The sequence below is a fragment of the Candidatus Seribacter sulfatis genome (genome assembly GCF_964187635.1).
Taxonomy (GTDB): domain Bacteria; phylum Verrucomicrobiota; class Verrucomicrobiia; order Opitutales; family Seribacteraceae; genus Seribacter; species Seribacter sulfatis.
In genome coordinates this window covers 1-57,671 of the sequence record NZ_CAXLMO010000013.1, presented here as the reverse complement: position 1 = coordinate 57,671, position 57,671 = coordinate 1, and the positions used below count along the sequence as shown (strand labels likewise).

Below are 57,671 nucleotides of genomic sequence, written 5' to 3'. Positions count from 1 at the left end.
CTCTTTTCCGTGCGGTTCAGTCGGGTCGGTCCCGTTCGATTGATCACGTCATTCGTAAAATCTCTGGCTTGATCCCGGAGGATGTAAAAAAAAAACCTAAATTAAATCAGGTTGAAAGTGCGTCTCAGTATAATGTTTCCACTGCTGAGCCTGTTGAGGAATTACCGAAACAAAGCATTGTTGGGGAAAGTACTTTAGTAGCCGCTGGGGCAGGCGATTTAGAATTGAATGAAAGTGCTCCTCTATCTATGGGGGATACTCCAGATGGAGTGGTTCAAAAAGAGGAAGAGGTTGACAATGCATTTGAAACTGAAATTCCACAACCGAGTAAAGAAAAACCAAGACAGATCGTGGATCGAGAAAAAATAGAGGAAAAGATCGCGGAATTACCGGATGGAATTAAGGATATCTTGAAAGATAAATTTCAAGCAGATTTTGTATCCATAGAAAAAATAGATGAGAGCAAGTTAATTTGAATTACAAATTGAAGGTTTTATTTCCGTTTACTTCGATCGATTAGCCAACCAAATTCATCTTCTTTAATCCAGCCCTTTTTCTTCCCGTCTTGACTTCTTGCTAAGAACCAATTCTTTCCATCCGCACTTTCATGCGTTCTAATCTTTCCCTCTTTTCCAAGATCTATAATTAGGCTTTGTCCTGGTAAAAGAGTTGTGTTTGCAGAATTTGTTTCTCCCGCGAAGCGTCTTAATGAAATATTCTTTGTTTGATTGGCTTCATTTTCTGTAGGTAGAATTGCAATACCTTCTCGAAGCAGTTCGGAATTTTGAATGTGAGAAAAGTGGGTTGCATACCCGGTGAGTCCGCCTGAGAAAATCCATCCAATCGTAAAGTAGAAAAGGACAGCCCGGTTTGGACTGAAGAAAAATAAATAAATAAATACTAGAAAACCAAACCAGAAAACGACAGCGCACAGAACACACCAAAAGGAAAAAGTATCACTGGCAAAATAGGAGTGTGCAAAATCATTAGGCAGGGGAGGAGTTTTAGCCATTTCATAGGCAAATTGAAGGTTTATGGATAATTCCTTGTTAGTCGGTTCTAACAGTAATGCTTTTCGAAAGTGTAAAATGGCATGCCCAAATTGTTCCTTCTTAAAATAAAGATTTGCTAAATTTCCATGCAGGTTCGAAGAGTGGGATAGTTTTGCTGCCTGTAAGTAAAAATGAACCGCCTGGTCTAAGTCTCCAGATGCTTCTGCCCGTACGCCATCGTAAAACAAACGATCTTCCTCGCTCCCCATTAAAAGTGAAGAGAGAAAGCTAATCACAGCTAAAAGAGTTAAGACAATCCGCGGTTTCATTGAATTTTCTTTAACAGGTTATTAATATGTTTGTAAAGATCCTCCAGTGACTGTGGATCTTTCAAGGTTCCTGCGAATTCATGGTCGTCGCTTATTTCAAGAATCTTTTCAATTTCTGAGATTGTATCCTCTTCATTTGAACTGCTTCGAAGAAGGGTTGTAAGCTCGTTGCTTGATAAAGACGATGGATTGGGGTGTTTGTAAAAAGTACCGATTTCAAGTCGTAATCTTTCTCTGGTTGCCCGAAAAAACAGGGATGCATCATTAAATGTTATACTTTCTTTCATTTGCTTCTTTAAAATAGACTGCCTTTGACGAAAGAGGTCACGACCCGATTGTTTTCGCTTCCATCCATAAAACCCTAGACCAATGGCACAAAAAAGTGGAATGGACTGTAGAGACCAAAAAACTTGGGAATTGATTACTGTTTTATGTTTTACATTTTGAAACCATTCCCCCGGTTCATTTTCAGTTTGAAATAAGTCGGTGGTAGAAACTGCAAAGTCGGATGTTTCAGTTTGCTGTTGAACAGGAGTGGGATCAACCCATGTTTCGCCAGGGTCGACTCGGAGTGGATGATTATTCGTTTTTGAAGTGAAATATTCTTCTCGTGCCGGGTCGAAATAGGAAAATGTAATGACCGGAATACTAATTAAACCTGGTTTTAAGGGGGTTAAAATATATTCAAATAATTGTTTTCCTTCGTGCATCGTAATCTCGTTTCCTTCGAATGAAAATGCGGGTGGTCCAATTTTGAAATTACTATTTGAATTGAGAACAGGTGCTGGCATTGCGGAAAAATTACCAGTACCCGTAATTTCAACTACTAAACGGATCGGATCTCCTAGTGAGACTCGATCAGAATCGGGAATTGATCGGCAGGAAAATTTTCCTATCGCTCCTCGGAAGGAGTCCGGTCTCTCAATCATGGGGAGTTCTCTTACCTCAATATTGATTAGGTCAGATTTAACAGTGAGGGATTCTTCCCGTCCAAATCCAAAAAAGGGATCATTGAAAAAAGGACTCGTGAAAGGAGAATTTCCACGTGATTTTACTCGCACCCTTATGGAAGTGTTAAATTGGATCTGTTGTTGTCCTGCGATGGCTGCAGTCAATCCTGTTGGCCATGAAAAAACGGTGTAAGTCTTACCGTATTTTGTTTGATTTCTTTTCTCTTGGGGTTGTCGAAGTTCAGTCAGAGAGAATGCATCTCCCTCCTTTTGGGGCGGTCTTTCGATTCTGCTTACTGGTAATCGATCCCAAATGAAAAGGTTTAACAGTCCGGAGACCGTCTCTCCTTCAAAAAGAAATTTCCGAGGGTTTATGAATTCTATAAAACTAGCCTGGCTCAAGTCTTCCTTTTGCCTTTCTTCTGCTTGCTGTTTAATTTTATCTTCTTGGTTTGCTGCAACCACCTTGATGGAACTGCCTGGGACCTGCAAGGTAGTTGAACCAACTTTTATGGTCCATGGGGGGATTGTATGAGTGCCGATTTTTTTTGGTTTTATTTGAAAGCTCATTTCTAAACGAACCGAAGGCACTCCATTAATAAAACTTGCAGAACGAAAAGTTTGTGGTGAGTTAGAAATTGAAATTCCAGGTATTTGAGGTAATGAACCTTGTGGGTTTTCCTGACTGCCATGGATAATAATTTTATAAACAGAATTATTTGCAATTGTGATGGAGGGGGGCTGGAAACTTGATTCTACTCGCAATTGTTGTCCATGAATTTCCTCTATGCCAGGCAGTAGAAGCGAAACAAATAAAATAATCCAAAGCTTGGATTGAGAACGACTAGATAATGTTGAACCGTTTTTTACCATGTGCTCAATAGTCCCTGCCGGATGTGATTGATTGAACGGCTTGAACTTCTTGCTCTAAGGGTTCGCTTTTCGATTCCATTTCCTGAAGCAGCCTTTCATAAAGTGCATTCACTTCTTCTGGAGCTGGTTCATTTGAATTTTCGTTATCTTCTTCGCTTTCCGAGGGTGGAGGTGGAGTTGCAGGATTTTGTTGATCGGAGGAATTTTGATCTTCTTGGCTGTTATCTTGAATACCAAAATCTAAATTTTGTGAAACTGATTCAAAATCCACCCAAGTAAGGTAGGCTTTTCTGTCTTCAATTGGAAAGGTAATGTTTGCGTCTTGGTTTTCAGGTTGAATGCACAGGGAGTATTGTCCGGGAGGAACTGGGTGAATAAAAGTGCCATCTTGATTGGGTTCAAAAATAGTTTCATTTTGATCCGGTTGAAAATTTCCGTTTTGGTCCAAAAATAACTTCGCGGAGGCAAAGCCTTTGTCTTCTGAATCTTTCTGCCCATTTCCATTTTCGTCTTTCCATATTTTTCCTTGTAGTGTGGGAGCTGCTCGATAGGGAAGGGCAATCAATTTTTCTCCTGGGTTTTCAAAATTAAGGAAATAGTTTTTTACTAATGCAGGGTTTTCCGGTGGTGGTGGAGGAGGGAGCATGGGTATCAAAAATGTACCTTTGGATTGGTTAGATTCTGAAAGTTGAGATCCTAATCGTAGTGAGGTAGGGTATCGATCTGAAATCCATTCGAACGAAAAAATCCCCAGGTCGTTACTTTCAACAGTGGGTTCAGTGGTTTGGTTGTGTTCACCATTTCCATCTTTATCCCAAAAGATAAATCCGCTTAGGTTCGGTTCATTCTTTTGTGGTTTTCCATCGCCATTCAAATCGCGCCAAATTTTTCCAGAAATTTTACAGATCAGCGCATTAATTCGCTCTGAAATTTGTTGGTTGAGGGTCGCCAAGTTTTGAACGGCTTTTTCATTTCCGTCAATTTGTGATGAGGAAACATAATGCTGTTTTGATTTCTCCCATGCTTTTCTTGCTTCCATTACATTCCGTTGGTCGAGGAATTGATTGGCCTTCTGATAAAATATATTTCCCAAGGTATTCAGTGCCATGGCTTGGAGTGATGGATTGTCCAGGTTTGCGTCGAGGGCTTTTTCCAATGAAAGTTCCGATTCCTGTAATAAGCCCGCATCTAAATAAGCTAAACCTGCATTAAGGAACAACCGAGGATCGATCTCTGATTCACGTGTAATACTCGCGTTTATTTCAGCTTCAAAGAATTCCGCAGCAACTTTTGGTTTTCCCTCCTCAAGTGCTTCTTCCGCTCGTTTTATATTATCTTGTTGAAGGCAACCGGTAAAAAAGCAAATCAGTATAACAATACATTGATTAGCGGTAACGATGAGTTTTCTCGAGTTGTTGGAGGTTAGCATTTCTAAGCATAGCAGGCAAAGTCCGATCATAATGAACATTTGAAAGCGATCAATAGGTAACTCGGTGGAGAGATGTTCCCGTTTTTTTTGCTGACCAATGGATTGTAGAATACCTAATACTTTAGCCAATCCCTCTCCCGTTGGTCCTAGAGAAAAATAACTTCCTTCGGTTGCTTCTGCTATGGCCCGCAGGGATGTTGCGTCCATCTTGCTGATTACTGTCTTTCCTTGTGGGTCCCGAAGAAAGTTTCTTGGTGCCTGTCCGATTGGATCCATCGGAATACGGGCGCCTTCTTTTGCACCAATACCAATAGTGAAAATTCTCACTCCGTTTTGTGCCGCTTCTTTTGCTTGCTTTAACCCTTTTCCTTCAAGGTCTTCGCCGTCAGATAGTAAAATAAGAAAACGATCGGTATCATCTTTGGAAAATGAATGAATTGCTTCTTCAATTGGTCGGGATAAATCAGTCCCGTGCCTCTTGATTATGCCTACCTCTAAATCGTTTAATGTTTTTATAAATGCTTGATGGTCGAGAGTCAAAGGGCATTGGAGAAAGGCCGAACCTGAAAAGGCAATTAAGCCAAGTCGATCTCCTGTTACCCGGTCTAAAAGATTAGAAATACTAAGCTTTACTCGTTCTAATCGATTGGGCGTAACATCTCTTGCCAGCATGCTTTTCGATACATCCAATGCGATCAAGATATCAATGCCAGTAGGATTCGACTTTCTCTTTTCTACTCCCCATTGTGGTCTGGCAAGTCCGATAAAGAGAAAGGCAATGGCAAGTAAAAGTAAGCCAAATTTAAAAACTTGTTGCTTGGTTGACCACCCGGGGACTAACTTTGGAAGCAACTCAGAGGAGGTTAAAAGTTTGAGTCTTTTTTGTTTCGCTTTTTGAGAATACCGATACAGAACGCAAAGGAGGAGGAGAATGACAACTCCTAAATACACAATTTTTTCATCCGCGAATAAATTCATGGAATTCGGAGGAAAATGGTTCGTTTTAATAAAATTTCAAGTAATAAAAAGAAAATAGAGAGTGTGAGAGGCCATTGAAAAAGCTCCTCGTAGAGAGCATTAATATTTAATTCAACTTCAGTTTTTTCGAGTCGGTCAATTTCGTCGTAAATTGAAGATAGTTCGCTTTTATTTTTGGCTTCGTAAAACCGGGCATTCGTTTTAGCCGATATCTTTTGCAAGATTTCTTTATCGACCGGGTAATCGGCAACCTGGACTACAGGCTTTCCATTTGTATACCTCATTAGATCGCGCGAGCGTTGGTCAAAAAGATAAGTTCTCGTCCTGCTCGCACTACCAATTGCAATAGTGTAAATACTGATATCATCATTTCTTGCTCCCTCAGCATAAATGAGTGGGCTATGCGGAGGAGGAGGTTCATCTTTTCCATCGGTTAACAAAATTAGAATTTTTGATTTTGACTGAAGCGTACGCAGGCGATTGATACCTTCCGCCAATGCCGATCCAATATTGGTACCTGTTTGGTGAGTCAGACCCACCCTTAAACGATCGATGTTTTTCTGTAAATGCTCGCTGTCTAATGTAAGAGCACTGACAAGATATGGATTAACAGAAAAAGCAACTAATCCAATTCGGTCATTTTTTCTCTTATTTACAAAATCCTTAATCACTTCTTTTACTACATCTAATCGAGTAACTTCATTTTGTTCATTTTCGCTCATGTCTAAGGCTAACATGGAAGCGGAGAGATCAATCGCTAGGACAATATCCACTCCACTGGATACGAGGGAGCTGGTACTTCTATCAAACTGCGGTTTTGAAAGTGTGACGGCGAGGCAGGAGAGGGATCCAATTCTCAGAAATGGGATAATTATTCTTGAGTAGTCAGATTGGGGGAGATGGCTTGCATTGATTCGAGAGAGTGTAGCAAAAAGTAAGGATGAATTCTTTCGCTTCGTTTTAGTCTGTGCCCAAAAAATAAGAGGAATGAGTAATAGCAGCAGTAGCCAAAGCGGTTCGGCTAGTGAAATTTTATGCCATTCCTGAAAATATTCCATTAAATTTATGATTGAACGGGATGAGCAATTTTTTCTTTTTCTAGCATTTTGGCATGAGTGTCCTTAACAAAATGGAGTGCGGTATCAAGCAGGAGTGACATTTGGCCATCATCCGTTTTTTCTTTTGAATATTTGATTTGGTCACCTTGGTCGATAAACTCACGAAGGCTTTGATCATATCGATTCTTGAAAAAACTATGCGACGCAATTTCTTTCATGAATTCCTCCCCGGTTAACTCCATAGCAGGGACTTTAAATACTCTTTCTACATAAATCCTCAGGATTTCAGAAAGACGAAATACAAAAGGCTTGGCACTTAATGGCGGACGTTGCGACTGCAGGGTTTCAATACATGAAAGTGCCTCCTCAAATGGGTCGATTGGTTCCGGTTCATTAAGGTCTGTTTTCATTTTTTTCTTCTTCTTTAAAACAATCAAAATTAAAGCAACAAGGAGCAAAAAAATAAAGACAACAGAGATCGGCAAAGCATTTTCTTCAAGTAATTGACCGAATGTTTTAAATATTGGAATGGGAGAATCCTGTTCTCGATTTTGCTCTAATAAATAGCCTTTATTCAATAACAAGGATAGGGAATTAATCATCATCTCTTTATTCTATTTCCTCGGGTGTTAAAAAACTCTTGGAGTGTCTTCGCATAGTCGGAGGAAGTGGAAAATTCAAAATTATCAATTCCTCTTCTTCGTAACTGGCGGGCAAATGATTCTTGGATGTCTTTTGTGTGGGTTTTGTACTGCGATTGGAATCTTTTGTCTGAGGTATTAATCAGTTTTGTTTCCCCTGTTTCAGAATCTTCAAAAATAACCCGGCCGACAGATGGTAACTCTTTTTCCATTGAATCGTGAACTTGGCAGCAGACCAGGTCATGTTTTCTACGAGTAGTTGCCAGTTCTTTGAGGAATAAATCTTCCCTTGTTTCTTCCTCGGAGTCATATTCTGGAATAATAAAATCGGACATAAGAAAAACCACAGCTCTTCTTCGCATTACCCGATTGAGGAAACGGAGGCCTTCATTTAAATCTGTACCACTTCCATGATTTTGGTGGAACAGTATTTCACGCAATACTCGAAGTACATGTTTTTGTCCTTTTGCAGGGGGCAGGAATTTTTCAACTTGATCGGAAAATAGTAGCAATCCAACTTTATCTCCATTTCGGTTTGCAGAAAAAGCTAAGAGAGCACCCAGTTCCGCTAATTTATCTCTCTTACTTCTATGAGTGGAACCCCATTGGGTACTCTTACTTATATCAATGGCAAGGAGGATAGTTAATTCTCGCTCTTCACGGTACTGCTTGACGAAGGGAAAACCCATTTTTGCAGTCACATTCCAATCAATAGATCGTACCTCGTCTCCAGGTTGATATTCTCTCACTTCTTCAAAGTCGATACCTTGGCCTTTAAACGCACTGTGGTAGGATCCCGCTAATGCCTCAGAAACCAGTCGATTAGAGCGAATTTCAATTTGCCTTACCTTACGAAGTATTTCCCGGGTAAACTCCTGATCGGGTTCCTCCATGATATTAATTTAAAATTGAGCAGAAAAATAAAAATAAAGATCAAGGAACAGGGACTGTTTCAAAAATCTTTTTAATGATGTCGTCACTGGACACATTTTCCGCCTCGGCTTCATAACTTATAATGACCCGATGTCGCAGTACATCTAACCCGATATCCTTAATATCTTGTGGGGTAACAAAACTGCGCCCCTGCATAAATGCTGCTGCTTTGGAAGCAAGAGCCAAACTTATCGTTGCCCGGGGCGATGCTCCAAAACGAATAAAAGCACTGAGTTCTGAAGCTCCATATTTTTCAGGATTCCGTGTGGCAAGTACAACATCTACCAAATACCCTTTTAACTTTTCATCCAAATATATACTGTCAATCAGGGTTCTTGAGCGAAAAATCGTCTCCGCATCTACCACTGGACTGACTTCATGCTCCACGCTTACATTCGCATTCGAGTCCAGAATTTTTAACTCTTCTTCTCTATCCGGATAATCAACCAATAATTTAAGCATGAATCGATCCATTTGAGCTTCCGGTAAGGGGTAGGTGCCTTCTTGATCGATCGGATTCTCAGTGGCAAGAACTAGAAATGGCTTGGGCAGCATAAACGTTTCATCCCCGATCGTTACTTGTCTTTCTTGCATTCCTTCGAGGAGAGCACTCTGGACTTTTGCAGGAGCCCGGTTAATTTCATCGGCTAACAGTAAATTTGTAAATATAGGCCCTTTTTTCGTAGTGAATTCCCCCTTGTTGGGGCTATATATAAGGGTTCCCACAACATCAGCGGGTAACAGATCAGGTGTAAATTGAATTCTTTTGAACTCCGCTTTCATACACTTGGCTAAAGTTTTAACTGCTAAAGTTTTCGCGAGACCAGGTACTCCCTCGAGCAGTACATGACCATTAGCAAGCAGACCAATAATAAGACGATCGACAAGGTATTTTTGGCCAACAATAACCTTTCCCATCTCTTGCCTCAGCAGTTCTACCCATGATGCTTCATTGCGGATGCGCTCTTGTTCTTCTGGAGCGGGAGGTTGCACGATATTTTCAGATTGATTGATTGTCATAATTGGAAATGATTCAAAATGTAAGCGTCAGTAATAGTTTTTTTTGTCCAAAATAAATAAACATAAACCAAAGTTGTAATGTTTTTCGTCTTGCTCAACTAGCCAAATCAAAATTCATTTTAACTGACTTATTGAACTAATCAACTAATAATACTTATCTATGTTTAAATTAAGCAAAGAATCAAAAATAACTTTCCTCGGGTTACTTATTATTCCAATTATTTGGATCATCGTGAACCACTTTGGTCTGATAGATAGTTGGAAGACCAAATCGATTGATTTAAGATTAAGCTCAGTCATACCAGGTTCTCGAGGAGAGATTTCTCACCAGAGTGCTGCACCAGAAGAAATTGAAATAGAGGGTAATCAAACAATTCCCAAAGTTCCTAAGATCGTTTATGTTAATTTTGATGCAGCGACATTAGCAATGGACGATGTGGGGGAAAGACCTTGGGACCGTGCTTTTTTTCGAGATATGTCAATGGCTTTAATGAAAAAAGGAGGTGCAAGAGTTTTGGCTTTTGATTTTGGTTTCACACCCAAGAGTATGTCTAAGATGGTTCCTATGGAAAATTCATATCGAAGTGACTCTGCTATGGGAGAATTAATAAAAGCTTATCCCGATCAGGTAGTACTAGGTTGTTTATATTCCGGCGTGCCCACTTCATTTGTAAAAATAACTGGGGCAAGTGCGTTTCCTCCATTATTCAAAGATGGTTATTCGCATGAATCTGCAATGAGGAGTAGTAAGTTTAACTACCCTGAATCACCGACATACCCACTCCAGAATTATCTTAATGGTCGTTACATGGGACGGACTGGTTCATTTACCGTTCCTCCTTATCGGTATGGTTTTCCTGGTGAGAACAAACCAGCAGTTGATAATATTCCCAGATGGGTGCCATTATGGTTTCCTGGAGGTGGGAAGGCACATGCATATAATTTGCTGGGGGGAAAGCAAAGCAAACTTCCTTTCGAAATGTTGGGAGAAAACAAAGAGGAGTATTCTGCACTGCAAACCGAATTAAAAATCTTATCAGTTCAAAAAAGTGAAGTTCTGAAACAATTAGATCCTTTCAAACCTAAAATCAGTAAACAAGTCGAAAAAATAAAATTGGCTAAGAAAAACTACAATTTATTGATCGCAGACCTGAGTATCTACCAAGAACTTTCAGACAGTGTGAAGAATTTTTCTTCAACATTGAAAGCAAACCCTGCATTGAGTGCTGTGATTCAACCGCAAATAGATTCTCGACAAGAAAAAATAAATGAATTTTTCCAAAGCCTATTAGCTCGAAGGAGTTCAGGGGAAATGAGTCAAAATGAAATTGTAGAAATAGAAGAGCAAATAAAGGAATTAGAAAGAACAATACTAAACCTAGAAAGTACACTTTCTGCCAATCCCTCGATTTCTGGAATTATTCAACCGCAAATTGATTTGAAAAATAATGAAGTTCTGAGCCTTAGGCAAAGTTTGCCGACTCGGAGCTTTAATTTTAAAAAAGCAAGAGCAGAGCTTAAAAATCAAAATGATGTACTCACAAATTTAAAAACCGCGTTAGAAGCAAATCCGGTTCTATCAACTGTTTTGAAACCACAAATTGATGCGAAAGAAAATGAGATAAAAGCCATCAGTGAAGAAATATCAGCTGCAAATGAATCTTCGATTACTGTTATGTCCTCCAAAGAACAGAATCAGATGATTAATAGATTGAAAATTGAAGTGAAGGAAAAATCTAAGCACTTAGAATCCCTCGCAATTGACTTGAATGCAACATCCACTGAGATGAACAGCTTACAAGAAAAGTTTGATCATTTAAGTTCGATTGAATCAATAAAGCGAGTCAGGATTAATAGGATTGAGGGAAAAGCTTCTACAGAATTAGTTGAGACCAATAGTACACTTCGCCTCGTATATACAAGAGCATTGGGAGATGAAGGGATAGGTGAGTTAGTTGATTCATTTCCCAATGAGTTACCTTTACTGAGAAATCGACCTGTTTATACACTGGGAGTAGAGTCCCTGCTCGCTTACTATGGTTTGGACCACCAGCATGTCAAAATATCGGAAGATAATCTACGGTTTACAATAATTGGTCGAGATGGCACGCCTATCATTGATGCCCCCCTTGAAGAAAAGCAGTTTTTAGAGGTTAATTGGTTTTCTGGTTGGTCCGAGAAATTACCTGAGAAAATTTTAGTTATGGAGGCCAAAAGGGCATATGGAGATGACGATTTTGATCAATATTTATCACTTGTGCCTAAAATCTTGAAAATTTTCTTGAGTAAATTAAAAGACATCGAACTGCCCGAGGACCCAAGTAACTACCCTGACCTGATGTCAACCATTGGAATTGAGGAAGTGGAAGTGCAGATTGCAAGAAAGCTTTTGGCAAAACAAATACCAGTTAATGAAATTCCTCCCTTTGATGATTTTATGTCGGTGATCGAGGCGATTTCATATTACTTCATTCCAACCTCACTTGAATCCCAATATAACCCAATGTGTGGAATGCGAGATGTAATTCAAAATAGTAGATTTTTAGAACAAGTTAAATCATCGATGCTGTCTATTGAAGAACAAATCGAAAAATTGGAAGGCCCAACTGTCCTAGGGGCAATTTCTAATGCTTTAAAGCAAAACCCTAAGAATCAAAAACTATTGAACCAAAAAAATCAGGTAGAAGAGGCCATTGTAACTAACAAAACGAATCTTGCGATCCAGCAGGAAGAACTTCTAAGGATTCAAGATTTCTTTTCACGTTTTAATAATGCGATCGTCTTAATTGGGCCAGAGGAAGCTACTTTTCAAGACTTAGCTCCCACGCCATTTGATAAATCTTCCGCACCAAAAGTGGGAGTTCATGGTAATTTGATCAAAACCCTCACATCTGGACTTTATATTAAAAGACTGGGCAAGGAGATTGACCATGCCGCTACTTTAGGCGTGTGTTTAATTATGGCATTTCTTGCTGTTTGTCAGGGAAGTCGTTCCAGCATCGTTGGCATTGTACTACTTCTTGGCTATATATTTTTTGGTTTTGTAACTTTTTCAAATTCACACGTTGTTTGGCCAATTACGGCTCCCGCCTGTGCTGGGATTAGCACCTCTTTTATCGGCTTGGCTATTATGGTAGTTATTGAACAAAAAGCAAAGGGCAGGCTCAAGGGTATGTTTGGGAGTTATGTTTCTTCTGAGTTAGTGGACCAAATGGTCGAATCTGGAGAGGAACCTTCCTTAGGGGGCCAAGAAACTGCAATAACTGCATTTTTTAGCGATGTTCAGGCTTTCTCTAGCTTTTCTGAACTTCTTAGTCCTACCGGCTTGGTTGATTTAATGAATGAATATCTAACTGCTATGACAAACATATTGCAGGAGGAACGGGGTACATTAGATAAATATATTGGTGATGCTATCGTGGCAATGTATGGAGCTCCGATTCCAATGAAAGATCATGCTTACCAATCAGTGAAAACTGCAATTTTGATGCAACAGGAACAAATTAAGTTACGTGAGAAATGGTCCTACGAAGAAGATAAATGGGGTAAATGCCATGGACTAGTTTCAAAAATGCAGACTCGCATAGGCTGCAATACGGGAACTGCAACTGTTGGTAATATGGGTGCGTTGGATCGATTTAACTATACTATGATGGGAGACATGGTTAACTTAGCTGCTCGTTGTGAAAGTGGTGCAAAAGCCTACGGTGCGTACATCATGATTACTGAAGAAACTAAACTTGCCTCTGAAAAAACACGGGATGATATTGCATTTCGTTATTTGGATAGAATAGTAGTTAAAGGTAGAAAACAACCGGTTGCGATGTTTGAACCTACTGGTTTCATGTCTGAGCTCACACAAGAAACCCAAGATTGCCTTGATTGCTTCAAGCAAGGAATTGATAAATACTTACTACAGGATTGGGATGGTGCATTGGGCATGTTTGAAAAGGCAAAGACTCTGGAGCCCAATAAACCTGGAGTTACTCCTGGAGTCGCCGATAATCCCTCTATTATTTTGATCGACCGTTGCAATATAATGAAAGAAAATCCTCCTGGTAGCGATTGGGATGGAGTCTATGTAATGACTTCGAAGTAGATCGTTATTTCTTCCACTTTATATTGCACCCGAGGCTCGGTATTTGATTTTCGGAAGGTTTTTCTCCTGCAATCATTCGATTTACTGCGTTTATCAAATCTTCCCCGCTTACCTCGATTTGCCCACCCGGTCTTGAACCGTCATACTGCCCCCGATAGACAAGTTTTTGGTGCTCGTTAAATAAAAAGAAGTCAGGAGTACAGGTAGCTTTAAAAGCTCGGGCCACATGTTGAGTTTCATCAAAGAGATAAGGGAAATCAAAGTTAAATTCTAAAGTTTCTTCAGACATTTTCTCTGGCGAATCAGCCGGGTATTCAATCGTGTCATTTGAAGAAATCGCATAGACCTTTATTCCTTGGTTTGACCAGTTATTAAAAACCCTAGGGAAGTGTTTTTTAAGATGAATTACGAACGGGCAGTGATTGCAAATGAACGCAAAGAGAAATCCTTTACCAGTAGTTGAAGGAGAGAAAGTAACGGTCCTTCTAGAGTTAGTATCAAATAATTTAAAAGAAGATGCTTTTGTACCCAATTTGAGCATTGAAGATTGCGTTGCGACCATGAGGATATGAATTGTTTGATTTTATTTTAAGCGGGCGAGGTTTTGTTTTTTTGTGAAATATGCTTGGAGAATATCTCTTGCAACTGGAGTTGCGGTGAGTCCACCTTGTATGTGGTCCTGCGGTATTATACCTTCAATTAATACAGCGATTGCGACTTCTGGGTTTTGAACGGGGGCAAACCCAATAAACCAAGCGAGGTTCAATTGCATGTTATGGTTGCGCCATTGTGCTGTTCCCGTTTTTCCTGCGATGTCTATGCCTTCAATCCTGCATCTTTTTGCCGTTCCTTTAACTGTAGCATCATGCATGCCTCCGATAATGGCTAACATGTTTTTTGGGGATAACCCAATCGGTTCAGCAGGAGGATCATCTGATTTTTCTCGGGGAGATTTTACAAGCTTTGGTTGGAAATTTTTATTTTGATTTGCAAGTGCCGCTGCAAAACATGCCATTTGCAAAGGGCTTTGCCTTAATCCACCTTGTCCAATGGCAACATTAAAAGTATCTTCTAGTGCCCACTTTTCCCCAACTCGTTTCCTTTTCCACTCTGGATCAGGGACATTGGGCGAATTTCGCAATCGTGGGAGTTTGATATTGGGCGATTGATTCATGCCAAAAGATCTAGCTTCTGAGATAAGAAGTTTTTCACCGAGTCGCTCGGCCAGTTGAAAGAAGTAAACATTACAACTTTGAGCTTCAGCACTCCGTAAATTCATTTCTCCATGTCGACCAGGATAACAATGACACTCCATTCCCTTGTAAATACCTTCGCAGATTAATTTCTCTTCAGGTTCGACTACGTTTGCTCGCAGTGCTGCCACTGCAGTTACTAGTTTGAATGGGGATGCCGGGCTATACCCTGGGTGCCAAGCCCTAGGTAACCACGCTTCCTTGCGCTCAATTTGATCGTAGGTAGTTTGTGAGATGCTTGGAGATAGATCCTGTAAGTTATAATTTGGTTTGCTCGCTAAGGCTAAAATTTCTCCTGTTTTGACATCCAGTAACACTGCTGCACCAGGAGGGGGAGGAGGGGGGGAAATGATATATTTTTCGGGTACTTCTTTAGATCTATCCAGAACTCCTTTTGAGTATAATATTCGTAATAAATGATCGGCATCTTTTTCAGTGCCCTTGAAACCAGCTACTGTAGATGCTTCCTTACCGCCTAGAGGAAATGGGGCATCTTTAAATGCGGTGAGTAGTAATTCAGGGCTAATTTCATTTTCATTCTTGTTAAGTAATTCTTTTAATGTTCTTTTTTCAATTGTTTTTTTCCAAAACTTATCAGGTAGAATTCTATGTGCACTAACTCTTTGAGACATGTTTTCGAGTGATGATTCAGTAATTTTTTGAATATCTAGATCAATTGTTAATTGAATAGATTTACCTTTTTCAGATGCTTTATGTTCAATTTGGTCAAACCTTAGCCCCATTGGGTTGATTCTCCAAATATCTCCTCCATCCTTACCTCTAAGATGATTATCGTATGATTTTTCAATTCCTGACTTTCCTTTTTTTCCTTTCATTTGAAAAGTGGCCAAGCCCTCGCCGGAAAGTCCTTCCGAATTTGCTTCGTAACCACTTCCCACATACCCCAATACATGCGAAGCAAGTGAGCCCTGAGGATAATGTCTGACCGACTCAACTTGGACTTGTACTGCTGAACTTGGAGAGAAATCTTCTATAATAGAGGCATATTCAGATGAGCTTAAATTAGGAACAAGTGTCATTGGCAGTACCAGTCTCCGATTCCAATGATTCTTAAATTTAGTTAATGGAAGTTCTTCATTTCTTGTATAAAGAAGATTAATTTTATCAAGATAGCTAGTTACTACTGAGTAGCGAGCTTCCCAACTTAAAGCAATGCTGCTCGTTCTGAATTCGGGTAGAAGGTCGAGATTTGGATTCTTACTTTGAAATATTGTGTTGAATAAATTATAATTAGATTTCGGAGTCTTAATTTGTGTTGCAGGATAAGGGAGGTATTTTTTACCAAAATGAGAATAAAAGCAGGTTGAAAAGAGCCCAGCCACATTAATATTAATTTTATCACCTACATTTTCTGTTCTAAATGTTTTATCGAGTTCCTTGTTACAATATTCAACCTCACATGACCATTTTCCGTTTTTTTCTTCTTTGACCGTAAGTCTTTTATTCTGCCAATATATTCTACTGTTAGATAAGTTCCCATTGTTTTTTTCACCTGATAAAAGTATAAATCTTTTTTTGACATGGTTTTCTTGAAAGCAAAGATGAAGTAATTTATTAATATCTAATTCTTCAATATTGAGTAGTTCATTTCTTATTTTAAAAGCTGTTTTTTTCAGAAAAACTTTTTTTTCCCAAATTTCATTTTTTAATCTATCTAAATGTATGACAGCAGAAAATTGTGCCTTATTTCCAATTAGTAACCTGCCATCACGGTCAAATACATCACCTCTTGCACCAGGATGTAGTATCCTTCTTTGTCCCTGCTTTCTTTCTTTATCCTCGAAATCTTCAGACTCAATGAATTGAAGTTTTGTTAAAAAGATAAATAAAGTTAAGAATAACATAGAATAAAAAATTCTAAACACATGATATCTTCTATTTTCGGAGTGATGTTTTTCTGCAAGGTTCACAGTTCGTCTTCTTTAATTACATTTTTTCCTGAAACTTTTTCAATTACTATAATTGTAAATTCTAACAACCAAAAGCAGAGAGGGATTAGTAGGATAGAGGACAATATTAGATCAGTTATTAATCGAGTAAAGTTGAATTTATTAAAGGATAAATCCTGTATAAATAATACTGCTAATAAAAAAAATGCTGTCCCCATATTCGTTATTACTTGAAATAGAACAGATCTCCATGGTCTGTTATTACTCGTGTTTTTCAACCATCTTTTTCCTGCTAGGCATAATAGTGGAAGCGTGAAACCGAGAAAGCCAAATGGTGTATGATAAACAGAATCTAAGAATAATCCTATAATCGTACATCCTAATATGCCCTGCCACCAATTAAGTAAAATGCTGGAAGATAAAAAAAATAGTCCGGGTAAAAATATAGATATTCCCCATCGAGAAAGTTCTGAATTTACTAGAGAAATTAGACTTAATACAAAAATGTTTATTAGTAACAAAATAAAAAATGGGATGTTCCTATTTTTCATTGATATTAATTTTCTAGTTCGCTAAGGACGGCCACTTCAAGAACCTCAGTTATCTTTTTATTGATAATTACTTTTCCCATTTTAAATAATCCATTATTATCTCCTTCTAGTTCATATACTACCCCGATTGGAATGCCTTTGGGGAAATTCCCCCCCAGTGATGATGTGACTAGTTTTAGGGGTTTTTTTTTCGAGGTTTTTATATCATGGGGCACGTCCATTACTAAACCGTGTGCCTGACCACCCACATTGATACCATTACCCTGGTAGGTAACGGGTCTGTTATCCTTTTCAAAATGAGCAACAATTCTAAAATTCGGATTTGTGATCAATTCTATTTCCGACGATCTTGAATCTACATGAATGATTCTTCCCAATGCTCCTTCATCGAAAAGTACTCCATCTCCTAAACTGATACTTTCATTGAGCCCTTTGCGAATTGTCATTTGTTGCCACCACCCGTTCATTTTTCTAATTGTTACTCGGGCGTTCACAGATCTAAATCTTTTGCTTGGATCTAATTTTATTGTTTTGTTTAACTGAGATATTGTTTTTTCGAGTGATTGTAGCCTCTTTATTTCTGACATTAACTCACCTTCTCGAAATTGTTTAAACTTTATATCGGCTTCAAGCCTTGATAAATCTTTTCCTTTGCTAATTAAAGTTTTTTTGGAATCAGACAAATGTCCCCAATAATTTGTTAAATCATCGAGTCTTGAAGCCAGGTCCCATATGGGTGCTTGGAACTCTCTAAACGCCGTTTGAGTGAAAATCTTAACGCTTGCTGGAAGAAGCCACCAACAAATTACAAAAAAACCTAAATATATAAATGGATGGGACTTTCGCCTTTCTGACTTCTTGGACAAGTTTGTAATTTACTGTGTTACTAATCTGTCCACTTGGTCGCGTGTCAATGTCCCTAAGAGATCGAGGAATTTACCAGTCCCATTGGCAACACAGCAAAGCGGGTCTTCTGCTTGTATTACGGTTAATCCAGTCGCATCACTTATCACTTGATCAAGTCCACGAATTAATGCTCCTCCGCCTGCTAGAACTATTCCACGGTCAATAAGGTCAGCGGAGTGCTCAGGTTGGCATCTATCTAGTGCATTTTTGACCAAGTCTACGATCTGAGTAACTACTTCTTTTAATGCTTCTTCTCGAATTTCTTGGGATGTTATATGTTTTGTAACTGGTAGACCAGCTGTCGCATCTCGACCTCTTACATCCATGCTAATTTCTCCATTCACAATGGGAGCTGCGGAGCCTACATTAAATTTTATTTCTTCTGCAGTTCTTTCCCCAATTAAAAGTCCATATGCCTTTTTCATGTAAGCAATAATTGCTTCATCAAGTTCGTCTCCCCCCACTCTTATACTTCTTTGAAAAGAGACACCTGAAATTGAAATAATCGCTACCTCTGTAGTTCCTCCGCCAATATCAACAATCATATTGGCATATTCTTCGTGTATCGGTAATCCCGCACCAATTGAAGCTGCCATTGGTTCACCAAGTAATAGTACTTCTCTAGCGCCAGCTCTTATTGCGGAGTCTTTAACTGCTCGTTTCTCAACCGCTGTGATGCCCGAAGGAACCGCAATGACAACACGGGGGGGCACTAACTTTCTTTTATCTACCTTTTCAATGAAATATCGAAGCATTGCTTCTGAAATTTCGAAGTCTGCAATTACTCCATCTTTCATTGGGCGGAGTGCCTCAATTGTTCCGGGAGTACGCCCTAGCATTTTTTTTGCATCTGATCCAACAGCACAAACCTTTTTACTAGTTTTATATCTTGCAACCACACTTGGTTCTCTAAGTACGATACCTCTATCCTTTACGAACACCAATGTGTTAGCTGTGCCAAGATCAATTCCAATGTCATTGGATAAAAAGCCGAATAAATTACCTATCATGTATGGATAATACTTTACTACTTTTGATTAATTTATTGCAACAATCAAAGAGAGTCAGCAATTAATTTTGATATTGTGAAGTTTTTCTCTTGGCTAGGTAGATAAGAAAAATTCCACCTATTGCTAGAAAAATGGAATAAAATTGGCCCCTAGACATTCCTAAAATCAATGAGGCGTCTGGTTCTCTAAACAATTCATTGGTAATTCTTCCTACCGAATAAAGAAATAGAAATTCCCCCGTTAAATGGCCTGGGCACTTTTTGGTTATATCAGTTTTCCAAAATCGCCATTGAACATAAATAAATGGAATCAGACCCTCCAATAGTGCCGCATATATTTGAGACGGATGCCTTGCTACTCCAATTATAAAGTCAGGTGCTTTTGGAAATAGAACGCCAAAGGAAATCTCTGTGGTTTTACCCCATAGTTCTCCGTTAATGAAATTAGCTATTCTTCCAAAAAAAATACCCGGAGGCACGATACTTACAATTAAATCACCAATGGGAAAAGGAGATTGTTTTGAGTGCCTAGCGTACCACAGTGTAGCAATACATACCCCAACGAATCCTCCATGACTAGCCATTCCGCCTTCCCAAACTCTGAGTATTATAAGAGGGTCTTCTATTAGTTTTGATCCCTGATATAGAATCGCATAACCAACTCGACCACCAATTAGAACGCCGAGGATTTGAAAAGTCATCAGGTTCATGATTTGCTCTGGGTCATAGGGACTACGTCCACGTTTCCAGGCCAATCTTAAAATCATTCCTGCAGCAATAAAGCCACATAAATAGGCGATGCCATACCATCTAATTCCACCTGGGCCCCAATCATCATAAGGAGCCGGGAATTGTACGAGAAAAGGGCTTAAGTTATGGGTCCAATATTCTGTAAGGTTAAATTTCACACTCCTTTGTGGTTAATTTGATTTAGAAATGTTCTCTTCCGATATACGAACTTCATGTTTTCTTTTTGCAAGTTCTCTCATGTCTACTGCGAGGTCGTCATGTTCGAAAATCTCCTGACCTAAAATACTTTCGATTATGTCTTCCATGGCTAGAACTCCCACTATTGAGCCAAATTCATCCACCACCATGCTTAATTGACAATGTTCAGCAAGTAAAAGCCTTAAGGCTTTGTCTGCAGTAGCATTTTCAGGTACAAAAGTAGCTTCTTTTGCCAAAGTCGCTAACTTAGACAGCTCTTTTTTTTCTACGATTGCGTTGTGAAGGTCTCTTCTTCGAACTATTCCAGTAATGGTATCTATGTTATCTTTGTAGATTGGAATGCGTGCAAACGGAACATTTGGGTGAAGTTTAAAGACTTCCTTTACGGTTAGGTTTTCCTCTAAAGAAGTTACCACTGTTCTTGGTGTCATTATTGTTCGAACTTCTAATTTGTCTAATCTCAATGCATTTGTTACGAGAGCACTTTCTTCATTTGTCAGGGTGCCCGTTTTGGCTCCTTTTTTTGCTAAAAGAATAATCTCTTCTTCGTCGCTATCTTCTTCTTTTTCTTTATGGGGTACCACAGCTTGCACAGTAACCTTACAAATTTTGGAAAAAGGAATCATGATTACACGGACGAAATAAAGTGGGTATACAAAATGTCCTAACACTTCAGAGCGATAAGAAAAAGCAAGATTCTTGGGAAGTATTTCGGCAAAAAAGAGTATTCCAACGGTGAGCCCGCAAGCAAATATCAGAAGGCTGTTAGAACTTCCTCCCAACGCATTTTCTGCCAAACCACCGACCAGTGTTGCACCAAGTGTATTGGCAATCGTGTTTAAGCTTAGTATCGCCGAACTGGTTTCTTCGATTTCTTTATGAAATTTCTCGACAAGTTTCCCTTTATTTGGGGATTTTAATTTAAGGTTCTCAATTTCGGCTGAGGTTACACTTAAAATAAGTGCTTCGAGCGTTGAGCAAAGAGCAGAAATCCCAATGGTGAGAATAATCGCAATGATTAATTCGTTAATCACTCCTGAAAAAATAAGGCTAGAAATTTAATAGTATATACGCTTTAATTTGATCTTTAGCAAAAATATGCAAACATTCGCAATGTTTAAAGTTCGCATCCTGAAATCGCTAAAGAAGCGATTTTAATATTTCATGACTATCATCCAAAAATTACATTTACGAGATTTGCACATCCTTAATTCAGCTAAGCTAACTGAATTTGCAGGATGGGAGATGCCAGTTTCTTATGGAAGTGCAGTTGATGAACATTTACACACAAGGTCTCAATCCTCGCTTTTCGATGTAAGTCATATGGGAGAAATTAGAGTTCAGGGTAGAGATGCCGGTGAATTTCTAGAGTTTGTTTTAACAAATACTGTAAAAAATGTAAATTCAGGTCGTGCTATTTATTCTCCCTTTTGTTACGAAGATGGTGGAACAGTAGATGATTTGATTGTCTACAAAAGAAGTGAAGTAGATTATTTATTATGTGTAAATGCCTCGAATATTGAAAAGGATTATAATCATTTTATTCAATACAGCAGTACTTTTGATTGTGAGATTATAAACGAATCCAATTTATTTGGGCAATTAGCCTTGCAAGGACCTATTAGTGAAAAGATTTTAGCATCTGTCATTAATCAAGACCTTTCCTGCATTTCCAAAATGTGTTTTATAGAACAAGAATTTTCAATTGGGCATGCATTGATTTCTAGAACTGGTTACAGTGGAGAAGATGGATTTGAAATTTATTGTCCATTAAAAGATCTGGAGAATTGGGCAATTGCACTGAGTCAATACGAGGGCAAGGCAGATTGTCGATGGGCAGGTCTTGCAGCCCGTGACAGTCTAAGACTCGAGGCAGGATTTCCTTTGTACGGACATGAATTATCTTCCTCTATAACTCCAGTACAAGCTGGTTTGAGTTGGGCGATCAAGTGGGAGAAAAAAGACTTTGTAGGTCGTCAAAAATTACTCACTGAATCAAAGAGTGGTGCTTCCGGTCGAGTCAGGTTTTATGAAGTCGAGGATAGGCGTATTCCAAGAGACGGATCCAAGATTCTGTTAGATGGTAAAGAATATGGAGAAGTGTTGTCCGGTGGATACTCTCCTTCGATCAAAAAACCCATAGGGAGTGCTTGGATATCATCCAAGGGTTTGGAGCATATTAATAAGTTGGGATGGAAGGCAGAGGTTCGATCCACTAGTGTTGACTTATTTTTCGCTCCTCCTGTATTACGACGTAAATAGCTGAATTCAATCTGCTCCCTGAAAGCCTTTGATTATAATATCAAGTCCTTCAAAGTTTGTAAAACTTAGGTTTTCTATCATGACCGCTTCAATCCTATCACGAAGAACTTTTCGGGTATTCTTGATGTTGCAATCCTGTTTTATGCGAATCCTAATGTCTAATCGGAAGTTTTTCCCTTTTCTTTTTATAGAAGTCGAAGGTGAGAAAATACCCGGGATATCTTCGCATGATTTTTTGACTAACTCATGCAGTGCATGAGGTGTAATTTGTACATTTCCTTCTTCATCTGAAAAAACAGGGATCAATTCTTTGCGCAGTTTTCTAATCAAAAATAGTAAAGAGCAAAGGACTGCTAGAACTGCAAGTGCGTACCAATATGCCGAATTTCCAATGGCATCCGAAAACTCCCAATGAAGAAAAGTATGCCAATCAAAATTAAACATTAATAAGATTCAATTAACTTGTTGAGTCACTTGCCCATTGGTCATCAGTTTCATCTTTTTCGGGTGAGTCCATTTTAATATCGTCAATAATTACATCGATTGATCGTGCATGGTTACCAGTCATTGAAAGAATTTGGTCTCGAATTGTTTCCTGAATAGAAACCCCGGTTTTGGCAAGGTCTACTCCAAACTCGAGAACTACTCTCACTTCAATTTCGTATCCACCATCAGAAGTTTCTGTAACTTTCACACCGCGCTCAGATTCTTTCTTGGAGAAGAAATCAGTAAGCCCTTCAACCACTCCTGCAGTGCCAACATTAACTACGCCTTCAACAGATTGGGTAGCCAATCGTACAATTCCTGCAATTACGCTATGGTTGATTCTAATCGTACCAAGTTCGCTCGATTCTTCTGAGAGGGTAGGGATGGAGTTCTCCATCGATTCGTCTTTAGTTTTTTTTGTCATTTTCTGGATTCTTTGACTGGTTTATCAAGTAAATCTTTTGGAGCTCTCGCAAGAAACTCTTCGATGTAAGATGTGGTCGCTTCCCCTTGTCGGAATGCTGGGTCAAGAATTACAGCTTTGAGAAAATCGATATTGGTATCGATCCCTCGAATAATGTATTCGCTTAGTGCTCGGTACATTCTGTCTAGCGCAATTTTGCGGGTTCTTCCGTATGATATTAGTTTGCATATCATGCTGTCATAATGAGGAGAGACCATGTAACCGCCATACACATGAGAGTCTACACGAACGCCATGTCCGCCTGGAGCGTAATAAAGGTCGATGGTCCCCGGCGATGGTATAAACCCTTTCGAAGGATTCTCCGCACAAATTCTGCACTCAATCGCATGTTTGTCTAGGGATATATCTTTTTGAGAGAATGAAAGTCTTTTCCCAGAGGAAATTTGGATTTGTTCTTTAATTAAATCAATACCAGTAGCCTCTTCGGTTACTGCATGTTCGACTTGGATACGGGTATTCATTTCTATGAAATAGAAGTTGCCCTTTGCATCGACTAAAAATTCGATAGTACCAGCGTTCACATAATTTGCTGCTTGTGCTGCTTTTAAAGCTGCTTTACCCATTCTAGTTCTCAAGCTTTTATCTAGGAAAGGGGAGGGAGCTTCTTCGATCACTTTTTGGTGTCTCCTCTGGACAGAGCAATCTCTCTCACCTAAGTGTACCATATTTCCGTGTTTGTCTGCAAGAATTTGAAATTCGATATGGCGCGGACTCTCCAAATATTTTTCGACATAAAGCGAACCATCTCCAAATGCTTTCTCCGCTTCCATTCTTGCTGATAGAAACTCTTTTGCAAAGGATACGGCATTGTGTGCAATACGCATTCCTCTTCCTCCACCTCCAGAAACTGCTTTGATAATCACAGGGAACCCAATTTTTTGAGCTACTTTTGTCGCCACAATTTCATTTGCAAGAGGACCATCACTACCGGGTATTATAGGAACTCCCGCTTTCGCTACGGTTTCTCTAGCCATTGCCTTATCGCCCATTTTTTTGATGGTTTCAGATCGAGGGCCAATAAATTCGATGTTACATGATTCGCACTGCTCTGCAAACTCAGCGTTTTCAGATAAAAAACCGTATCCCGGGTGGATCGCATCAATATCACCAATTTCAGCCGCACTTAAAATTCTATCTGCACGAAGGTAACTTTCAGACCCGCTAGCCGGACCAATACAAATTGCTTCATCCGCCAGTTGTACATGAAGAGATTGTTCATCTGCTTCTGAATAAACTGCAAGTGTATGAATACCAAGTTCTCTACACGCTCTAACAATGCGAAGTGCAATTTCCCCGCGATTTGCAATGAGAATCTTTTTAATCATAGCAAATTACTTTTTGCGGATTTTAAAAAGTGGTTGCCCGTATTCAACGCTAACACTGTCCTCAACAAGAATTTCAATAATTTCTCCACCTTGATCTGCTTGCACTTCGTTCATTACTTTCATGGCTTCGATAATGCAAAGAACATCCCCTTTGTTTATTTTATCTCCAGAAGATACAAATGTGGGATCATCTGGGGATGGTTTCCTGTAAAATGTCCCTACCATAGGAGATTTGAAAATATATGTATCCTCATCCAGTTCCGTTTCATTTGTTGGAGAAGAGGCTGCTGTTGTGGGTTCTTTACGAATTTGTACAGGGATAGCATCAGTTTGATATGAAACCGGACCTTTTGAGTCACCGGGACGAGCTAATCGTAGCTTCAAGTCCTGGGTTTCTATTTCTAAATCTGTAAGATCAGATTTTTGCATTAGAGATATAATTCCTTTTAATTCGCTTAAGTCCAAAATGAGTTCCTCCTATTTATAAAATTGAATGATAGATTTATAAAAATCTATTTTGAAAATCATGCAACGACAGATTTCAATGAATTAGTTTATTCCTTGCTTTTACTTAGTCGGAGAAAGCAAAAACTCCCATTTGGGATCATTCCACGGTCCTGTAATCTTTATCTCAGCGAAAACAGCCAAGGGATCTGCAATTTGTGCAATCTTGCTGATGATTGGAACATTTCCAATAAGTTGTATTTTAGATTTAATATTTAATTCACCATTTTCTAAGTTAATGTTTCCATTACTTACAACCTTTGATAATAAACCAGAAAGTACAAGACTATCAAATGTAATTAGTCCATTTTCTAGTTCAAATAAACCTTCTAATGTATTAAACTTCAATGTGCCCGAAGGAAAAGGCAAAGGCAATTCATCTAAACCATTTGAAAGCAATCCAAGTAATCGAATTTTGCTTAATTCCTTGTCCTTAATTTTAATTTTACCAGTGCCGTTTAAACTCGTGAAATCAAAATCTGTACAGGTTGCATTAATACTAAAATCAACAATACCATTTTCTGATATCGAAGTTGAGTCTTTGTCAGATAATATAATTTTGTCAGTTTTTAATTGATAGGATATAATAGAATCATAAAGTTCATCTACTTTAAGATTACTTGTTTTAAGATTAATATTAGAATTCTTATTGGTTAAATTAGAATCGATAAGGAGTGAAATATTTCCATTACAAGTTTGAATTGTAGGGAAATCAAAAAGTAGGGAATTTGTTTCTTTTATTATTGTACCCTTAAAACTAGTAAAATTAATGCCGTTCCATGAACCATTTTTATCTGTGTCTGTAATTATATGAAAATTATTATCGCTTGTTTCTGGAAAATTATACTTGTTTGACCGGATATCTATGTCGCCATGTGTGTCTACCCTAATTGTTGTTAAATTAAAGTCATCTAAGAATCCCTCCACGAAATCTCCTAGAATATTCCTTCCATCATTTATTGGAAAGTCACCAATCATTTTGAAATTTAATAGTTCTGATTGGCGTGCTGCTAAACGTGGTATTGTAACATGACCACCAATAACACCCCTTGAATGTTCTAAATGGTTGAGAAATAAAGTAGTTTTTTTAGCATCTACATTAACATGAATATTTGAATTTATGACGTCCAATTGCTTGTATTTATAATGGGACGCATTTATCTTGCCATCAGTGCTATGGTTAGAGTCCCCCCCCCATGAACCTGAAATAATAAAATCTCCAAGAGGAACATCATCTAGATTAAATGCAAAGTCAGTCCAGATTTCAGTCCACCATTCTCCCATCCAATTATTGATATCGGTTGGATTGCACTGACCATTTAATACAAATTCATAATTCAATGGACTCCATTCTTGAGAGTATGTGCCTTGAACCTGACTGTTTCCCATTTTACCGTATGCATTGGTAAAAGTAAGGCTTAGGTTGTCATTCAATGTTCCGGAACCTGAATAGTTGCCATCTGGTGCATCAAGGACAGAAACATTGTTCCCAAGAATTGTAATGTAATTTTGGGGGTTAGGTTCATTAATAATGGAGAAACTATTTATACCTATTTCGATTAAATCCCCTGTAATAAAGTTAAAAGTTTTTTTGTTTTTGATAATTTTAAAATCTAGCAAATTAGGTATGAATTTATTTTCCCCATCAATAGAAAATACTGAGTCTGTGGGGTTCCATTTTATGAAATTACTGCAATTTGAAGTATTATTATCAAGAATCAGTATGGTATTTATAAATTTATCATAAGAATTAAAATTAAGAAATAAATTAGAAGTTGACCCCTTTATCACTCCGTCAAAATTAATAGAATTACTGTTGCAGTTCACAAAGTAATTGATTGCGGAATTTTTTTGATTACCTTTCGTGTCAGATAGGAAAATATTAGATTTATTAAATTCAACGGTAGAATTGGAAAAGGGTAGTCGAAGTTTCTCTATTTGAGTTGATATTCGTTTCATTCTTCCTTTGGTTAAGTCGAATGTACCGATAGTCTTAAGTCCTGAGATAACAGGGTTTGTGTCATTAGAAGCTTTTTGGACGACATTGAATTTGATATTTTCGTCAATGTCGAACACACATACTAATTCGATACAATCGGTCGTGTTAATTTCGAGTAAATTTTTTTGTATTAGATTATTATATTTTTCAATATTAGTAAAAATAGAATCTAGACTACCCTCTTGCTTTTTAGTGTTATTTAAGGTTTTGGTTAAGTTAATCTTACCTTTCACCTTTACAACTATCTTTTCGGAATTTACTTCAAAAGACATATGTAAGTAATTTCTTTCCACATTCGCAGTTACATTTTTTAAACTAATAAACTTCTTTGACTTTAGAAAAGTACATTTAATTATCTCAGCTTTAAATTTTAAAAATGACTCGAATGAACTCGGAATATAATCCTTTAAAATAATTGTCGGATTTTCAAGTTGAACTATGTGATTTTTTTTTGAAATTAGTTCTATCTCTTTGGCATTTATTATTTTTGGAAGTTTAAAATAAACCCCTTTGAAACTTAGTGCATTATCTTTAGGTAGAGTAATGAAAGTATTCAGGAAGGAGTTTGGTATTATAATACCTTTAATTGAGACAAACAAAATGAGTACTTGTAAAAAAAATATTATCAGCAGGAAAAAATTTAATTTTTTTCGATATTTATAAAAAGTCTTGTATGCCTTTTTAGGATCCACAGTTTAATAACTTGATTTTGTCACTTTAGAAAGTTTTTGTATCAAATATGTTGGCAAATTAAATGTGTGATTGTCGTTGCTTAAACTACCTAACCACTGCTTTTCAGAAAGTTTTTCACTGAGAAAAAGTTTGGAGTTCGTTTTATCAGAATATTCAATATTGATAAGGTAGGTCCACGGAACCCAATCTCCCTTTAACCAAGTTCCATCTAATTGACTCTTATCATTTACAAAAGATTCAACTTCGAAATTTTTAAAATCACTCGTGAAATCGATAGTGACATTGTTTTCAAGGTTATAAATAGATTTATTAGAATCGAAACTGCTTATTTGAATATTTTTAATAGAATTATTTTCATTTAATATTCTCCTTTTTTTGAACTCGTACGTTTTAATGTTCAAAATTTTAGTCCAGTCTTCCTTTACTAAGCACAAGAGCGATTCCTCAACCATCAGAATTTTAGAAAGCGTGGCATCAAGTTGATTGTTTTGAATCAAAATTGTTTTAACTTCAGTATTTTTATTTGTAATTTGGATTTTGTAGACTGATTTATTTTCTAGATTAAATTCAATATCACTTTGCTCTGCCTTAAATGAGATGAATTCTTTTATTTCCATTCTGTTTAAGTATAATAAAAACTGATCTACCTTAAAGGGATCTGCTTCAAATCCGATGTCTTCATTCGATGTGATTTCCCAAATATTATCGAATGGTCGTTCAAGTGTAATGCCAATATCAGAATTAGAAACAACTATTTTTTGTATGCTTTCATTTTTTAATCTAAATATTTTACGCTCGCGCAATTTTGTACTCCAGTCTGATAAGTAAGACTTGAAAGATTTGTCTAGTTTTATTATATGATCAGTGTAACTTGTCTTGCAATAGTGGTAAGATGATTCATCGGATTTAATTTCTTCACTGAATTGAAATTCATGATTTAAATTATTCGAGGTTAATATAAGTTTGAATTTCCAATCATCAAATGCAGTCAGTGATGATTCATTTTTTTCCTCATTAACATTAAAGTCGATCACTTTAATGGTTAACAATCTATTTAAAAGTAATCGCACGTTTTCGTTGTTGGCTTTTGTTTTAAATGGTAATTCAAACTCCCATCCTCCAATATCATTTTTGACAAGTTTTGTAGTATTTAAATTGGAATTATTCAATTTAATCGAAGCAGAAATACTTTGTACTTGGTGCAGATTCGTTCGTATTAAGTTATTAACAGCCCAATCCTGGAGGGGTATTTCTGTAATATCAAGCAGTTCGTTTGAAATCCTCCATATCTCTATATCGGGGTTTTCATCAATTTGTACTTCGCAAAAAACAAATTTTTTATCTCTGGTTGAATTCCCAATCCTAATTTTAATTGTATGATTCGATTTTACTAATTGGAGTATAATCGATTCTGAATTTATTCCGTAGTCACTTACTATTTCTCCACGATCAGTAATTTCTTTGTAATCAAATAGTTTATTAAAGTCGAGGTGTGAAAAAATTGTAATAAAGTTGGTGATTGAAAATTCATCAACTTCCCATTCGATTGGTTTTTTTATTTTCCAAGCAAACCCTTCTTTCATTAGTAAGAAGTTTTGATTCTGTTTTACTATCTCTATTTGCTCAAGTTCATCTAAATTGCTGATATTGGTTAATTTATCAATCATACCCGATTGATCTTGATCATTTAGATTAAAGTATATCCATGCCATAAGCACAGCGTTTAAGCCTATCAATACTATCTTTATATTCATAATTATAGTTCTTTGCGTAACCAACCTACAAAAAGTCCTATTAATGCTGTTGAGATCGGAATAACCGAAAGTGCGTAAAGCAAGTTTACATATTCTCTTTCGTTTAAGTTTATGTTGTAGGTACTTATTGATTTAGGTTCGATATCTAGCATCGCTCTTTCTTCTATCATCCAATTAATAATATTCTTCGTTAAGAATCTATTACCAGTATTTTCCTTCAATCTTTTATTTGTTAGGATTGAGGATGAACCCATTACAGCAACTTTACCTTTTCTCGAATTTAAATCATTTTTCTGGCCTTTATCAATTTCGGACAAAGCGATTACTGGCACCGGTCCTTTCAAGTCTAGCAAGTCGTTTAATATAGGCGGAATGGTTCTGTTAATCCAAGAGGAAAGAGCCCATGAACTTCTTCTCGAAAACAATATTTCAGAAGTGATCAAATCTTTAATTTCAGAAGTTATTTTCTCAACAGGTCTAAGTCTTGATGATTGAACCGAGTACGCACCATCTCTGAGTTTATTAACTACTCTGTGCGATTTTTCTCTCGAATATGTTTTGAGTGAATAATCTCCGGTAAAAACATCGAAATTATTTTTTATGGGATCATGAATGAGCATATCATGGCATCTTATACCCCATTGTTTCAGTAGTGTTCGAAATCCAAACGCAGGTTTGCCCATCGTCGAAATTTCTTCAGATGGATCAAAGGCAATTAGTAAGTTTCCATTTTCACGATTAATATAGTCACTAATGACGGAGATTTCCTTGTCTTGAAAGGTACCTCTCGGGTCAGTTATGAATAATAATTTTGCATTACTGGGCATTTGGCTAATGGTTGAAATGTCTATTGTTGATACTTTAATATTTTGGTTTTCCAGAATAGACCTTAATTCAGAGAATCCTTTTATCGGGTTAATATCTGATGGACTTCCTTCTCCATGTCCCCTCGAAAAATAGGCTACATGCTGTTGCTTGCTTGTTGCCGTTATCTCTAATATGGATCTCAGGATTACCTCTTCTCCTAAAAACTCGCTTGGTTCCATTATACCATTTGCACCTTCTGTCCATGTATCATAGAACCCTGATTCCCATATTTTTTCCCGGGCGAGAGAATCTTTAGATCTAAAGATGTTCTCTCTGTCTAGTATGTTAATTCCTTCAGGTTCCTTGTATTTGAAGATAAGCTTTTTCTTACCTGTTTCTGAATAAGCACAAATTTCGTTTCTTTCAACGAGATTGAATTTATTAATTAGATTCGATGATGTTAATGCTGAATCAATATTAATACGATGAATTCTAATTTTGTTTGATCTTGCTTTTTGATAAGATTCTAAAATTAAATTTAGATCAAAAAGTAGCTTTTGTATGACCTTTGGAAGATTATTGCTCTCCGGTATTGTTATTATTATGTCAATTGGTTCAGTAATCCTGTTAAGTCTACTTACTGTTTCTAAAGATAATGAATATTTTTGTTCTGTTGTTAAATCGATGCTGTAATTAATCTTTGAAATTAAGAAATTAGTACATAATAATAATAGGACTAATAAAAGTATAGTAAATGATGTGTCCCACTTCCTATTTCGCTTTGCATGTTTAAAATCAGTCAATTATTAAGTCTTTCAATTTGAATAGTTGATAATATAAGGAAGAAAATTGTCAATGCTGCCTGGTTCAATATTGTAGATAGGTCAATTAAACCTACCGAAAATTGTCCGAATTTATCTAATCCATTGATATAGGTGCCGAAAAGTCCGTCTGTTAGTTTTTGGTAGTTTGTGAAGTATGCATCAGAAGTTTGATTACCAAAGGAAAATACCATGATAGAAAGATATGCTGTAAGTAAAGTGAAGGTAAGCATTCCGGCAACCATTTGGTTTTTTGTTATTGAACTTGAAAATACTCCAATCGCAGTAAATGTACCACCGAAAATTAATAAATATAATGTACTACCTGTCCAATTCTCAATTTCGTTGAATCCTAAATTCCCGCCTTGTTCCGGAAACATTAAAAGTAGAAGTAACGGAAAGCAAAGTGCGAGGGCAGATATAATTATAAAGAAGACAAAACATCCTGACCATTTTCCGATTACAAGTATCCAGTTACTAACCGGCGCAGAAAATAAGGTCTCAAGTGTCCCCAACCGCCTTTCTTCAGCAAAGCATCTCATTGTTATGAATGGTATTAGTGCAGGTGCCCCAAATAATAGTCCTACAATTAATGAGGATAGTGGTGGAAGTAACCAGTCCGTGTTCGAGAAAGTCTCAATAAAAAATCGAAACCCAAGTGCTAAAAGAGAGAGGAAATAGAATGCAGCAACATAAGTGGATGGCGAAATAAATAATGAAAAAAGTTCATACCTTAAAATTATATAATAAGATTTCATTCAAATTTTAGTACGATTTAAAAAATCGTGTTCTTCCCAGTTCTTTTTTGTAGCTCTTAAAAAAATTGTTTCAAGATCAGGTCTTCTAATTTGAAATTCTGAAATTCGGATGTCATTTTCTTCGAGTAATGTGCGAACAATCTTTTCGGCAATATGTTCTCCCTTATCAGTCGAGAAATTATATCTTCTCTTGCCGGATACTTCAACGGGGTCATCTTGCAGGAGTTCGCATGTTTGATCTAATAATCGAATTTTTTTTTGGATATCAATTTTATTGCTAGATGCGACAATTTGAAATGTGGTTTTGTTAACAAATCGTTTTTGTAAATCATGTAATGTTCCTTCCGCAACAATTTGTCCATGACTTAAAATTATCATTCGGTCACAGCACGCTTCCACTTCTGACAAAATATGGCTTGATAATAAAAATGATACCTCTCCTCTAAGTCTTTCCATCATTTTCCTAGTTACAGCCGATTGGTGAGGGTCTAGTCCAATGGTCGGTTCATCAAGAATTACAAGCCTTGGTTCCGCTAATAGCGAATCAGCTATTCCTACCCTCTGTCTGTATCCTTTTGATAAATTCCCAATTTTTCTTTCTGAGATTTTTCTTTCTAGGTCGCAAATATCAAGTACTACTTTAATTCTTTCTTTTAGGCGACTTCCTTCCAATCCTTTAAGAAGTGCCCTGAATCGAAGATATTCAATTACCCGTAAATCTTCCGGTAATGGATTATTTTCTGGCAGGTAGCCTATGTGGTTTCTTACCAGGCCCTCTTCTTGTGCAAGGTCGACACCGCATACTTTGGCCTCGCCAGAATCTGCAGGTATTAATCCGGATAAAATTCTTAGCGTTGTGCTTTTCCCTGCACCATTCGGACCAAGGAAACCTACAATCTCACCTTTCCCTATTGAGAAGCTAATTCCCTTAAGTGCCTGGATGCGTCCAAACCTTTTTTTGAGGTTTACCACTTCAATGATTGGTAAGGGTTTATTTTCTACACTCATGTGAAATTTTAAAGAATGTAGTTAAGCTGGTAGGCAATCGCTAAACCTTGGATCGTTAACTCTGGGCAATCAACAATATTTTTCATCATCATGTTTTTTCTGCCACCTCCTGTGATTACTATGTTTGGACGTTTTTGGTAATTTTTATCGATCTCTGAGGTGATCGAATTCAAGATACCTTCTACCATTGAAGGGTATCCCTTTGCGACTCCAATGAGCATTGCCTCTTGCGTTTCCCTTCCAATGGAATTGGTCGGCAGGCGAGAGCTAATCACCACTTTAGGTAAAAGGGAGGTGTTTTGATGTAAAAAGTCTAAGAATCCTTGAGGGCCAGGTGTGATAACTCCTCCCTCATAGCCGCCTGGTTTAGTAATAATATCAAAGGTTGTTGCGGTACCAACATCAATTACAATACATGGAAGGTCTTTTGTATAAAAAACAGCTATTGAATTCGCTATCCTGTCTTGCCCGATTTGTTCTGGGTTAGGGTAGCTTATTGGGAAATTGCCCGCGGAATTATTATTTAAATTGTATAAGTTAAAATCATAATCTTTCGCGTGTTTTATTAGGGATTTCGTTGCCTGTGGAACAACTGAGCAGTACGATATAACATTTTGATCCGGGGAGGTGTGTTTAATTAGATTTATTGGATATGTAATGAACTCTTTTGTTTTAATGTAGTGCTCGTTTATGAGCTTCCCATCTTTAAAGTTGCCGAGGTGACAAATAGTATTTCCAATATCAATGCAAGAAATATTAGCGTTTAATTCTACCATTTTTCTACGGTTAATTCTCCACTGTTTATATGGACGGTTTTTCCATTCCTTGATTTTACTTTAATGGCACCATTTTCATCTATACCTACTGCCTTACCTGAAATATTGTCTTTTCCAGTTTTAATACTTATTTTTTTGCCATGTAGAGCATCAACTGTTGTCCATTTTTCATGAAGCTTTTCATCAGAAATACCTTTAATACATTCTTTATAACTGAATATTATACACTTAATAATTTCAGCCGTTAATTCATGTATTCTCAATGTATGCCCGGTCACTTCATGCAATGAAGTCGAGTGCTTATTTATTGTTTTTGGAAACTTTGTGGCAAGTGAGTTTACATTCACTCCAATGCCAGAAACCATTGATCTCACATGTTCGCTATCTATCGAAGCTTCAGTTAGCATACCAGCAATTTTTTTCCCATTTAATACGATATCATTTGGCCATTTGATTGATATACTATTATTCCCTGTTTTTTTGCGGAGCAGTTCTACAATTGCAATCCCTTGCCATAAGGTGAAAATCTTAAGTTTAATTACCCTGATTTTTGGACGAAAAGCGATCGTCAGATTTATGTTTCCAGTCTTTGGACTGTACCAAGTACGTCCTAATCTGCCACGTCCAGCATGTTGTTCGTTTGAGACAACTGCAAACGGTGCTTTTGCTTGATTGGTTAAATGTCTTTCTGCCTCTGAATTCGTACTATCAATCCTCTGTGATACAAAGACCTTACACTTTATTTTAATTTCATGTAACCAAGCCTCCATGAGATGTTGATTAAATATATCTGGTTCCGCTGCTATTCGATAACCACGATTCTGAGATGCCTCTATTGTAAGTCCCGCTTTTCTTAGTTTCGCTATTCTTGCCCACACTCCCACTCTGGACATCTTTAGTTTTTCAGCAATGATACTGCCCGAGACATAATAGGGAGAGCCTTTTAACAGTATCCTCAAGAGTAAGCTACTAGGATTTTCTTTGGAGTTATTCCTTGTAGTAATTGGTACGTCGGTAGCTTTTCTTTTACCTGGGGGATATTTTGTCACATTTAAAATTTGTTATTTCCAATCTAAGCCAATATCCATCCAACGACTTCTATGTATTGGTGCTCCAGTTGAAACGAAATGAGGTTGTGCACGAGCGTATTTTTTTAATGACTGTAATGAAATTCCTCCACTGGCTTCAATCACCACCCTGTTTTTATTTAATAAAACTGCTCTTTTAACATCATCGGGACTAAAATTGTCCAATAAAATTGCATCCACTCCTGCATTTATTGAGATTTCTAGATACTCGATTGAATCTATTTCAACTTGTACAATATCGTTGGTTGATTTTTTCTTAATTTGAATCAAAAAATTATGTAATTGATTACCGGTTACAATATTTGATGCTGCTAGGTGATTATCCTTAATTAATATACGGTCAAATAGACCCATCCTGTGATTGTAACTTCCGCCACATGCAGATGCAAATTTTTCGAGTGATCTGATTCCTGGAGTAGTTTTCCTTGTGTCTAAAAGGTGAACATCATCTTCTGACAGTATGGCAGCATACAAATTACTGGATGTGGCAATACCTGAAAGGCGTTGTATAAAGTTTAATACCGTTCTTTCTATTTTTAAAATATCGGACTGTTTCCCTGATAATTTTGCAATAGTTGTACCGTTGGGGGTCAGTACTCCCTCATCTACCAAATTTTCAACCTCTAGTGAATTTACCTCAAAAACCTGAAATATAATTGGTATCAGACTTAAACCACATATGATCATTTCTTCTCTTGTCACTAGTTCTGCTACACCATTTCCACTTATTTGGCATCGATCGCTGGTTAAATCCCCTGTGTTTGAAAGATCTTCTTGTACGCACAGTTCCAAATGGGCCAAAAGATGTGACTTATCAATATCTTCCCATGATACTCTTTTTTTAAATTTACTTAATGCAGGGGGGGGGGAATTCACTTAACCTAATTAATTTTAATTAATTCCTTAGTAGGAGGTATGTCTGAAATAATTTGACCTGGATTTGGTCCAACACCCAGAAATCGAACTTTCGGTAATTCTATATGCTCAAATCCTTGAGGGTATGCAGATTCGATTATACTCGATATCATTCGCCTCACATAATTCTTTGCTTCCTCTGGAAATTCGTTGAAAGAGCGAATCTTGCTTAAATCTTCTGACCAACTGGGCAGGGACTCGTAAACCGGAGTTAATTGTTTACGCATGCCTTCTTGCCTAGGAACATCTTTTGTTACTTCACCGTTAGCTTTTTTGTACGCAACGCATATCTTAATTTCTGCCAATATTTCTTTGTCTATTGATAATGCATCCAACTTATTAATGACAAGTTCATCAAACCCACAATATCGAAGTGCATTTCCTTTTTCTACTGCGTCGAACCAGCCGACCATTCTTTGCCTTCCCGTTGAGGTGCCAAATTCCATTTTAGCTAACTTTTGACCTAAGGGATGTACTTCATGATCAATCTTGGACAGAAAATGATGGGTCCCCACCTTGGTGTCGTATGCTTTGCAACATCCAATCGTGGAAACTGCTTGAACAGGAAACCCTCCCGATGCAAACAATTCTGAAGTCGTGGTATGAGAGGCGGTTACATTCGGAGTAAATCCGTGTCTTTTGTCTAACCAATAGGCCTGACCAAACTCTGCGACAATTGATTTTGAAGCAGTTTTATTTTGCAAAAATTTATTCCTTACATCCCCAATACAACTCACCAGTCTTTGACCCGCGTTCCAATAAGTTTCTTCGATTAGGTCAAAGTTTAATGTAAAGGGATCTTTTCCCATAAAACGCTGGAAATCAAATTCATCTTGATTGAAAATGCCTTCTTCAATGGCTTGTTTGTTGGCACGACTTTCTGCAGTGGACAGAATTGAAAAGAATCCCAACCAATCCTCTTCGCTCACCTTGCAAACTGATCGTATCGTATCCATTGCCCTTTGAATTCTACCTTTGAGCGCTAATCTAAAATGAGTCCTTTCTTCTAAGAATTGTTGATAAAAAATTTGCCATTGACCGGTTTCATCACAGTAAGCAGGACTAATTCCACGACCCGTCGAACCGCGGCTTTCCATACCTAGTTGCTTTACCCTATAATTTTCCCAAGCCAAATCGAGCAATCGATGAGTCAAGTCACTCATCTGAACTTTTTCGTCAATAAGTAACCTCTTAAAAACAGAAATTCCACGGGATTCAAGGGGGTCTGCTTCCCATAAGAATTTACGTGGGTCGGCAACCACTCCACTTCCAATCATCAAGTTTTCTACATCTGGATTTCCCACCCCTGAAGGAAGAAGATTTAATTTTAAGCCGGCTGCGGTATGCCCTGCATTTGCTCCTCCATTAACCTTAATCACGCTGGTTGGGTGATTTCGGTCCTGAATTTTAATTTGGTCTAAAATTTCGTGTACAACTCTACCTTTTCCTTCATCCCCCATACTAATTCCAATAACAGAAAAGAGGTTGGGGCATGATTTATTTAAAAAATTCATAAAAAATTTAAAATAGGTTTAGGATCGTGTGAAATCGCTTCTTTTCACTTCGATCACATCGTGAGTCCCAGATTCACGTTGTCCTGCAGGGCTTACTTGGATGTATCTCGCTCTTTCTTTCAGTTCATCCAAACATTCTGCCCCAAGATAACCGAGTCCCGCCCGAATTCCGCCGGTCAAGTTTTCAACGGTTTCCTTAACGGAACCTGCTACTTCTTTAAGTGCTTCAACACCCTCGGGTGTACTTTTTGACGCGAGATCATCTTTTGTATGACCGTATCTGGAGGCAGAACCTTCTTTCATTGCTTCAAGACTGCCCATTCCCCGATATTGCTTATAATATTTGCCTTCAATTTCGATTATTCTTCCCGGTGCTTCCCGGCAACCTGCTAGCAGGCCGCCGCAAATTACTGCATTTGAAAGGGTTAATGCTTTTACGATATCGCCTGATTTTGAAATTCCTCCATCTGCAATAATTGAAACACCTTTCTTTTTTGCACCTTGTAGTGCGGTATATAGAGCAGTCATTTGGGGGATTCCTACTCCTGCTACGACTCGAGTAGTACAAATGGAACCTGGACCTTGTCCTACCTTAATTGCATTTGCTCCTGCATCCGCAAGGAATTCTACTCCTTCACCGGAGGTTACATTACCTGCAATAATAGTAAGGTCAGGGAATGCATTTCGGATAAAGCGAGTTGCTTCTCCAACGCTTTTGGTGTGTCCATGTGCTGTTGACACAGCAACCGTATCGAGTCCCTGATCGACCATTTCGGAAATATGTTCTTCCAGAGATTTTTTGTCTAGTTGACCATCAACTTTGCGTGGTATGGATACAGCGGCACCGCACAGTAGGCGAAATTTTGAATCCCTTGCTGGTTTTAAATGATCTCTGTTTTCTTCCATTATTCTCTCGATATCACTCAATGTGTATAGCCCCCTTAAGCGATCATCTTTATCCACAACTAAAAGTTTATGAATACCCATATGTTTGCTGAAAAATTTGTCAGCCGTTGTTATCGGGTCTTTTCCCACTTCATTTTCCCGAATCGTGTAGACTTCATTACGGGCAAGCATTCCATCTGTAACTTTACTGTTCTTGTAGCGCTTTTTTACAACCCTGCCTGGTAAAAGACCAAGTAATTTTTCCTGATCGTCCACTATTGGAAATGTTCGAAACTGAAAGTTTTTTTCTTCAATAAGTTCCAATACATCTCCCACTAACTTATCTGCAGTGATAGTAATTGGGTCTTGAATTAATCCATGCACATGATACTTCACTCGAGCCACTTCTTTTACTTGATTGCGAGTGGACATATTATAATGAATTAGCCCAATTCCGCCACACAATGCCATCGCAATTGCCATATCAGATTCCGTAACTGTATCCATATCGGATGACAGAATTGGAATGCTCAATTTAATTGAGTCCGAGATGTTAGTTTCAATTCGTACATCTCGTGGGATAACTTCAGAATAGTGTGTTGCCAAAGACAAGTCATCAAAGGTGAGACCGCTAGGAATACTTTTGGTGAAAAAATCGTCAGCCTTTAAATAAAAATCTTCGTCCATAATTCGTTTATCCGACATTGCATATATAGATTGTTTATGATCGAAAGAGTCTATCGTCTCAAGAATAATTAATGAAACCTAATCGACAGTACCAAATTTACAGGCATAAATTTACAAGTCCTTTGCTCACTGCACATGGTAATTGGGGAGCCCGGGAAAGTATTGTCTTAAGAGAAGAATCCAATGAAGGGCGGATTTCTTTTGGGGAACTCTGTCCAACGCCTGGTTTTATTACCAGTTCAATTAAAGAACTACTTCCTCTCGTGGAAGCTTGGAAAGGGGGGGCAGATTTTCAAATTAATCCTCTAATGCAAAGTGCAATATCATGTATGGCGAGCGAAATTTGGGATACATCTTTTAAGGTCGAGCCAAAATCTTCCGTTTACTCGGCTGAGCTTATTACATTTTCTAAAGGTGTAGGGAATATTTCTACTACTTATAAAAAAAAGATTGGAATCGAGGTAATCGAAATTGAAATTAAGGAGGTGAAGCAAATCTTAAATTCAATTCCAAAAGAATCAATGATTCGATTAGATGCAAATGAATCATTGAGTATTGATGAACTTTTGAAATGGAATGAAGCATTTGCTCACGAAACTAGAATTCAATTTATTGAACAACCATTCCCCCGAGAAAAAATAGAAGAATTACTGGCGATCGAAAAAGAATTGAGTGTACCGCTCGCTCTAGACGAATCCTTGGTTTGGAAAAACGACTTTTCTTTTTTTGAAAAAAGGGGATGGCAGGGATTTTATGTTATCAAACCTTGCCTCTTTCCCCATTGGGGGAAAATGATTGCCTTTATCCGCTCCCAACCAATTAGATCAGTTATTTCCACTGTATTTGAGAGTCCATTTGGATATGAGGCAGTTGTTAGATGTGCCTTCTTATCGAATCAGGTCGCCGGTTTAGATAGATCTTTGTTCAAATTGAACGCAAAGGAGATTCCTCAGCACCATCAACGCCCGCTATTTTCAGAGAATTTACCGATTTCGGTACTTGATAAATTATGGGGGGAATTATGACAGGGAAGATCAATTTTGAAAATTACCGTAATTCTTGGGTTCATGAAAAGAATAGTTGTGGGAATAAACAACAACTACATGCAGAAGAAATTTTTACACTATTACAAAAGGGGCAATCTGTTTGGTTGGGCCCGAATTTGAGTATCTATCAATCGGAAGTTTTAGATGCTAAAAATGGTCCTCCTTCTCTTTTTTTTCGTTCAGGTGGTACATCTGGGAATGCAAAATGGATAAGGCACAGCGAAAAATCGGTTAGTTTTGCTGTATCTGGACTACTTGAAAGCCTAGGAGTAGAAGAAATTTCTTCTTGGTGTTGTTTACCGCTTAATCACGTGGGTGGAATGATGCAGATATTTCGGGCGATAGCTTCTGGGGGAAAGGTTTACTTTTCAAGTTACCGAAAGCTTTTTGATGAGATTCCCGGCGAACTTATGCAAAGTCAGTGGATTTCGCTAGTTCCCACCCAATTAAACCGATTAATCACGAGTTCAATTGCCTGCAAAAATTTACGGCAATTTAAAGGTATTTTTATCGGTGGAGCTGCGCTTTCAGAAAAGTTGGCTCAGAGGGCAAGAAATGAAGGCATTCCTCTCTTTCCCTGCTATGGTATGTCTGAAACTGCAGGCATGATCACACTTTTAAATTCACATTCATTCGAAAAGGGAATAGGGGGCGTGGGAAAAGTTCTGCCTCATGCTTTCATGTCAGTGAACACTGTTACTAATCGTATCTCTGTAAAAGCGAAGAGTATTAGCTTGAACGCGCATCAAGAAGGGCAGGGAGGCGAGGAATGGTTAGATACCCCTGACTATGGATATCATGACCCCGAAGGGAATTGGTTCATTGAAGGACGGCTAGATCGTATGATTGTAACGGGGGGTGAGAAAGTGAATCCACATTTTATCGAAAAAGTGATCCAAGAGTTTAATTCTGTTGATGAATGTTTAGTCTGTGGAGTTGAGGACCAAGACTGGGGACAACGAATAGTTGCCTACTTAACTCCAACTAATATTGAACTCAATGAACTCAAGGAATTCGTTCAGAAGCGCTTAGAGTCACACTCTATCCCGAAGGATTGGCAATTAGTGAACCAGCTACCTTTAACTGAGATGGGAAAACCAAAAAATTAAATTTTATCTACAATCTTGTCAGCTAAACCATACTCAATTGCTTCCTCTGCATTGAGATAAAAATCTCGATCGGTATCCTGTTGTATTTTATCAAGAGGTTGACCGGAAGTTTTAGCTAAGATTCCATTGAGTTCTTCTCGAAGTTTTTCCATTTCCTGCGCCTGTATATTAATGTCTACCGCTGCTGCGACCATTCTACCAGTGATGAGCGGTTGATGAATGAGGACTCGGGAATGGGGATATAAAAAACGCCTGCCCTTGGTGGCTCCACAAAGCAGAATTGATCCCATACTTGCTGCCATTCCTGTTACTATGACTGCAATGGGAGAACTGATTAATTGCATCGTGTCAAAAATTGCCATCCCTGCAGTAATAGAACCACCGGGTGAATTGATGTAGAAAGTAATTTCTTTTCCCGGTGCACTTGATTCAAGGAAAAGCAGCCTTTCAGTCAAGTCTCGTGCAGATTTATCACTGACTTCACCCCATAAGAAAATTTTTCTCTGTTCGAGAAATTTGCTTTGAATTGCCTCTGTGACTGAATCACGTTTCTTATCTTTTTCGTCGGTCATTTTTAAAAATTATTGTGTAAATTAAATAGACTAGTCGAGCATCTGTATTCTTCTGAGATGTCTTCCTCCTTCAAAATTGCTTTCAAGCCAAGTTCCAACAATAGTGAGTGCTAGTTCTTTTGATATTTGTCTTTGTCCAATGGAGATAACATTTGCGTCATTATGCTGTTTTGCTAAACGGGCTGTATCTTCAGACCAGCAAAGTGCACAGCGAACCCCTTTGACTTTGTTAGCTGCTATTGCTTCCCCGTTTCCACTACCACCCAGGACAATTCCGAAATCACACAAGCCCTCGGCAACGGCTTCGGCAGCAGGACGAATGAAATCAGGGTAATCAACAGACTCATCTGAAAATGTGCCAAAATCTTTAGTTTCATAGCCATCGCTTTGTAAGAATTCTTTGATTGCCTCCTTGTATTCAAAGCCGGCATGATCACAACCAAGTGCAATCTTGTATTTCTTCTCACTAGTAGTCATAAGATGGTCATTACCCTAGGATAGATAAATGATATTGTAAAACAAAAGGCTTCTAAATTAAGCCCAATTCCATTTTTCCTTCCTCAGACATCATATCCTGAGACCATGGGGGATCCCAGACAATCTCGACCTCGGCATCATCAATTCCCGGAAGTTCAAGCACCTTCCCCTTTACATCTTCCGCAATTACTGGTCCCATTCCACAACCAGGCGCAGTTAGAGTAAGATCTACAAATGCAATTCTTCCCCGTTCTTTCACTTCTTCAATTTCAACCTTATAGATTAACCCCAAATCTACCACATTGACTGGAATTTCAGGATCGAATACGGATTTTAAATTATTTCGAATCGATTCTTCGCTTGCTGGTTCAGTTCCTTCCGGGTGATTTTTCTCTGCAAAGTCATTCCCTTTCTCTCCTAACGCATCTGCATCTTTAGCTGCGATTCTATACATTCCATTCAATGTCATTACCGTGAAGTTGCCGCCTAACCGATGGGTAATAGTAACTTTATCGCCCTTGGACAGAAGGAATTCTTCACCATGAGGAATCAAGGTAGCGTTTACATCTCTTAATAAATCGATTTCTTGTTGTTGTTGGCTCATTAAAAAAAGTATGAGGATTAGGTATTGAAAAATTGGGAGACTTCGTCCCGCAGTGACTCAACCAGATCCACATTGGAAACCTGGCCAATGATATCTTCGAAAAATCCGAGGACAATCAATTTTTCAGCGATTGATTTGGAGATACCCCTGCTTTGTAGATAAAATAATTCTTGCTCGTCAATTTTACTGGTTGTTGCTCCGTGACTACATTTTACTTCGTTTGCAAGTATTTCAAGACCCGGTAATGAATCGGCTTCTGCTTTCTTGCTCAGCAACAAATTACGGTTTGTTTGAAAAGAATCTGTATGCTGGGCAGCGGGGTCTACTTTAATGAGACCGGAAAAAATCGCCTTTGAATTGTCTAATAATGCATTTTTAAAAAGTAAATTACTTTTCCCATGGGGTGCAATATGATGTTGGATAGTGCGTTGATCAAACAATTGATTGTTACGACCAAGGCTAAGCGAGTAATTATTAAACTCACCCGCATCACCTATAATATCTCCCCTCGATTCTACTCGAGTTTGTGCACTTCCAAGTTGTAGGGAAACATTAGTAAACTGGGCATTTCTTCCTAACTCAACTTTTTCGAGATGGTTAAATGTGGAGTGACTGTTTAAGCGTTGCACTACAACACGATTAAGTTTCGCTCCTTCTCCTAATTGAATGTGGCTTAAATTGGATAAAACCCCAGTTGAAGATTGGTCCTCTGAGTCAAAATACTCGATGAGAGTTACTTCAGCAAAAGGTTCGACAATGACAATGTTCTGCTGGAAAAGAGAATGGTTCTGTTTGGGAGCAAAATGTTTACAAATAAAAGGCTCCTCTTCTTTGTAGTTTTTCTTTGCCTTAAATATAAATCCCGATTCTGAGAAAGAGGAACCGAGCAAAAAGGTAGCATCTGATCCTAGTTTTGGACCGGTTAACGACGGCAGTATTGAGAGAAGGTTGGGATGGTCTAAAATCGCTTGATCAAATGATTCAAAGATCACTTGTTCAGAGCTTTTGCCTTCCAGTGTAGTCGATTTGGGCGAATCAGTTAATTGATCGCAATTAGAATATCCAAAACGGGCCCTTGGGGAAAACCTCCATTTTTCGTCCTTTATCTTAGTCTGTGGAAGTGCAGCAAATCGATTCCATGAATCTTTTCTGAAATCTGCCATCCATCCAGGTTCCCATGACCGTTTGTCGGAGAACGCTTGGAAAAAATCAGGAGATCCAAAGGGTGTTTTCATATTTAGTTTAGAAGGTAATGATGGGTTCATATAATTAGCTTCTTACCCGACTGAGCCTTCCATTTCTAAGTCAATAAGTCTTTTCAATTCAACACTGTACTCCATCGGGAATTCTCTAATTAAATCATTTACAAAGCCATTGACGTAGAGACTCATTGCCTCCGCCTGATTAAGTCCACGTTGTTGCATGTAAAAGATTTGCTCGGCGCTCACTTTTGATACGCTTGCTTCGTGTTGAACAGAGTTTTCATTTCCTTGTATCGCGATGGCGGGATAAGTATCCGTCTGGCTATCACTGTTAATGAGAAGCGCGTCACACTCTGTGTTATTCTTACAATGTTCAAGGTGCCCTGGGATTTGAACTAATCCGCGATAGGAGGAACGGCCTTGGCCAATTGAAACTGATTTGGCAATGACATTACTAGTTGTTTCGCTCGCTGCATGAACCATTTTGGCACCAGTATCTTGATGCTGACCATCATTTGCTAACGCAATCGAAAGAACTTCACCTCTGGCTTTTCTCCCTTTTAAGATTACACCAGGGTATTTCATCGTAAGGCGAGAACCTATGTTGCAATCAATCCAACGCACCTCCGCCTCTTCCTCTGCCATCGCTCTTTTAGTAACGAGATTAAAGACATTGTTCGACCAGTTTTGAACCGTAATATATTGAATTTTAGCACCTTTAAGGGCAACCAATTCAACCACTGCACTATGCAAAGTTGAAGTTTCAAACTTGGGGGCGGTACAACCTTCCATGTAGGTTATTTCAGATCCTTCATCTGCAATAATAAGAGTTCTTTCAAATTGCCCAAAATTTTCGGCATTAATTCGGAAATATGCCTGGAGGGGTTGGGCAAGTTTTACACCGGGGGGAACATAGATGAAACTTCCGCCACTAAAGACAGCACTGTTTAAAGCTGAAAATTTGTTATCGGAGGTTGGTATTACTTTACCAAACCATTTTTTGAAAATCTCTGGATAGTCCCGAAGTCCCTCTGTTGAACCCACAAATATAACACCCTCTTTTTCCAAGTCTTCCTTCATTCTGGAATAGGCCGCCTCGCTGTCAAATTGTGCTTCAACACCGGCAAGGAATTTACGCTCCTGTTCGGGTATACCTAGGCGTTCAAAAGTCTTTTTAATGTCATCGGGGACTTCATCCCATGTCCTGCTAGGCTGTTGGCCTTGTGCGAGGTAATATCGGATAACATCAAAATCAATGTTTTCCAAATCTCTTGACGCCCAATGAGTGGGCATGGGCTTTTTTTCGAAAATAGAATGTGCTTTGAGTCGAAAGTCCAGAATCCAATCTTGTTCATTCTTCACCCCCGAAATATACTTTACTACGTCTTCAGAAAGTCCAACACCTGCATCAAAAGCATATTTTGAAGTAGGGTAGTGGAAATTACCTTTTTCTCGGTCAATTTCAATGTTTGATGGTTTGATCATTTAATTTTTGGTAAGTTTATTAAGCGGCAGCAACTTCTTCTTTGATCCAATCATATCCCTTATCTTCAAGTTCAAGAGCCAGTGTTTTATCACCACTTCGAACTATCCGACCTTCCCACATAACATGCACTTTATCGGGCACGATATAATCAAGAAGCCTCTGGTAATGAGTAATAACCAAAATCCCACGGTCTGGGTTTTTCATTTGATTAATTCCTTCGGATACCACTCTGAGTGCGTCAATATCCAACCCACTATCTGTTTCATCAAGAATGCAATACTTAGGATTAAGCATAGACATTTGCAGAATTTCACACCTTTTCTTTTCACCCCCTGAAAAGCCTTCATTCATCGATCGTGATGTAAAAGATCGATCCATTCCGAGTCCGTCCATTTTTAAATAGAGTTCTTTGTAGAATTCAACCGCTTTTATATTTTCACCCTCCGGCAATCTGGACTTAATTGCAGCTCGGATAAAATTTGCGATACTGACTCCAGGGACCTCAACTGGGTATTGGAAGGCAAGAAAGAGGCCTAGCCTCGCAATTTCATCTGGGTTAAGACCCAGTAATTCGGTTCCATCCATAGATGCGTTACCCCCTGTTACCTGATAGTCAGGGTGGCCCGCCAGAACTTTGGAAAGAGTACTTTTCCCACTTCCATTCGGTCCCATAATGGCATGAACTTCTCCTTTTGGGAGAGTGAAGTTTAGATTGTTAAGAATTTGCTCTTTCCCTACAGAAGCGGAAAGATTATCGATTTGAAGAGTACTCATATAACAAGGTTTACTGGAAGTGTTTAATTTAGTTGGATAAATGTTTTACTGTCCCGGAGAAGGAGAGTTCGAAGTTTTGTGATTGAAAGCCTTTGGGTAGAATTGAATGTAAACTTTCCATAGTTTCCTCATCCATATTAAGATCAAAAATTTTCCCACTCTCACTACATTTAAAATGGGCATGAGGGGTAAGGTTTGGGCAGAATCGAGTGGATGAACGATCTAAGTTTACTTGCCGGACGAGCCCGCAGTCGACAAGTGTTTCAAGACAATTATAAACGGTTGCGAGAGAAATTGTGGGAAGGTTTTTTCGAACTCGGATTAGAATATCATCCGCAGTGGGATGATCTTTTTTAGATAAAATAACCTCGTAAACAGAGGCTCGTTGCTTGGTGGAGCGCAAACCTTTTTTTTGAAGAGCGGTATGTAGTTCTCTTCTATCTTGAGTCTTTAATGTGTATGACATAACCCCCAATAGTATAGGGGTAAGGGGCGGAATCGCAAGTATTAAATGGAATTATTCTAATTATAAATTAGGTCTTTTTTCACTTTCCTGTGAAATTTTACTACTTCCGTTTATCAGTAGTCAGTAAATGTAAAAAGTCCCCACAAGAAAGTAGTTTTATTTCCACTAAAATCTCTTCGGTACCAAAGTTCTTCTGATTGCAAACGGATTGTGCCGGGTTCAATGGGGGCAAACGAATTGGGGGAGTGGGTCAATGCACCCGCAACGTTGATGTCAGACGATATATATTTTTTAAATCCTGGAAAGATTTTGCAACCAGAAGTAAAAAAACAAGATGTGAATAAAAGTACGAATGCGAGGACTTTTAAAAATGGTAAATTTTTTCTGGGCATAAACGGATTCAAATAATCTAGTGTAATCAAGTCAACTTACAATTAATAAAGAATGAATTTCTAATTCTTGGTTGTCGATTAATTGAAGAAAATGTAATGTAAAACTTCAAAATGGCGAAAGAAAATACTTTAATCGAGGAAATTGTATCTCTGTGCAAGCGCAGGGGGTTCGTATTCCAATCATCTGAAATTTATGGGGGAATCAATGGATTCTTTGATTATGGTCCCTTGGGCGTTGAATTGCGCAGCAATATAAAGGATGCATGGTGGGAGGATATGGTTCGACGAAGAGAGGATATGGTGGGACTAGATTCGAGTATTATTATGAACCCTCGTATTTGGAAAGCTTCGGGGCATATCGATGGATTTTCTGATCCAATGGTGGATTGTAAGGAATCCAAAATGCGATACAGAGCCGATCAACTTTTCGCAGCTGATATTCGGGTGGAGGGAGATTCACTGGGTTGGATCTGCCTTATCGAGTCAGTCGACATGCAGGATGAAGCTGATAAGAGAGGGGAATTAATAAAAAGAAAAGCAGCGAAGCAGGGAACACTTGAACCAGTAGAATTACGTCCCTACGATGAACTCTCGGCAGTGGAACAAAAATTAGTACCTTCTCCGGCGACTGGTAATATCGGTAGTCTCACGGAGCCCCGCGATTTTAATATGATGTTTCAGACCAATGTGGGAGCTCTGCGGGATGCTTCCTCAGAGGCCTATTTGAGGCCTGAAACGGCACAGGGTATATTTGCTAATTTCAAGAATATTGTTGATACCGGGCGGGTAAAAGTTCCTTTTGGCATCGCCCAGATTGGAAAAGCATTTCGAAATGAAATTACTCCACGTAATTTTATTTTCAGATCTCGGGAATTTGAGCAAATGGAGATCGAGTATTTTATTCCCCCGGACGAGGACGCTTGGCCTCAGTACCACAGGGAATGGATCGATACGAGAATGTCCTGGTTTAGCAGTATTGGATTGACTGCAGATTTTCTTGGAGAGGAAGTTCATCCAAAGCATAAACTTGCCCATTACGCCAAGGCATGCACCGACATCACTTTTAAGTTTCCCTTTGGCGAGCATGAGCTGGAGGGCATTGCGGCGAGAGGAAACTTTGACCTGACTCAACATCAGGAGCATTCTGGCAAAAACTTGGAGTTTTTCGATGAGGCTCGAAAAGAAAAGTATTTACCCCATGTGATTGAACCAAGTTTAGGGGTCGATCGTACCTTCCTTGCGGTTATCTGTTCCGCCTATCAGATTGATGAAGTGGAGGGAGAGAAGAGAACTGTCTTACGGTTCCACCCTCGTGTTGCTCCAATTAAGGCAGGGATTTTTCCATTGGTTAAGAATAAACCAGTACTCGTGGAACGGGCTCGCAAACTTTATCATCGATTACAGAGGAAGTGGAATGTGATTTTCGATCAAAGCGGTGCTATTGGACGAAGATACCGAAGAATAGATGAAGTAGGGGTTCCCTTTGGCTTAACGGTTGATTTCGAAACGATTGAAGGAGATGGGTCGATCACTCTTCGAGATCGGGATACCACCGAACAGATACGGTTATCTGAAGAGGAGGCGATCTCGTATTTGGAAGAAAAGATTAATCCTTAGTCACTAATTCGCCAATCCTCTAAGACCATTTGAGGTGTTTTCCGCCCATTCCAGGAATTCCATCTCAACCGAAATGCAAGGTCTATGTCCGTGGTACTGGGAGGTATCCTATCACCCATATTCCAAGCAATACCAGAAATAGTACGGTTACCGTTATGTACGGAGAATTGAAAATGCTCTCCGGTACCCACTTTTTTGGGCTCGTACGCTAAACGGATTTTTTGAAGCGATAAAATCGGCTCTGGGTTCTCTTGACCAAAAGGTGCTAAATTACTCAAATCTGAAAGCAGATTTTCCTGTAGTTCATCCTGTTGAATAACCGCGGCAATCTGAAGAGTGGGTTCAGGAAATGAACCCCCGGTGTCACTTTCAATTACTTCAACAAACTTTTTTTTGAAATCTTCTAGTTTCTCAATTGATAAACTTAATCCAACTGCGGCCGGATGTCCGCCCCAATGGTCAAGAAGTTCCTTACATTGATCTAATGCTTGTACCAGGTTGACTCCTTTTACACCCCGTCCCGATCCCTTACATTCGTCCCCTGTTTGAGCCAGTACGATACAGGGCTTCCCCAATGAGTTTGCTAGCTTGCCCGCTACAATTCCAACTACCCCGGGGTTCCAGTTGGGACCTTGGCCACATACGACCACCGCTGGTCGATCAGAAAAGAATTCATTTGCCTGAACAAGTGCGTCCTCAGAAAGTTTTGATTCAATCCGCTTTCGCTCTTCATTGTACTCATTCATTTGGAGGGCAAGAGATTTACAATTTTGTTTATCCGTTTCGAGTAGAAGTGAGGTTGCAACTTCCGCATCATCTAATCGACCGCATGCATTGATTCGGGGAGCTATCTTAAAAGCTACATCTTCACTGTTTGGGTTGGGTTCGGAGTGTAGGTTTGCCATCTCCAGAATTGCATTAAGCCCGTTGCACGGATTGCGCCCTAATTCTCGGAGTCCAAAGCTTGCAAGAATTCTATTTTCTCCACGAAGGGGCACAAGATCTGCAATCGTTCCTAACCCGGCTAGTGCGAGCGAGTCTCTTGGGTTTATTTCGTATGCTCTTTTGACCCCTTGTTCGCGTAATTTTTTTAGAATCCCATGAACGAGTTTAAAGGCAAGCCCTGCAGTACACAAAAATCTCCATGGTTCTCCTTTATCCTCGTGGAGGTGAGGATTAACCTGAATCGCTTGAATTGGAGATTCATCTTTGGATTGATGGTGGTCCACCACTATTAAATCAATCCCTTTCGATCGTAAACCTTCCGCTTCTTGTTTGGAATTGGTACCACAGTCAAGAGCGATAACTAAATTAATATCGGCAAGTTTTAATCCACGTTCAAGGATATCCTGAGTTAATCCGTAGCCTTCAGTTTTCCTTTTTGGAGTAACATGGTAGGGGGTTAAGCCAAGCTCGGTGAGGTTTCTTTTCACAATTACAGTGGATGTAATTCCGTCCACATCGTAGTCTCCAACGATCAGAACGTGTTCCTTATTATTGATCGCATGAATGATTCGATCCACTGCCTCGCTCATCCCCGCAATTTCGAACGGGTTTATTAGATGAGCCAGTCTTGGCTTAAGAAAAGCGGTGGCTAGTTCAGGGGTGGTAATTCCCCGAGCTAGCAGAAACTTAGATAAAGTGGGGGAGACTGATAAATTTTGACTGAGTGCGCTAACACTCTTTTCGTCATACTTATCCTCAATCCACTGCATTCAATAATTTCTAACCTGTAATTAGGGGTAAAACTTATTTATCGGATGATGTCTGCCAATCATATTTGGGCAAAATTTCACCCTCTTCTACATGCTTACGGTCCCCTTTGTGCCAAAGGAAGAAAATCGGGCTCGCAATAAAGATAGATGAAAATGTTCCAGTCAAAATTCCGATTACGAAAACAAATGCAAAGTCATTAATTACACCCGCACCAAAGATCCAAAGCGAAAGAGCGGCTAAAAGTGTTGTTACACTAGTGAGTATTGATCTGGAAAGAACCCGATTGATGGCAATCATGATCACTTTCTTTAAGTTCGTTACAGGGTTCATTTCAAGTTCTTCCCGAATACGGTCAAAGACAACAATAGTGTCGTTGATTGAGTACCCTACAATCATCAGAATAGAGGCAAGCATTGGCGCGGTAAACTGTCCGGAGCACAAGACCCCACCGGATACCGTACCAATCAAAACAAATAAACCAATTGTCATCAAAACATCATGAATTGTGGCGATAACTGCCCCGATCGCGTAGCCCATTTCAAATCGAATGGCCACATACAAGAGAATTCCAAGTAAGGCGACGACCACAGATAAAATTGCATCGTCTTTAATTTGATTACTCACTGAGGCTCCGATATTGCTTAGTCCTTCTTCCATTAGTCCCGCACTTGGATTTGCTTGTGCAAGGGCGTCTAGAACATTTCTCGCCTTTCCAATCTCGGTCTGTAGCACTAAACGAGTGGACTCCTCTCCTGATCCAATTTCAGAACGGTAGACATGTTGCACTTCTCCCAGTTGTTCTCCCTTCTCCAACGATTGGTCGATCACTTCAGGATCAATCTGTTGATCAAAGGAGGCAATTAATTCTTCACCCCCCCTAAAATCGATCCCTAAAATTTTATCTTGATTCGTATAAACTGAAAATATGCCAACTGCCACAATTGCCCAGGACATAATAAAGGCAGGAACCCGATATTTATGGAAATCAATTTCTGCCCGAGGTGCCCGCTTTTCAACCTTTTGGAGGCTGATCAAATTTTGGACACCTAATTGAAGCAACACATTCATAAGAAGCCTGCTGATGAACAATGCACAAAAAACCGAGGTTACTATTCCGATTGCAAGAGTAATACCGAAACCTTTGACCGGACCGGTACCAAGCCAAATCAAAATAGATGCGGTAATCAAAGTGGTTAAATTTGCATCAATGATCGTAGAAAATGCCTTTGCATATCCTCCTTCGAGTGCATTTTCAGAATTTTTACCAGACCTTAATTCTTCCCGTATTCGTTCGAAAATTAAAATATTTGCATCCACTGCCATTCCAATAGTGAGGACTAGAGCGGCCATGCCTGGTAATGTGAAGGTGGCTTGAAATAATCCCGCCAAAACAGCAATCACTAATAAAATATTCGTTCCTACTGAAAGTACCGCAACTATTCCCCCTGCCTTATACCAGGTTATCATAAAAGCTATAATTAGAACCGCACCCAGTAAACAAGCATTCAAACTGCTCGAAAGCGCACCCGCTGCAAGGGTAGGGGAGACTTCATACTTCTCTCCAATGGTGAGTGATACCTTAAGAGGGTTGTTGAGAATGTCAGAAAGCATTTTTGCTTCGCGAAAACTAAAGTTACCGTTGATTACCGCACTGCCACCATCAATTCTTTGTTTAACGGTGGGAGCACTTTCTAATTGTCCGTCCAATACGATCGCAAGTCGACCAAGTGCTCCACTGGTTGGATCATTCGCATTTGCAATTTCTCCTGTAAGATCGCCAAAAATCTTGCCGCCGTCGGAGGTAAAGTCCAAGCCCACTTCCCAGCCGCCCATTTGGTCCTGCTTGGCATAAGCTTCCTCAATAATATCTCCATCCGCAGACCATAAACGTTTCACCCAGATTGGTCTTTCGTTGGCCACCGCATCGCTCCTTAGCATGGCAACATAGGGAATACCTTCATCGTCTGTCCACTCTTCACCTTCCTGAAGAGGAATGGGAGCATCTGAATTAACATTCACTACGCGAAATTCGAGTTTGGCGGGTTTTTGAAGTTCTTCAATAATTCCAGGATCCTGCTTTGTGGTACGATCGGGAATTTGGATTTCAATTGCATTATCCCCTTTTTTACGAACTAAGGTTTCTGCCACGCCGAATGCATTCAATCGTTCGCTCATAATTTCGATTACTTTATCCATCGGGGTTGCACCAGACGGGGAGGCGGATGAATCGCTCTCATTGGCATCGGTAATCTCCATGGTGAATGCAATCCCACCTCGTAGATCCAAACCTCGTTTGATTGCAGCTTGTGAATTCTTAAGGAGGGTACGAAGAACTAGATCGTTTCTCTTATCGCGGTCCTTTACATGGTTGGAACGAATTCCAGGTTTTACCCAAACTGGAAAAATCCTTGAACCCACTGTTCCAAGAACGCCTTCCGGGGGACTAAAAAAAGCGGCGTAGTCCAGACGATTCCGTTTTCCGTATGATCGTAAGGCGCCGTAATCAATTGGTTGGTCCTCGGGGAGTTGATTACGTAAGTTATCGATAACCTCAGCAAAGTTTTCATGTCCAGTGTGATTCGATGAATTTGCTTCCGAACTTACCTGACTGAGTGCGTAACCTCCTAGTTCCTGATCTTCAAATGGTTGGATAAGGGTAAAACTAATTACAATAATGAGGGCGGTGAAAATTAGCTTCCAGGTGGTGGACTTGTTCATGATTGGATTCGGTTGAAGAAAGGGGGCCGATAAAGTCGGAGAAAAGAATTAATCGATTTTCGCAGAAACAGCCTCTTTGGATATTTCAACTTTTACATTTTCTGCGATACGAAGAACAAAACAATCGTCTTTAACCCCAGTAATAGTGCCAAACATACCACCGACTGTTTTTACCCGAGCTCCTTTTTCCAGGGACTTAATCATCTTGTCGTGTTGTTTTTGCTTTTTTCTTTGCGGTGCAATGAGCAAAAAGTAGAAGGCCACAAAAATGAGAATCATTGGAAGGAAGCTCATTAAGCCAGATTCGCCGGATTGACCGCTTGGAGGTGCCATGGCGAGTATCTCGCCAAGTAAAGGTAATTCTGTGTAAGACATAAATATAAACAAAAGGTCAATAAAAACGAGAATTAGTCGGTTTGGCAAGCCCGGATGCTTAAATTAAGGGGAGTCGTTATTCGTGTCTTCTTGGATTGCTGAAATAATTTTGGGAGAAAGTCCAGAAACATGAATGTCTCTTTGCGGAAAAGGAATATCAATTCCTTCTTTCTGAAAACGGTCCCAAACTGCCAGAAGCACTTCGCTTCTTACATTCCCGACACCGTTCGAAGGATCATCAATCCAAAATCGAAGTTCTAAATCAATTGAATTATCTCCAAAACCAATCACTAAGCACTTGGGTTCAGGACTTTGCAGGGTCCTGCTAGTGGAGTGAGCAGCCTCCAAACAAAGCGCAATCGCTTTTCGTGGGTCCGCATTATAAGAAATACCGATTGGTACTCGTACTCGTACATTACGATCACTAAAAGACCAATTGATTACCCGATTGGTAATTAAATCTTCATTGGGAATTAGGTGTTCTTTCCCATCCCGTGTGATTACAGATGCGTATCGGGCCCGCAATGAATTAATCCAACCATAAGTCCCTTCGATTTCTATTACATCACCAGGTTTAATGGAACGATCTAAGAGCAGAATTAAACCACTGACCAAATTAGAAACTACTTTCTGCAATCCAAAACCAATTCCCACACCAATGGCACCACCGAGGATGGCAAAGGATGATAGATCGAGTCCAATAGTGGAAAGTGCAATCGCGAAACTTACAAAAACAAGAATGACCCGTAGGATTTTTGCCAGTAGAACCTGTAAGGAGGGAGGTAAGTGCGGCAGTTTTTTGATTTTCTTCTCACCTGAACTACCAAGCAGAGAACTAATCCAGAGTAATAGAAGTAAAATTAAACCACCATTGAGGATATCGAGTATTGAGATTCGCCGGTCACCCACATTAAAAGCAAGTAAGTTGAGCAAATCGATTGTTGTTTCTAGTAGTCCAAAGCTATGCAGTGCCGCCAAAGTAAATGCCAGTACTGCAATTAACCGTAGCCAAGCCCGGCTTTTTATAAAACCCGATATCATTCGGTAAGTTGCCCATGCCCCTGCAGCACTGGTAAAGGGACGAATTAACTCCTGGGAAGAAATTGAAAACCTCTCGACCAAAGCAACTGCCAATAGACAGGAAACCAATAAATAAAGGGGAGCGACCATTCTGGTAACATTGCTCCAGAGTAATGTCTTAAACTCATTATTACCTTCCGCATTTGAGAGTGACTCGCAAAGAGGCTTAGTAATCCTGGTTAGGATAAAGACGAGAGCAATTAGCCCGGCAAGAACTGCAAATTGTAAACGAATAGATGGATCCAACCAAAACTCTCTCCAGTTTTCCCAATCCAAGTTTGCCAGTACGGTGTTCATCTTATTCTAATCTAAACAATGAATTAAAGAGATATAATGCAACAAGCAATAATTCTATCCGAGTCCACTTAGGTGGCGATTAAGGTTAACCCTACCTGTACGCAGCCAATCAAAAATCCTAGCACCGCCCCGACCATTTCGATAAAACGGAATTCTTTTCGCATGATTGAAAATAGAATTTCTTCCAGCTTATCAGAGGAGAATGCTTCCACTTTTTCACGAACTAATTCTTTTACATCTAAACTTTCCTCTAATTTATTGCCAATATCTTGTGCCGATTCACCAAGGAAATCTTGCAGTTCGGCCTTGAATAAATTGGTTACTTTTTCAACCATATCATCGGTCAGAAACATAGCGAGCATCGGAAAACTTTTTACGAGTTTCTCTCTAATCGTCTTTTCGATCCTCTTTCCTACAAGGTCCATGGATTCTTCGCTTGTGGCCAGTTCCTTTAATTTAAGAGTTACCTCTTGGATCGAAAAAAGTTCTTCTGCTACTAATGTTCCCAATTTTTCTGCCAATTGTTTTTGTCTCTTGGGAAATACGCCCTGAATAGAAATTCCCAAAAAATGGAATGGGATGCGGGGATGAAATAACATTTTAACTGCTAGATAATTGGTAAACCATCCGATGAGAGATGCAATTACGGGAAGTAATAAAAGAATTGGAGGCATTGATATGTTTTTCTTGGCTGGTTACTATTTAAATGAAATGGGGAGAGATGCGCTACTAAGATAAATTGATAGTTGCGGATCGTTCGGATTTACTATGGTTAATAACTATGGGCAAGTTTCTTTTCATAACCATTACTATCCTCTATGCACTCTTTTTTTCTGGATGCACACGAGTGGTGACTCTACCTGTCCGAACAGTCGTAGATTGGACAGAAGAAAAAGAAATCTCCTCGGAATCCGTTCACGATTTGTCCATCGGATCTTCTGAATAAGTTTTTTTTCCGGGAGCACTGGACACAAAAAAACCGCCGAAGCGGTTTAGCGGGAAGATAAATGTAAAATTATGTGTTATTGAGTGGCTTCAACCAAATGAAGAGAGGCAGAATTGATGCAGTATCTCTGACCAGTTGGTTGAGGACCATCAGGGAAGCGGTGCCCTAGGTGCGAACCACAATTTCCACAAAGAGCTTCTTCCCGAACCATGCCATGACTGCGATCTTCCAATATTGTAACAGAATCAGGAGAGACAGCTTCATAGAAACTGGGCCAACCCGAACCCGAGTCAAATTTTGTACCGGATAAGAAAAGCGGCGAATTGCAGACCACGCAGTCGTAAGTTCCTACTTTCTTACAGTCCCAATATTTTCCAGAAAATGCTCGTTCGGTACCCCCCCCGCAGCAAATATTATTTTGTTCTGGGTCTAAATGATCGGTACTGAAATTTTTATTAACCCTACTGTTTTCTTCGTGCATAGAAAACAATACTATCTGCGTTTCCTCGAACCAAAAGAAACTTGCTTTCCAAAACTCCGATTCCTCTTCTTTGAAACCACTGCCCCAGTCGGAACTAAACTCTCCGGTGCTTCCCGATACGCAAAATCATCGACAAACTTTCTCGGCAATGGATTTCCAAGCAATTTTTCGACTGATTCAACTAACGGTAATTCTTCCGGTTTACAAAGTGTGAAAGCCTCACCCTCAGTACGGGCACGTCCAGTTCGTCCAATCCTGTGAATGTAGTCCTCCGCATGTTGGGGGACATCGTAGTTAATGACATGAGTAACATTTGAAATATCCAAACCTCGGGATGCCACATCGGTCGCGGAAAGAATTTTAACTTTTCCGTCCTTGAAATCCTGTAACGCCGACATCCGGTCTCTCTGCTTTAAGTCAGAATGTAATACCCGAACATCCTGTCCATGCTCAGTAAGCCAATGGCTTATTTTATCCGTTCCTCTGCGCGTCTGAAAAAAGATGATTAAACTATCAAATTTAATGTTATTCAAAAGGGATACCAATAAATCAAACTTCTGAATTGCCGGCACTGGGTAAAGGGCATGAGAAACCGTCTCTGCCGCCGATATTTTGATATCGATCTTAGCTTCGGCAGGGTTATCTAATGCCCACTTTGATAAACGGACAACCGCATCTGGAATCGTTGCAGAAAAAAGCAGAGTTTGCCTGGATCGAGGTGTCTTATTTATGATTTTAGTTACATCCTCAACGAATCCCATGTCGAGCATACGATCCACCTCATCGAGGATCAGAATTTCAATTTTACCCAATGAAAGATTACCCTGCTGGATGTGGTCGAGCAACCGTCCCGGAGTGGCGACAATAATATCAGGATTATTTCCCAATTCCTCCAATTGTTTTCCGTATTTTACCCCACCATAAAGGAGAGCCATTTTTAAACCCAGATATTTTCCATATTTTCGAAAGTTTTCCTCGATTTGAATGGCGAGTTCCCGGGTAGGGGCTAAGGCGAGAGCACGACACCCGCCTGGCTTCGCTAATCGATGAAGTGCGGGAAGTGCGAATGCGGCTGTTTTTCCAGTACCAGTTTGTGCTGAGCCGACCATATCCCTCCCTTTTAAAATTGCTGGGATCGCTTTTATTTGAATAGGAGTTGCATCCTCATATCCTAGATCTTCAATTGCCTGAAGGATTTCTGGACATAAGCCCAATTCTTTAAAATTCATCGTAACATAGTGGGAGAAGGGAATTCTTCTCCTTGCGTAAAAGTATAGCTAAAGCCTAAATTCATCAAATGAGCGAGGACAAACAACAAAAAACCTACAGGGGAAGAATTGCACCCACTCCTTCCGGTTATTTGCATGAAGGACACGCCAGTACATTCAAGGTCGCATGGAGTAGGGCGAGGGAAAGAAATGGAGATATCGTTTATCGGAATGACGATTTGGACAAACTACGCTGCCAGTCAGAATTTTCACAAGCAGCAATGCAGGATTTGAAGAGCTTAAAAATCAATTGGGATGAAGGACCAGATTGCGGAGGTGAATACGGTCCCTACAATCAACGCGAAAGGGCAGATAAATATACTGCTGTTCTTTTACAACTGGCAAAGGAAGGTTTCGTTTACCCATGTGAAAAATCCCGAAAGGAAATTCAGTCATTTGG

The 57,671-nt window shown here is 39.1% G+C and carries 50 protein-coding genes (1 of these 50 running past the window's edge); 8 read left to right on the top strand and 42 right to left on the bottom strand.

Annotation, left to right across the window (positions count from 1 at the left end; all coding sequences use genetic code 11):
* Positions 1-476, top strand: partial view of a DNA polymerase III subunit gamma/tau gene (dnaX, locus tag ACKPQ5_RS01805; protein WP_407677383.1) — the final stretch only. It extends 1,021 nt beyond the left edge of the window; the window shows 476 of its 1,497 coding nt (coding positions 1,022-1,497); its start codon lies beyond the left edge, outside the window; its stop codon occupies positions 474-476.
* Positions 477-493: 17 nt separating this feature from the next.
* Here the strand turns inward: dnaX and ACKPQ5_RS01800 are convergent, their stop codons facing one another.
* Genes ACKPQ5_RS01800 through ACKPQ5_RS01770 form a run of 7 tightly spaced genes read right to left on the bottom strand, consistent with a single transcriptional unit; the run spans position 494 to position 9,203 of the window.
* The gene (locus ACKPQ5_RS01800; protein WP_407677382.1) at positions 494-1,321 is read right to left on the bottom strand and encodes a tetratricopeptide repeat protein; all 828 of its coding nucleotides are present in this window, start codon (positions 1,319-1,321) and stop codon (positions 494-496) included.
* Positions 1,318-3,144, bottom strand: coding sequence for a BatD family protein (locus ACKPQ5_RS01795; protein ID WP_407677381.1), 1,827 nt, complete (start codon positions 3,142-3,144; stop codon positions 1,318-1,320). Before ACKPQ5_RS01795 ends, ACKPQ5_RS01800 begins: the two co-directional genes overlap by 4 nt.
* 4 nt (positions 3,145-3,148) lie before the next feature.
* On the bottom strand, positions 3,149-5,551 hold the full coding sequence (locus ACKPQ5_RS01790) for a VWA domain-containing protein (protein ID WP_407677380.1): 2,403 nt from the start codon (positions 5,549-5,551) through the stop codon (positions 3,149-3,151).
* Entirely contained in the window at positions 5,548-6,609 is a 1,062-nt protein-coding gene (locus tag ACKPQ5_RS01785) for a vWA domain-containing protein (RefSeq protein WP_407677379.1), read from the bottom strand. Before ACKPQ5_RS01785 ends, ACKPQ5_RS01790 begins: the two co-directional genes overlap by 4 nt.
* A gap of 5 nt (positions 6,610-6,614) precedes the next feature.
* Positions 6,615-7,214, bottom strand: coding sequence for a hypothetical protein (locus ACKPQ5_RS01780; protein ID WP_407677378.1), 600 nt, complete (start codon positions 7,212-7,214; stop codon positions 6,615-6,617).
* Positions 7,211-8,143: a DUF58 domain-containing protein gene (locus ACKPQ5_RS01775; protein WP_407677377.1), complete on the bottom strand. Its 933-nt coding sequence runs from the start codon at positions 8,141-8,143 to the stop codon at positions 7,211-7,213. The genes ACKPQ5_RS01780 and ACKPQ5_RS01775 overlap by 4 nt, the downstream gene beginning before the upstream one ends.
* Before the next feature lie 40 nt (positions 8,144-8,183).
* The gene (locus tag ACKPQ5_RS01770; protein WP_407677376.1) at positions 8,184-9,203 is read right to left on the bottom strand and encodes an AAA family ATPase; all 1,020 of its coding nucleotides are present in this window, start codon (positions 9,201-9,203) and stop codon (positions 8,184-8,186) included.
* A gap of 160 nt (positions 9,204-9,363) precedes the next feature.
* Here ACKPQ5_RS01770 and ACKPQ5_RS01765 point away from each other — a divergent pair, with 160 nt between their 5' ends.
* Positions 9,364-13,302, top strand: coding sequence for an adenylate/guanylate cyclase domain-containing protein (locus ACKPQ5_RS01765; RefSeq protein WP_407677375.1), 3,939 nt, complete (start codon positions 9,364-9,366; stop codon positions 13,300-13,302).
* A gap of 4 nt (positions 13,303-13,306) precedes the next feature.
* On the opposite strand, the gene ACKPQ5_RS01760 is transcribed toward ACKPQ5_RS01765, so the two are convergent.
* The 7 genes from ACKPQ5_RS01760 to ACKPQ5_RS01730 all read right to left on the bottom strand — a co-directional run bounded on the left by ACKPQ5_RS01760 (position 13,307) and on the right by ACKPQ5_RS01730 (position 20,913).
* Positions 13,307-13,843 carry a thioredoxin family protein gene (locus ACKPQ5_RS01760; RefSeq protein ID WP_407677387.1) on the bottom strand — a complete coding sequence of 179 codons (537 nt, stop codon included), beginning with the start codon at positions 13,841-13,843 and terminating at the stop codon, positions 13,307-13,309.
* Positions 13,844-13,885: 42 nt separating this feature from the next.
* A complete protein-coding gene (locus tag ACKPQ5_RS01755) occupies positions 13,886-16,420 on the bottom strand; it encodes a penicillin-binding transpeptidase domain-containing protein (RefSeq protein ID WP_407677374.1) in 2,535 nt (844 codons plus the stop codon).
* A 62-nt stretch (positions 16,421-16,482) separates the two neighbouring features.
* Entirely contained in the window at positions 16,483-17,016 is a 534-nt protein-coding gene (gene mreD, locus ACKPQ5_RS01750) for a rod shape-determining protein MreD (RefSeq protein ID WP_407677373.1), read from the bottom strand.
* Between the two features lie 5 nt (positions 17,017-17,021).
* Positions 17,022-17,603, bottom strand: a complete 582-nt coding sequence (gene mreC / locus ACKPQ5_RS01745; protein ID WP_407677372.1) for a rod shape-determining protein MreC — start codon at positions 17,601-17,603, stop codon at positions 17,022-17,024.
* A gap of 288 nt (positions 17,604-17,891) precedes the next feature.
* Positions 17,892-18,932, bottom strand: coding sequence for a rod shape-determining protein (locus tag ACKPQ5_RS01740; RefSeq protein ID WP_407677371.1), 1,041 nt, complete (start codon positions 18,930-18,932; stop codon positions 17,892-17,894).
* Between the two features lie 61 nt (positions 18,933-18,993).
* A complete protein-coding gene (lgt, locus tag ACKPQ5_RS01735; RefSeq protein ID WP_407677370.1) occupies positions 18,994-19,839 on the bottom strand; it encodes a prolipoprotein diacylglyceryl transferase in 846 nt (281 codons plus the stop codon).
* A gap of 12 nt (positions 19,840-19,851) precedes the next feature.
* Positions 19,852-20,913, bottom strand: a complete 1,062-nt coding sequence (locus tag ACKPQ5_RS01730) for a CNNM domain-containing protein (protein WP_407677369.1) — start codon at positions 20,911-20,913, stop codon at positions 19,852-19,854.
* A 130-nt stretch (positions 20,914-21,043) separates the two neighbouring features.
* Between ACKPQ5_RS01730 and gcvT the strand changes: the two genes are divergently transcribed.
* Positions 21,044-22,141, top strand: a complete 1,098-nt coding sequence (gene gcvT / locus ACKPQ5_RS01725; protein ID WP_407677368.1) for a glycine cleavage system aminomethyltransferase GcvT — start codon at positions 21,044-21,046, stop codon at positions 22,139-22,141.
* A 6-nt stretch (positions 22,142-22,147) separates the two neighbouring features.
* On the opposite strand, the gene ACKPQ5_RS01720 is transcribed toward gcvT, so the two are convergent.
* The 14 genes from ACKPQ5_RS01720 to guaB form a co-directional block, all read right to left on the bottom strand.
* Entirely contained in the window at positions 22,148-22,585 is a 438-nt protein-coding gene (locus ACKPQ5_RS01720; RefSeq protein WP_407677367.1) for an Asp23/Gls24 family envelope stress response protein, read from the bottom strand.
* Positions 22,586-22,598: 13 nt separating this feature from the next.
* On the bottom strand, positions 22,599-23,051 hold the full coding sequence (locus ACKPQ5_RS01715; protein ID WP_407677366.1) for an Asp23/Gls24 family envelope stress response protein: 453 nt from the start codon (positions 23,049-23,051) through the stop codon (positions 22,599-22,601).
* The gene (accC, locus tag ACKPQ5_RS01710) at positions 23,048-24,436 is read right to left on the bottom strand and encodes an acetyl-CoA carboxylase biotin carboxylase subunit (protein ID WP_407677365.1); all 1,389 of its coding nucleotides are present in this window, start codon (positions 24,434-24,436) and stop codon (positions 23,048-23,050) included. The genes ACKPQ5_RS01715 and accC overlap by 4 nt, the downstream gene beginning before the upstream one ends.
* A 6-nt stretch (positions 24,437-24,442) precedes the next feature.
* Entirely contained in the window at positions 24,443-24,901 is a 459-nt protein-coding gene (gene accB, locus ACKPQ5_RS01705) for an acetyl-CoA carboxylase biotin carboxyl carrier protein (protein ID WP_407677364.1), read from the bottom strand.
* Positions 24,902-25,003: 102 nt separating this feature from the next.
* On the bottom strand, positions 25,004-27,631 hold the full coding sequence (locus ACKPQ5_RS01700) for an AsmA-like C-terminal region-containing protein (RefSeq protein WP_407677363.1): 2,628 nt from the start codon (positions 27,629-27,631) through the stop codon (positions 25,004-25,006).
* A 3-nt stretch (positions 27,632-27,634) separates the two neighbouring features.
* Positions 27,635-29,386: a DUF4340 domain-containing protein gene (locus tag ACKPQ5_RS01695; RefSeq protein WP_407677362.1), complete on the bottom strand. Its 1,752-nt coding sequence runs from the start codon at positions 29,384-29,386 to the stop codon at positions 27,635-27,637.
* Positions 29,387-29,388: 2 nt separating this feature from the next.
* A complete protein-coding gene (locus ACKPQ5_RS01690) occupies positions 29,389-30,996 on the bottom strand; it encodes a Gldg family protein (protein WP_407677361.1) in 1,608 nt (535 codons plus the stop codon).
* Positions 30,993-31,772 (bottom strand): ABC transporter permease subunit, encoded by a 780-nt coding sequence (locus ACKPQ5_RS01685; RefSeq protein ID WP_407677360.1) that lies wholly within the window; start codon positions 31,770-31,772, stop codon positions 30,993-30,995. The genes ACKPQ5_RS01690 and ACKPQ5_RS01685 overlap by 4 nt, the downstream gene beginning before the upstream one ends.
* Positions 31,773-32,780: an ABC transporter ATP-binding protein gene (locus tag ACKPQ5_RS01680; protein ID WP_407677359.1), complete on the bottom strand. Its 1,008-nt coding sequence runs from the start codon at positions 32,778-32,780 to the stop codon at positions 31,773-31,775.
* Positions 32,781-32,788: 8 nt separating this feature from the next.
* The gene (locus ACKPQ5_RS01675) at positions 32,789-33,556 is read right to left on the bottom strand and encodes a type III pantothenate kinase (protein ID WP_407677358.1); all 768 of its coding nucleotides are present in this window, start codon (positions 33,554-33,556) and stop codon (positions 32,789-32,791) included.
* A complete protein-coding gene (locus ACKPQ5_RS01670; protein ID WP_407677357.1) occupies positions 33,550-34,605 on the bottom strand; it encodes a biotin--[acetyl-CoA-carboxylase] ligase in 1,056 nt (351 codons plus the stop codon). The genes ACKPQ5_RS01675 and ACKPQ5_RS01670 overlap by 7 nt, the downstream gene beginning before the upstream one ends.
* Before the next feature lie 12 nt (positions 34,606-34,617).
* Positions 34,618-35,520: a carboxylating nicotinate-nucleotide diphosphorylase gene (nadC, locus tag ACKPQ5_RS01665; RefSeq protein ID WP_407677356.1), complete on the bottom strand. Its 903-nt coding sequence runs from the start codon at positions 35,518-35,520 to the stop codon at positions 34,618-34,620.
* 5 nt (positions 35,521-35,525) lie between these two features.
* Positions 35,526-37,073 (bottom strand): adenylosuccinate synthetase, encoded by a 1,548-nt coding sequence (locus ACKPQ5_RS01660; RefSeq protein ID WP_407677355.1) that lies wholly within the window; start codon positions 37,071-37,073, stop codon positions 35,526-35,528.
* 18 nt (positions 37,074-37,091) lie between these two features.
* Positions 37,092-38,663 carry an IMP dehydrogenase gene (gene guaB / locus ACKPQ5_RS01655; protein ID WP_407677354.1) on the bottom strand — a complete coding sequence of 524 codons (1,572 nt, stop codon included), beginning with the start codon at positions 38,661-38,663 and terminating at the stop codon, positions 37,092-37,094.
* 53 nt (positions 38,664-38,716) lie between these two features.
* On the opposite strand from guaB, the gene menC reads away from it, so the two are divergent.
* Entirely contained in the window at positions 38,717-39,670 is a 954-nt protein-coding gene (gene menC / locus ACKPQ5_RS01650) for an o-succinylbenzoate synthase (protein WP_407677353.1), read from the top strand.
* On the top strand, positions 39,667-40,800 hold the full coding sequence (locus ACKPQ5_RS01645) for an AMP-binding protein (RefSeq protein ID WP_407677352.1): 1,134 nt from the start codon (positions 39,667-39,669) through the stop codon (positions 40,798-40,800). Before menC ends, ACKPQ5_RS01645 begins: the two co-directional genes overlap by 4 nt.
* On the opposite strand, the gene ACKPQ5_RS01640 is transcribed toward ACKPQ5_RS01645, so the two are convergent.
* From ACKPQ5_RS01640 to ACKPQ5_RS01610, 7 genes are read right to left on the bottom strand one after another with little or no spacing between them, the layout of a single operon-like run.
* Complete coding sequence (locus ACKPQ5_RS01640) at positions 40,797-41,372, bottom strand: ClpP family protease (protein ID WP_407677351.1); 576 nt, start codon at positions 41,370-41,372, stop codon at positions 40,797-40,799. The two genes, ACKPQ5_RS01645 and ACKPQ5_RS01640, sit on opposite strands and share 4 nt — an antisense overlap.
* A gap of 30 nt (positions 41,373-41,402) precedes the next feature.
* Positions 41,403-41,849, bottom strand: a complete 447-nt coding sequence (locus tag ACKPQ5_RS01635) for a ribose-5-phosphate isomerase (protein WP_407677350.1) — start codon at positions 41,847-41,849, stop codon at positions 41,403-41,405.
* 52 nt (positions 41,850-41,901) lie between these two features.
* The gene (gene sufT / locus ACKPQ5_RS01630) at positions 41,902-42,453 is read right to left on the bottom strand and encodes a putative Fe-S cluster assembly protein SufT (protein ID WP_407677349.1); all 552 of its coding nucleotides are present in this window, start codon (positions 42,451-42,453) and stop codon (positions 41,902-41,904) included.
* Positions 42,454-42,470: 17 nt separating this feature from the next.
* Positions 42,471-43,688: a Fe-S cluster assembly protein SufD gene (gene sufD / locus ACKPQ5_RS01625; RefSeq protein WP_407677348.1), complete on the bottom strand. Its 1,218-nt coding sequence runs from the start codon at positions 43,686-43,688 to the stop codon at positions 42,471-42,473.
* 42 nt (positions 43,689-43,730) lie between these two features.
* A complete protein-coding gene (gene sufB, locus ACKPQ5_RS01620) occupies positions 43,731-45,140 on the bottom strand; it encodes a Fe-S cluster assembly protein SufB (RefSeq protein ID WP_407677347.1) in 1,410 nt (469 codons plus the stop codon).
* 19 nt (positions 45,141-45,159) lie between these two features.
* On the bottom strand, positions 45,160-45,915 hold the full coding sequence (gene sufC / locus ACKPQ5_RS01615) for a Fe-S cluster assembly ATPase SufC (RefSeq protein WP_407677346.1): 756 nt from the start codon (positions 45,913-45,915) through the stop codon (positions 45,160-45,162).
* A gap of 28 nt (positions 45,916-45,943) precedes the next feature.
* Positions 45,944-46,381 (bottom strand): Fur family transcriptional regulator, encoded by a 438-nt coding sequence (locus ACKPQ5_RS01610; protein WP_407677345.1) that lies wholly within the window; start codon positions 46,379-46,381, stop codon positions 45,944-45,946.
* A 503-nt stretch (positions 46,382-46,884) separates the two neighbouring features.
* Here ACKPQ5_RS01610 and ACKPQ5_RS01605 point away from each other — a divergent pair.
* Positions 46,885-48,390 carry a glycine--tRNA ligase gene (locus ACKPQ5_RS01605; RefSeq protein ID WP_407677344.1) on the top strand — a complete coding sequence of 502 codons (1,506 nt, stop codon included), beginning with the start codon at positions 46,885-46,887 and terminating at the stop codon, positions 48,388-48,390.
* On the opposite strand, the gene recJ is transcribed toward ACKPQ5_RS01605, so the two are convergent.
* From recJ to ACKPQ5_RS01580, 5 genes are all read right to left on the bottom strand, one after another.
* Positions 48,387-50,105, bottom strand: coding sequence for a single-stranded-DNA-specific exonuclease RecJ (recJ, locus tag ACKPQ5_RS01600; RefSeq protein WP_407677343.1), 1,719 nt, complete (start codon positions 50,103-50,105; stop codon positions 48,387-48,389). The two genes, ACKPQ5_RS01605 and recJ, sit on opposite strands and share 4 nt — an antisense overlap.
* A 34-nt stretch (positions 50,106-50,139) precedes the next feature.
* On the bottom strand, positions 50,140-52,824 hold the full coding sequence (secD, locus tag ACKPQ5_RS01595) for a protein translocase subunit SecD (RefSeq protein ID WP_407677342.1): 2,685 nt from the start codon (positions 52,822-52,824) through the stop codon (positions 50,140-50,142).
* 48 nt (positions 52,825-52,872) lie between these two features.
* Entirely contained in the window at positions 52,873-53,199 is a 327-nt protein-coding gene (gene yajC / locus ACKPQ5_RS01590) for a preprotein translocase subunit YajC (protein ID WP_407677341.1), read from the bottom strand.
* A gap of 63 nt (positions 53,200-53,262) precedes the next feature.
* Complete coding sequence (locus ACKPQ5_RS01585; protein WP_407677340.1) at positions 53,263-54,576, bottom strand: mechanosensitive ion channel family protein; 1,314 nt, start codon at positions 54,574-54,576, stop codon at positions 53,263-53,265.
* Positions 54,577-54,644: 68 nt separating this feature from the next.
* The gene (locus ACKPQ5_RS01580) at positions 54,645-55,250 is read right to left on the bottom strand and encodes a DUF445 domain-containing protein (protein ID WP_407677339.1); all 606 of its coding nucleotides are present in this window, start codon (positions 55,248-55,250) and stop codon (positions 54,645-54,647) included.
* Positions 55,251-55,357: 107 nt separating this feature from the next.
* Between ACKPQ5_RS01580 and ACKPQ5_RS01575 the strand changes: the two genes are divergently transcribed.
* Positions 55,358-55,522 (top strand): hypothetical protein, encoded by a 165-nt coding sequence (locus ACKPQ5_RS01575; protein ID WP_407677338.1) that lies wholly within the window; start codon positions 55,358-55,360, stop codon positions 55,520-55,522.
* Between the two features lie 76 nt (positions 55,523-55,598).
* On the opposite strand, the gene msrB is transcribed toward ACKPQ5_RS01575, so the two are convergent.
* Positions 55,599-56,003 carry a peptide-methionine (R)-S-oxide reductase MsrB gene (msrB, locus tag ACKPQ5_RS01570; protein WP_407677337.1) on the bottom strand — a complete coding sequence of 135 codons (405 nt, stop codon included), beginning with the start codon at positions 56,001-56,003 and terminating at the stop codon, positions 55,599-55,601.
* Positions 56,004-56,014: 11 nt separating this feature from the next.
* On the bottom strand, positions 56,015-57,232 hold the full coding sequence (locus ACKPQ5_RS01565) for a DEAD/DEAH box helicase (protein ID WP_407677336.1): 1,218 nt from the start codon (positions 57,230-57,232) through the stop codon (positions 56,015-56,017).
* Positions 57,233-57,300: 68 nt separating this feature from the next.
* Here ACKPQ5_RS01565 and ACKPQ5_RS01560 point away from each other — a divergent pair.
* Positions 57,301-57,671 (top strand): glutamate--tRNA ligase family protein (locus ACKPQ5_RS01560; RefSeq protein WP_407677335.1); only part of this gene is annotated, 371 nt, incomplete at its 3' end.

Coding starts and splice junctions, on each gene's coding strand:
- ACKPQ5_RS01800 (WP_407677382.1), bottom strand. CDS start 1,321: ATGAAACCGCGGATTGTCTTAACTCTTTTAGCTGTGATTAGCTTTCTC.
- ACKPQ5_RS01795 (WP_407677381.1), bottom strand. CDS start 3,144: ATGGTAAAAAACGGTTCAACATTATCTAGTCGTTCTCAATCCAAGCTT.
- ACKPQ5_RS01790 (WP_407677380.1), bottom strand. CDS start 5,551: ATGAATTTATTCGCGGATGAAAAAATTGTGTATTTAGGAGTTGTCATT.
- ACKPQ5_RS01785 (WP_407677379.1), bottom strand. CDS start 6,609: ATGGAATATTTTCAGGAATGGCATAAAATTTCACTAGCCGAACCGCTT.
- ACKPQ5_RS01780 (WP_407677378.1), bottom strand. CDS start 7,214: ATGATGATTAATTCCCTATCCTTGTTATTGAATAAAGGCTATTTATTA.
- ACKPQ5_RS01775 (WP_407677377.1), bottom strand. CDS start 8,143: ATGGAGGAACCCGATCAGGAGTTTACCCGGGAAATACTTCGTAAGGTA.
- ACKPQ5_RS01770 (WP_407677376.1), bottom strand. CDS start 9,203: ATGACAATCAATCAATCTGAAAATATCGTGCAACCTCCCGCTCCAGAA.
- ACKPQ5_RS01765 (WP_407677375.1), top strand. CDS start 9,364: ATGTTTAAATTAAGCAAAGAATCAAAAATAACTTTCCTCGGGTTACTT.
- ACKPQ5_RS01760 (WP_407677387.1), bottom strand. CDS start 13,843: ATGCTCAAATTGGGTACAAAAGCATCTTCTTTTAAATTATTTGATACT.
- ACKPQ5_RS01755 (WP_407677374.1), bottom strand. CDS start 16,420: ATGTTATTCTTAACTTTATTTATCTTTTTAACAAAACTTCAATTCATT.
- mreD (WP_407677373.1), bottom strand. CDS start 17,016: ATGAAAAATAGGAACATCCCATTTTTTATTTTGTTACTAATAAACATT.
- mreC (WP_407677372.1), bottom strand. CDS start 17,603: ATGTCAGAAATAAAGAGGCTACAATCACTCGAAAAAACAATATCTCAG.
- ACKPQ5_RS01740 (WP_407677371.1), bottom strand. CDS start 18,932: ATGATAGGTAATTTATTCGGCTTTTTATCCAATGACATTGGAATTGAT.
- gcvT (WP_407677368.1), top strand. CDS start 21,044: ATGACTATCATCCAAAAATTACATTTACGAGATTTGCACATCCTTAAT.
- ACKPQ5_RS01720 (WP_407677367.1), bottom strand. CDS start 22,585: ATGTTTAATTTTGATTGGCATACTTTTCTTCATTGGGAGTTTTCGGAT.
- ACKPQ5_RS01715 (WP_407677366.1), bottom strand. CDS start 23,051: ATGACAAAAAAAACTAAAGACGAATCGATGGAGAACTCCATCCCTACC.
- accC (WP_407677365.1), bottom strand. CDS start 24,436: ATGATTAAAAAGATTCTCATTGCAAATCGCGGGGAAATTGCACTTCGC.
- ACKPQ5_RS01695 (WP_407677362.1), bottom strand. CDS start 29,386: ATGAATATAAAGATAGTATTGATAGGCTTAAACGCTGTGCTTATGGCA.
- ACKPQ5_RS01685 (WP_407677360.1), bottom strand. CDS start 31,772: ATGAAATCTTATTATATAATTTTAAGGTATGAACTTTTTTCATTATTT.
- ACKPQ5_RS01680 (WP_407677359.1), bottom strand. CDS start 32,780: ATGAGTGTAGAAAATAAACCCTTACCAATCATTGAAGTGGTAAACCTC.
- ACKPQ5_RS01675 (WP_407677358.1), bottom strand. CDS start 33,556: ATGGTAGAATTAAACGCTAATATTTCTTGCATTGATATTGGAAATACT.
- ACKPQ5_RS01660 (WP_407677355.1), bottom strand. CDS start 37,073: ATGAATTTTTTAAATAAATCATGCCCCAACCTCTTTTCTGTTATTGGA.
- guaB (WP_407677354.1), bottom strand. CDS start 38,663: ATGTCGGATAAACGAATTATGGACGAAGATTTTTATTTAAAGGCTGAC.
- menC (WP_407677353.1), top strand. CDS start 38,717: ATGAAACCTAATCGACAGTACCAAATTTACAGGCATAAATTTACAAGT.
- ACKPQ5_RS01645 (WP_407677352.1), top strand. CDS start 39,667: ATGACAGGGAAGATCAATTTTGAAAATTACCGTAATTCTTGGGTTCAT.
- ACKPQ5_RS01640 (WP_407677351.1), bottom strand. CDS start 41,372: ATGACCGACGAAAAAGATAAGAAACGTGATTCAGTCACAGAGGCAATT.
- ACKPQ5_RS01635 (WP_407677350.1), bottom strand. CDS start 41,849: ATGACTACTAGTGAGAAGAAATACAAGATTGCACTTGGTTGTGATCAT.
- sufT (WP_407677349.1), bottom strand. CDS start 42,453: ATGAGCCAACAACAACAAGAAATCGATTTATTAAGAGATGTAAACGCT.
- sufD (WP_407677348.1), bottom strand. CDS start 43,688: ATGAAAACACCCTTTGGATCTCCTGATTTTTTCCAAGCGTTCTCCGAC.
- sufB (WP_407677347.1), bottom strand. CDS start 45,140: ATGATCAAACCATCAAACATTGAAATTGACCGAGAAAAAGGTAATTTC.
- sufC (WP_407677346.1), bottom strand. CDS start 45,915: ATGAGTACTCTTCAAATCGATAATCTTTCCGCTTCTGTAGGGAAAGAG.
- ACKPQ5_RS01610 (WP_407677345.1), bottom strand. CDS start 46,381: ATGTCATACACATTAAAGACTCAAGATAGAAGAGAACTACATACCGCT.
- ACKPQ5_RS01605 (WP_407677344.1), top strand. CDS start 46,885: ATGGCGAAAGAAAATACTTTAATCGAGGAAATTGTATCTCTGTGCAAG.
- recJ (WP_407677343.1), bottom strand. CDS start 50,105: ATGCAGTGGATTGAGGATAAGTATGACGAAAAGAGTGTTAGCGCACTC.
- secD (WP_407677342.1), bottom strand. CDS start 52,824: ATGAACAAGTCCACCACCTGGAAGCTAATTTTCACCGCCCTCATTATT.
- yajC (WP_407677341.1), bottom strand. CDS start 53,199: ATGTCTTACACAGAATTACCTTTACTTGGCGAGATACTCGCCATGGCA.
- ACKPQ5_RS01585 (WP_407677340.1), bottom strand. CDS start 54,576: ATGAACACCGTACTGGCAAACTTGGATTGGGAAAACTGGAGAGAGTTT.
- ACKPQ5_RS01580 (WP_407677339.1), bottom strand. CDS start 55,250: ATGCCTCCAATTCTTTTATTACTTCCCGTAATTGCATCTCTCATCGGA.
- ACKPQ5_RS01575 (WP_407677338.1), top strand. CDS start 55,358: ATGGGCAAGTTTCTTTTCATAACCATTACTATCCTCTATGCACTCTTT.
- msrB (WP_407677337.1), bottom strand. CDS start 56,003: ATGCACGAAGAAAACAGTAGGGTTAATAAAAATTTCAGTACCGATCAT.
- ACKPQ5_RS01565 (WP_407677336.1), bottom strand. CDS start 57,232: ATGAATTTTAAAGAATTGGGCTTATGTCCAGAAATCCTTCAGGCAATT.